The sequence below is a fragment of the Paraburkholderia sp. BL18I3N2 genome (assembly GCF_003001875.1).
Taxonomy (GTDB): Bacteria; Pseudomonadota; Gammaproteobacteria; order Burkholderiales; family Burkholderiaceae; genus Paraburkholderia; species Paraburkholderia phytofirmans.
In genome coordinates, this window is the sequence record NZ_PVNC01000005.1 from 455,695 (window position 1) to 505,367 (window position 49,673).

The following is a 49,673-nucleotide window of genomic DNA, read 5'->3' on the forward strand; positions in this document are numbered from 1 at the left end:
ATTGGCTTGGGAAAAGACAATCTGTGCGCTGGAAGGCGTGACGAGCATCCACCCGATCACAGCATCTCAAACGTATTGACGAGCACCGCGCTGTCGCGCTCACGGCGCCGTGCGCCGAAAAGCGGCTGACTGCCGCGCACCTGGCGCGTAAGGCCAATGAAGGGCACGCCATGTTCCAGATAAGGCCCTTCTGTCTTGCGAAAACCGAATTGCTCATAGAAACCGCGCAGACCGAGCGGCGCGCTGACACGCACGGCATGCCCCGGCCAACGCTCGACAATCGCCTGCAGCAGGCGTTCGATCAATAGTTCGGCGGTGCCGTCGCCGCGCCGCAGCGGGCTCGTCAGCACCTTGTCGATGGTGATCTCCGGATCTTCGGCGTCGCCGGGTTGCAGGCGCGCGTAGGCAAGAATCGGCATCGGCCGCGACATGTCCTCCACGGCGAACACGTGCACCGCGCTTTCATCCCGGCCATCGGCGTCGAGACAAACATGCGACTGTTCGACCACGAACACCGCGCTGCGCGCCCGCAAGATCAAATACAGTTCGCGTGCCGAAAGCTGATCGAATTCCAGCGTTTTCCAGTTCATCGCCTTCCCCAGCAGTCAATAAGTTCAACGACGCCGGCACGGCGCGCCGGCTTTGACGGCCTGGCTGCATAGGCTGGCCCGTTCTGATGGCTACACGGTACGTCCGCGAAACGCGTGTTTCCGTGCGCCATCGCACTGACGCTGGGCTTCGACAAATCTTAAATACGGACGTCGGGGCATGGCATCACGGCACGCCGCCTGAAACCGCACGCGGTCACTCTCGCGGTCACTCTGAACGCGTCGCGCCCCACATATGAACCACGCCGGCATGCGTCGTGGCAATGGACAAAAGAACGATCACGTGGGTTCGATCGAAGTCCGCACCATCCGAGAACGTTGAACAACTAGGGGACCACATCATGAAAAACGCCTTGCGCCGCATCCTTTCCGAATCGGCCCGCCTGGACGTCCCGGCGGAGACGCTGGCCGACGACGCCGACCTCTACGCGGCGGGCCTCTCCTCACTTGCGACCGTGCATCTGATGCTGGCAATCGAAGACGAATTCGGCATTGAGATTCCGGACCGTCTGTTGACGCGGCGCCTGTTCTCCAGCATCGATTCCATGGCCGCCGCAGTCACCGAGCTGCAACGGGCGAAGGCGGCAGCATGAACGCCCCGCTGCTGGATGCGGCGGCAGAGCCCGCCTCGAGGCACGCGCACGGTGCGGCGGAAGGCGCCGACACGTCGCTCGGCTTAACCGCGGTCGAAACCGAACCGGGCTGGCGCGCGGCCGCGCAACGCTGTGCGGCGGTGGCCGCGCAGTTCGCGGACTCGGTGGATCGCGAGGCGCGTTTCCCGAGCGAAGCGTTCGAGGCGCTCAAGCGCGAACGCCTGCTCTCGGTAATGGTGCCGGCCGAGTTCGGCGGCGCGGGCCTGTCGCTCGCGGACGTCGGCGCGATCTGCGAAATGCTCGCGCAAGGCTGCGCCTCCACCGCGATGGTGTATGCCATGCACCAGATCCAGGTGGCGTGTATCGAGGCGCATGGCAGCGACGCGGTATGGCATCGGCAGTTGCTCGTGCAACTGGTCAAGCAGCAGTGGCTGCTGGCGTCGGCCACCTCCGAGGAAACCATCGGCGGCAATATGCGCACCAGCGCCTGCTCGGTCGAGCTCGACGCTGCGCGCTTTCGCATCGAAAAGCTCGCACCGACGATTTCGTATGGCGCGCACGCCGATGGCATTCTCGTTACCGCTCGCCGCACCGCCGAATCGGCGGCCGCCGACCAGGTGCTGATCGTCGCGTTGCGCTCCGATACGCAACTGGAAAAGCGCGGCGGCTGGGATTCGATGGGCATGCGCGGCACCTGCAGCGAGGGCTTCCGGCTCGTCGCCACGGGTCTGGCCGAACAGATCCTGCCGACGCCCTTCGCCGAGATCGCCGATCAAACCATGCTGCCGGTCTCGCACACGCTGTGGGCCTCGGTGTGGACCGGCGTGGCCACGGATGCCGTGAATCGCGCGAAAGCGTTCTTCCGCGCACAGGCGCGTGCGAAGCCAGGTGTGGTTCCGCCGGCCGGTTTGCGCCTCGCTGAAGCGGTCGGTCTGCTGCAGATGATGCAGGCGCGCCTCGCGGTCGCGCTGGAGGCCGCACGCACCGCTCACCACGCGCGTCACGGCGGCTCGCAAGCCGATGCGCCGCTCGCGGCCATGCTCGGCTTCGCCTCCGACATGAACACGCTGAAGACGAGCATCTCCACCACCGCGCTGCAGGTCGTGCACGAAGTGCTGATGATCTGCGGCATGGCGGGCTACAAGAACGGCACGCCGTACAGCGTCGGGCGCCATTTGCGCGACCTGCATTCCGCGCCGCTGATGATCAATAACGACCGCATCGCGCAGAACACCGCGAGCCTGTTGCTCGCGCAACGACCTGCCGCCCCGGGGAGAGCCTGATATGAACACGATGACCGATACCGCCGCCCTTGCCGCCGCTGCTCAGGCAGCCGAAGCGCCGAGCTTTCGCGATGAACTGCTGGCCGCGGGCCTGTTGATCGACACTGGCGAAAACGGCCTGTATGGCCGCAGCCAGATTTTCGAAGACGTGGTGGACCGCCTGAACGTGGCGATCACGCATCTCGGTGCGGACCAGCAGCCGGAACTGCTGCGCTTTCCGCCCGCCATGCGCCGCACCGACTTCGAAGACAGCGAGTATCTGAAAAGCTTTCCGAACCTGGCTGGCACGATTCACTCGTTCTGCGGCAACGACATGGGCCACCAACGCCTGTTGCGCGCGCTCGACGACGCCATGACCGAACGCGACGACGATCGCAGCGACGACTGGATGGCGCAGCAGAAGCCGACTCGTGTCGTGCTCACGCCGGCCGCCTGCTACCCGATCTATCCGGTGATGGCGCGGCGCGGTCCGTTGCCGGCCGGCGGCCGCACGATCGATGTGCTGTCGTATTGCTTTCGTCACGAACCGTCGCTGGATCCGGGCCGCATGCAGATGTTCCGCCAGCGCGAATACGTGCGCCTGGGCAACGCGCAACAGGTGATGGCGTTCCGGCAGATGTGGATCGAGCGCGGCTCGCTGCTCATCGATCTGCTGCAATTGCCGGTCGAAGTGGATCTTGCCAACGACCCGTTCTTCGGCCGCGGCGGCAAGATCGTCGCCGATAGCCAGCGTGCCCAGGCGCTCAAGTTCGAGCTGCTGATTCCGGTGGCCGATCCGCGCGGCAAGACGGCCTGCCTGTCGTTCAACTATCACATGGAACACTTCGGCGCGATCTGGAAGATCGAGTGCGAAGACGGCGCGATCGCGCATACGGGTTGCGTCGGTTTCGGCATGGAACGGATCACACTCGCGCTATTCCGTCATCATGGGCTCGACGTGAACGCGTGGCCGGACGACGTGCGCGCGCTGCTGTGGGGCGATACCGAAGCGCGTGTGGCGCATGGCATGAAAACCATGCAAACGGTGTCCACCGAAACGGCGCAAGATTCCGGAGAGCGCGTATGAATCCGTCTCTGACACCCGTACCGAACGGCGCGAATGGCGCTTTTCCGCTGAACCGCCGCGTCGATCTGCCCGCTGCCGGCGGCGCCGTTGCCGCGCCCGCAGCGCGCTTGCGCGAGCACGCCCCGCATGCGCTCCATCAGGGCGAGCGCGTATGGCAGGAGACCAACTGCTACGTCGACCTGTGGATCGAACTGCTGCACGGCTTCGGGCTCGAACCGCGCGCGGCGCTCGGCTTTACCGTCACGCAGGATTTCGAAGGCGATCAGTTCACGTTCTTCAAGTTTCCGCTCGAAGACCTCGAACGGCTCTACGGCACCCAGGTGCAGGAACTGGCCATCTACGATTCGCTCGAAGCACGCGTGCTCGCCCAGACCTTGCGCGGTCATACCGTGCTGGTGGAAGTGGACGGCTATTACCTGCCGAATACGCGCGCCACGTCGTACCGGCGCGAGCATCCGAAGACCACCGTGGGCATCGACTTCATCGATCCGGACGCGCGCCGTCTCGGCTACTTCCACAACACCGGCTATCACCTGCTTGACGGTGAAGACTACGACGGCGTGTTCCGCAAGCTGCCGCAGTTCCAGCAGCAGGCCGATCTGCTGTTTCCGTATGTGGAGTTCGCCAAGCAGTCGCGGCCCGCGCTCGAAGGCACCGCGCTCGCGGAGGCGTCGGCGGAACTGCTGCGTGCGCACTTGAGCCGCCGGCCGCTCAGCAATCCGATTACGCAGTGGCGTGCCGCATTTCCCGCGCATCTCGAGACGTTGCTCGAACGTGGCGAAAAATTCTTCCACCCATACTCGTTCAACCTGATGCGGCAGCTCGGCGCGAACTTCGAGTTTCTCTCGAAGTATCTGAGCTGGCTCTCCGCGCAAGGCTTCGAGGTGCCGGCATCGATTCCGGCAGCGGCGCAGAGCATCGCGTCGGAGTCGATGGTGATGCAGTTCCGGCTCGTGCGGGCGATTACCCGCGGGCGCCGCGATCTGTGCGAAGACTGCTTCGACGTGCTCGAAAGCGCTTACGAAAAGACGCTGCCGCCGCTCGCCGCGCTGGTGCTGTAACACGCCTTGCGCGGCTTCGCGGACTTCTCGGGGATTTGCCGTGGATGTACTGACGATGGACCTTGTGCCTGATGAAGGGGGCGCGAGCGGTATGCTCGCGCCCACGCCTGACGAGGCCGCGCAAACCGATGCCGATGGCGCATCGTCGGCGCGCGTATCGCAAACGCTCTGGCCGCGGCGTCTCGATACCGGCTGGCAGTGTGTCAGCACGCCCGCGGGCGCGTGCGCGTCGCCCGCCGATTTACCCACGCACGGCTGGCTCGCCGCGCAAGTGCCCGGCACCGTCGCGAGCGCGCGCCGTGCCGCGGGTCTGCTGGACATCGCGCACCCGCCACCGCTCGCCTTCGACGACCACTGGTATTGCCTCGCGCTCGAAGGCACCGGCCGTCGCCGCTTGCGTCTGCATGGCCTCGCCACTATCGCCGAAGTCTGGCTCGACGGCGTGAAGCGCCTCGATTCCGATTCGATGTTCGTTGCGCACGATCTGGACATCGAGCTGAACGGCAGCGCGACGCTCGCGCTGTGCTTCCGCTCTCTCACCCCGGCGTTGACAGCGAAACGTTCGCGCGCGCGGTGGCGTCCGCGGCTCGTCTCGCCGCCCACCTTGCGTAACGTGCGCACCACCCTGCTCGGCCATATGCCCGGCTGGTGTCCTTCGGTGCAGGCGGTCGGCCCATGGCGTCCGGTCGAATTGCTGAGCGACGCGCCCCACGCCTTCGATACCGTCGACGTCTCGAGCCGCCTCGAACTCGACGACGACGGTCTTGCTTCCGGCGTTGCTTCTGGCGTTGTTACGCTGACGCTACGTTTCGTTCATCCGCACGATGACGCGGCCTGCCGCGCTTCGCTTAAATGCGGGGACGCTGTTTCGTCTTTGCAATGGAGCGATGCATATACACTGACCGGCAGCGTACGCGTGTTGGGTGCGAAGCGCTGGTGGCCACATACGCACGGCGAGCCCACTTTATATCCATTGACGTTGCAGCTCGATGACGGGCACGCGACATCTCACGCATTGGGTTCAGTCGGTTTCCGCAGTATCGAAGTGGACCACGGCGCGGACGGTATGGGCTTCGCGCTGCGCCTGAATGACGTGCCGGTGTTCTGCCGGGGCGCATGCTGGACCAGCGCGGACCTCGTCACGCTCGCCGGCAGCGAGGCGCAACTGCGCCACGCGTTCGCGCTGGCTCGCGATGCGGGCATGAACATGCTGCGCGTGGGCGGCACGATGGTCTACGAGTCGGACGCGTTTTATGCGCTCGCCGACGAATACGGCATGCTCGTCTGGCAAGACTTCGCATTGGCGAATTTCGACTATCCGAACGATGCCGCATTCGGCGCGTCGATCGAACGCGAAGCCACGCAATTTTTAACGCGCACACGACGCTTCGCTTCGCTCGCGGTGCTGTGCGGCGGCAGCGAGGTCGACCAGCAGGCAGCCATGTTCGGTCTGCCGCCTTCGATGCGCGCGCAACTACTCTTTACTGAACAACTGCCCGCCATCGTCGCGCGTGAACGGCCCGACGTGCCGTATGTCGGCAACTCGCCGTCGGGGGGCGTGTGGCCGTTTTCAACTAATGAGGGCGTCACTCACTACTATGGCGTGGGCGCCTATCAGCGTCCGCTCGACGACGTGCGCCGCTCGCAGGTGCGCTTCGCCGCCGAATGCCTCGCCTTCGCCAACGTGCCCGACGACGCCACGCTGCACGACGCGCTCGGCACGATTCATCTGCACGATCCGCGCTGGAAAGCCGCGGTGCCGCGCGACCCCGGCGCCGGCTGGGATTTCGACGACGTGCGCGACCATTATCTGCAGACGTTATATGGTGTCGAGCCGGCACGCTTGCGCTACGAAGATCCCGAGCGTTATCTGGACCTGTCGCGCGCGGTGGTCGCCGAATTGATGGGCGATGTATTTGCAGAATGGCGCCGTGCCGGTTCCACCTGCGGCGGCGCGCTGGTCTGGCAGCTGCAGGATTTGCGTCCCGGCGCGGGCTGGGGCTTGATCGACGCCACAGGACGGCCTAAAAGCGCCCTGCACGGCCTCGCGCAAGCGTTGCAACCCATCCAGGCCGTCATCACCGACGAGGGCCTCAACGGCCTCGATATTCATCTGCTGAACGAACGTGCGCAGCCGCTGCGCGCGCAACTGGAGCTCGTTTGCCTGCGTGACGGCAGCGTCAAGGTCGCCTCCGCTAGCCGCGACGTCGAACTGGCGCCGCACAGCGTGCAGCGTCTCAACGCGGCCGCATGCCTCGGCCAGTTTTTCGATTTCACCCACGCGTACCGCTTCGGCCCGCGCGCGCACGATGTGACGATCGCCACGCTGCGCGACCTGGCGAGCGGCGAGGTCGTTGCGGAAGCGTTTCATCTGCCGGAGCGGCGCGTGAGCGAGCGCCACGATCTGGGCTTGACGGTCACCGTGGAGCGCAACGGCGACGGCTGGCAACTCGTGATCGAAGCGAAGCGTTTTGTGCGTTTCGTTCATATCGTTGACACACACTACAGGGCCGCGCGCGACTGGTTTCATCTGCCGCCGAACCGGCCCTGCATCGTGCCGCTCATTGCGCTCGCGTCGCAGGAAAGATTCGTTGCACAGGCATCGAACGGCGGGTTTCAAGCTGATGCAACATGCGCGGCGCCCGCGGGCGAAGTTCGCGCGCTCAATGCGATATCCGCCATCTTCTACGGCTGAAGGTCTCCCTGATCTAGCCATCCCTTCGCGAGGCGCGTAAAACCTCGCGCTGCGGGCCTTCACCTGTCTGGTCTGTGGAATCAGTGTTGGTTTTTCTCAGACTTTTAGCGCGCCGAAATCGTCATCGGTGCGGCACCGAACCAAGCGTGTTGAACACATCTGAATCAATTCCGGCACATCCCGGACGCCGCATGAGAACGTGCGTCGAGGCGCTGATTCAACGATGAGACCGGTGCCTTCGAACCCCTCTGCGCACCCGCTAACCCAATTACATCAAGGACTTTCGGCGAACAGGAAGAACCTGCGAAGCGTTCGCCGGTGGCGAAGACGTTGTGCAGATTTGAAACAAAAAGTCACGTTTGCCTTCGCGCGGCGCTAAGCCTTGGTGCGTTACCCCGCACCAGTCCTCGTTTTCTCTCCCGCTGGCACGCTCCTCGCTAATAGAAGAGCGCAACACCGCGTCACCGCAGAGAGATTCACAACAACGGCGGCGGCGCAACAGAGGCCACTACGGGGCCGGTCCTGTTCATCCTTCGCTGCTCGCCATGCAGCACGCCGTTCAAAAGGGATGCAGGCATCGGATCAAAAACAGAAAGTCACGCAGAGCGCGACTTTCACGCGAGGACCGATCATGCTGACACTTCAATCCGATTTGCACGGTAACCATTTGCTCGGCGCATTGCCGTCCCATGAATGGCAGGCGCTGGCTCCCCATCTCGAACTGGTTCATCTGCGCACCGAGCAATTGCTGTGCGACTCCGGTCAGCGCATTCATCACGTCTACTTCCCGACCACCGCGATCATCTCGATGCTCTCGACGATGGAAGACGGCAGCTCGGTCGAAATCGCCGCGGTCGGCCGCGAAGGCATGACCGGCGTGCCGGTCCTCACGGGCGGCGAAACCATGCCGAACCGCGTGCAGGTGCAATGCGCCGGCTTCGCTTACCGCATGAGCGCCCAGGCACTCAAGCAGCAGTTCGCCCGCTCCGACTTCCTGCGCCGCCTGATGCTGCTGTACATGCACGCCCTGCTCACGCAAGTCGCGCAAACCGCTGCGTGCAATCGCCATCACGCGCTCAACAAGCAACTGTGCCGGTGGCTGCTGATCGAAGTGGACCGCGTGGCTTCGAACGATCTGACCGTGACCCAGCAACTGATCGCCGACATGCTCGGCGTGCGCCGCGAAGGCATCACCGAAGCGGCCGGCAAGTTGCACGACGAAGGCCTGATCCATCACAGCCGCGGCCATATCAAGGTGCTCGACCGTAAAGGACTCGAAGCACGCGCCTGCGAATGCTACGGCCTCGTCAAGCGCGAATTCGACCGCCTTCTGCCGCGTCTGCGTCAGGCGGAAACCGTCGAGTAAAGTGCTGGTTCGTCTGACTAATGAATAGAGTCAAATATGTTCAGGAATACTGCGCGATTCCTCGACGTACTCTTCGTGATTGCGGGAGGGCTGCTCGCTCACTGGATGCGGTTCTCGACGCCGATTGCGCTGTCGGACACCGAACGCCTTCTGATTGCCTTTAACTGCGTCCTCCTGCTGTTGCTGTTCCCCGGCTTCGGGGTGTATGAAACCTGGCGCGGCAAACCGCTGCCCTCGATGCTGGCGAGAGTGGCGGCCGCGTGGCTGGTGGTTGTGTTCACCGCGCTTGTATTGGCTTTCACGCTGCATCGCATGGATGCGGTGTCGCGCTTGTGGTTCGGTTACTCGACGGTGATTTCCGGCGCGCTGATCATCGTTGCAAAGTGCCTGGTGCATGCGGTGCTGCGCATGGTGCGACGTCGCGGGATGAATTCCCGCACTGTCGCGATTGTCGGCGCACCGGGCTTTGCGCGCACACTGCTCGCCCATCTCGAACATGCGCCGCAAGCCGGCTTCAAACCGGTCTGCGTGCTCGATACGAGTTGCCACAGCAGTTTCGAAACGGTTCAGACGTACGGCGCGCGTCTGAACCGCCTGCCGGTTCTGACCGATCTGAACGCCTTCGCCGCCAAGGTGCGTGAAGATCGCGTGAACGAAGTGTGGCTTGCGTTGCCGCTGTCAGAAGAACATACGATCTACCGCTTCACGCGCATGTTCCGGCATGACTTCGTGAATCTGCGCTTCATTCCAGATGTACGCAGCCTCTCGCTTTTCAATCACGCGCTGGTCGATGTCGTCGGTTTACCGACGCTCAATCTCAGCGCGACGCCCTTCTCGTCGCCGCAGATGTGGCCCAAGCTGATCTTCGACCGCCTGTTCGCGGCGGCCGCGCTGCTCGCGCTCGCGCCGATCTTCGTGGTGCTCGCGATCGGCATCAAGCTCGGCTCGCCGGGGCCGGTGTTCTTTCGTCAGACGCGCAAGGGCGTGGACGGCCAGCCGTTCGCGATCTACAAGTTCCGCTCGATGACCGTGCATCACGAAGCGCAGGGGCAGCTCACCCAGGCCTCGCGCAACGACGCGCGCGTGACGAAGCTCGGCGGCTTCATGCGCCGCACCAGTCTCGACGAACTGCCGCAGTTTCTCAACGTGCTGCTCGGGCAGATGTCCGTGGTCGGCCCGCGTCCGCATGCGGTCGAGCACGACGATCTATACAAGGATCAGGTGTACGGCTATATGCACCGCTACCGGATCAAGCCTGGCATCACCGGCTGGGCGCAGGTCAACGGCTATCGCGGCGCCACCACCAAGGTGGAAAAGATGGAAGCGCGCGTCAAGTTCGATCTCTTCTACATTCATAACTGGTCGTTCTGGTTCGACATGAAGATCGTGTTCATCACGATCTTCAAGGGCTTTGTCGGCCGCAACGCATTCTGATTGCGCCAATCCGTCTCGACCCTGCAAAGGCGCGACCGGAAGCTGATTTCTCGCGGAAAATAAAAAAGCGAAACCAATGCGGCAAGCACCGAAGTCGACGGCCTGAAACATGCCGCCGGCTCGGTGTCGAATGGACGAGGTGAGCAACGGGAAAGCTTGCCGGTCAGCACCGCGTACGGCGCGGAAACTGAGCCGGCGCTGCGCGGCTTTTACAGAAACGCGCTGACGTCGGTATGAAAGCGTACGGCCAGCGCCTTCGCCACCTTCTTGCTGATGGCGCGGCGGCCCGCGAGAATATCGCTCACCACCGTGGGTGAAGCGATACCTATCAGGTCCTTCTGCTTGAGTCCGTGCGTTTCCAGCAGATGCCGCAATACCTCGCGTGGCTCCGCTTTCGGAATCGTCACGTTGTGCGCTTCCCAGATTTCGATCAGGTCGGTCACGATCGCGAACAGATCCGAGAGCGGATCCTCTTCGTTGCCGTTCAGATGATCAGAGAGCGAGTTGGCGAGCCGCACCATGGTCTGGTAATCCTGCTCGTTGCGAATGGGCGTGATCGGCAACTGCGCTTGCAGCGCGGCCCAGGTTTGAGCGATGTCGGGAAAAGCTCCCGGAAGGCGATCGGCATTCATGAGTTTAGATTCTTCCTCGTCCAAAGGTCGTATTCCGCATGCGTCAATACATGACGAACGAATAACGACTGCCTGTTGTAGTGACTCGCCGCAACGATCCGGAACCGGTTGCCGCCCACGTCGAAAACCGTGTATTGAGGCGGCACGTAGTCCACACCGGCGAACGTCTGCTTCAGGTCGTTATAGCCATACGCGAGGCATGCCTGCGCCAGTGACTACCACGTCAATAGCGCACTGCGCGCCCCCGGATGTCTCTTTATGAAGTCCAGCCACGCTTTCTTTGAAATGACCCGCATCGGATTTCCTCGCCTGTGTTCGCGCGCTGAATGTGCGCGCTCTACTTGCAAGGCTAAACGGACGGATCGACACTGATAGCCGGCCGGACGGCATAGTCCGAAAGGCTATTTGCTGCTTACCGCGGTACGACGAAAGCATTTTATTCGCAAATTGCGAAGTTCGCAATGCGCGAATAATGGGACGCCCGCTCACAGCTCAGCGTCGTCCCGCCAACATGCGGAAACCGCTGACGTGGTCACCTTCGACCACTTCAGCGGCCCCAACTGCTTTTCTGCGCAGGCTCGCCGCTGCGATCGTCCGCGTGACCTCGGCCATGAACGCGCGCCGGAATACTGCCGGTGAAAAGCGTTCAGCGTTCGCGCGGCATGCCGCCGGCGTGATCTGGTCGCGCTGACGCTCGAAGCGATCGATCGCGTCGAGCATCGACACCACCGTCTGGCGCTCGAAATACACGCCGGTGGGATGCGCCTCGCTGGTCGGCACCACGGTTTCGAGCGCGCCGCCCTTGCCGAATGCGATGACCGGCGTGCCGCATGCCTGCGCTTCGAGCGCGACGATGCCGAAGTCATCCTCGGCGGCGCACACGAAAGCTCGCGCGCGTTGCAGATGGTCCTTCAGCACCTCGAACGGCTGATCGCCGAGGATCGTCACATTCGGACCGGCCTTGGCGCGAATCGCCGCCATCTCCGGCCCGTCGCCGATCACGACCAGCTGGCGGTGCGGTGTCGCGTTGAAGGTTTCGACGATCAGATCGATGCGCTTGTGCGGCGCCATCCGCGATGCAGTCAGATAAAAATCTTCCTTGCGCGTGCACAGTTCGAAATGGTGCACGTCGACTGGCGGCGCAATCACGGCCGCATCACGCCGGTAAGTTTTCATCAGCCGACGCGCAACGAAATGCGAGTTCGCGATTAAACGGTCGACGCCGTCCGCCGAGTGCGAATCCCAGCCGCGCAGATAGTGGAGCAACGCGCGCGCCGCCCACGACTTCGGCCCGTGCGTCAGACCCGCTTCGCGTAGCGACTGATGTTGCGGATCCCACGCGAAGCGCATCGGTGAATGCACGAAGCTCACAAGCTTTTGATCCGGCCTGACCGGCACGCCCCTCGCAAGCGCAGGAGAGCTCGTAATAATCAGATCGTAGGCGGACAGATCGAGTCGTTCGACGGCAAGCGGCATCAACGGCAAATAAGCGCGATAGTGGCGTCGCGCGAACGGCAGTCGCTGAATGAAGGAAGTCGTCACGGGCTTGCCGCGTAGCGGCTTACGGTCTGCGAGGAAATCGACGAGACTGAATAGATCGGCGTCGGGAAAGCATTCGATGATCTGCTCGAGCGCCTTCTCCGCGCCGCCCGGCGCGACCAGCCAGTCGTGCACGATCGCCACTTTCATGATCCCCTCGTTTTTTAATTGACGCCTTTTGTGCCTAGCAAGGAGTGTATGTGGCGCTACGTTTGCTGTGCGTGCGCGTGCCCACATTCGACGCGCGACAGCTCGCGAATAATAGGCATCGCCGTTCGCCTATTGCGAAGCCGCGTGTCCCATGCCTTTGCCTTCCAATGCGTCTGACGATCGACGCTTCGGCGCTCGCCCATCCTTACAAGGCGGGAGACGTCACGGCATTGGCTAATGCGATCGGCACGTTGCGTGCCGATCCGGCATTGGCGCAGCGTCTTGCGGGACAAGTGCTGGCCGATGCGCGAATGGAATTTTCAGCGGGGTGATATAGACAGCGGATGATGCAGGCGGCCAGCCAGGCCGGGCGCTGGTGATGCAGATGCGAGCATGCATTCGATGTCCGCGCGAGCCGGTCTATCCAGGCCCGCGCGCGATCTTTGGGCAGCGTTGCTCAGCCCTTGCTGTACTCGATCGTCTCGACGCCGGTGTCCGTGCCGAGCAGGCACAGATTCGCGCCACGGCCGGCGAACAGGCCCACCGTTACCATGCCCGGCCATGCGTTGATGTGCGTTTCCAGCGTGCGCGGGTCGCTGATACGCAGACCCTTGACGTCGATGATTTCGTTGCCGTTGTCGGTAATGAACGGCACGCCTTCTTTCGTGACGCGCACCACCGGCACGCCGCCGAGCGCCGTGACGCGGCGGCCGACCGCGGTACGCGCCATCGGCACCACTTCGATCGGCAGCGGGAAAGTGCCGAGCGTCTCGACCAGCTTGCTGGCGTCGGCGATGCACACGAACACGTCCGACACCGACGCGACGATCTTCTCGCGCGTCAGCGCGCCGCCGCCGCCCTTGATCATCGCGCCGCTGTGATCGATCTCGTCGGCGCCGTCCACGTACACGGGCAGCGAATCGATTTCGTTGAGGTCGAACACCTTGATGCCGTGCGCTTGCAGGCGCGCGGTAGTGGCGAGCGAACTCGACACCGCGCCGCGATAACGCGCCTTGTTGGCAGCCAGCGCCTCGATGAAACAGTTGGCGGTGGAGCCGGTGCCGACGCCGATCACCGCGCCTTCGGGCACGGTGGCGTTCACGTAGTCGGCGGCGGCCTGGCCGACCAGTTGCTTGAGTTCGTCTTGAGTCATGGGAAAGGCAGGCGAGCAGTGAAAAGCGCTAGTTTACCGGAGTGACAGACCAGCGCCGGTCGTGTCGGGTTTACTTCTTCACCGCCCGTTGCCGCACCGCTTCGAACAGGCACACGCCGCTCGCCACCGAGACGTTCAGGCTTTCCACCGTGCCCGCCATCGGGATCTGCATCACCACGTCGCAGGTGTCGCGCGTAAGACGGCGCATGCCCTCGCCTTCGGCGCCCATCACCAATGCCACCGGACCGTCCAGTTCCGTGTCGTAAAGGCTCTTGGTGGCCTCGCCGGCCGTGCCGACGACCCACACCCCCGCGTCCTTCAACTCGCGCAGCGCGCGCGCCAGGTTCGTCACGGTGATGTACGGCACGGTGTCGGCAGCGCCGCTCGCCACCTTCGCGGCCGTTGCGTTCAACCCCACCGCGCGATCGCGCGGCGCGATCACCGCGTGCGCGCCGGCGGCATCCGCCACCCGCAAGCAGGCGCCGAGATTGTGCGGATCGGTCACGCCGTCGAGCACCAGAATCAGCGGCGAACCGTTGATGCCGTCGAGCAGTTCGGCCAGGTTCTGCGCGAGCGGCATGTCGCCCGCGCGCGCGACCACGCCCTGGTGACGCTCGGTATGCGCGAGGCCCCAGAGACGCGTTTCGTCGGCGGCGATCAGACGTACGCCGGCTTCTTTCGCCGCGTGCAGAAATTCGGTCATGCGACGGTCTTTGCGCGTCGCGTCGTAATAGACCTCTTCGACCGTGGACGCGTCATGCCGCATACGTGCGGTCACTGCGTGGAAACCGTATAAAACCTTAAGACGTGCCATGACTGATACAACCTTTGATTGAGCGCGCGTTCGACGCGCGCTGCTGTGATGAATACGAACCTGCGTGCTTACCTGTAGGCGCTGCGGCTGCCATGTTCGAATGCTCGACGGCGATGAAACGCAGACCGCGCGCAACCGGCACGTTGCTATGTGCCCGATGCGCGCGGTTTGAGCAAGCAGGCAGCTTCAGCGCTTCTTGCGTGCCTGCGGCTTCGGTGCCGATTTGGTCGCGGCGCCGTGCTTCTTCGCCGCGCCGCGCGCTGCGCGTGCTTCCTTGACCGCCGCGGTTTGCGCGGGCGCAGCCTTCTTGCGGCGCGCGCCCGGCGCTGGCGCGCCACCTTCCACCGGCGGCAACGCACGCACGCGTGCGCCACCGTTCTCACCGGACGATTTGTCGGCCGACGGCCCACGCACCAGAGGCGGCTTGATCGGCGTGTCGCGCACGAGCCGGAAGTCGATCTTGCGTGCATCCAGATCGACGCGGCTCACCTGCACCCGCACGCGATCCGACAGGCGATAACGAATCCCGGTGCGCTCGCCGCGCAACTCGTTCTTGATCTCGTCGTACTGGAAGTAGTCCGAGCCGAGTTCAGTGACGTGCACGAGGCCTTCGATAAAGAGCGAATCGAGCTGCACGAAAATGCCGAACGACGTCACGCCGTTGACCATGCCGCCGTACTCTTCGCCGAGCTTGTCGCGCATGAAGTAGCACTTGAGCCAGGCTTCGACGTCGCGCGAGGCTTCATCGGCGCGGCGTTCGTTGGCCGAGCAATGCAGACCGAGCTCTTCCCAGATCGCCACGTTGTTGCCACGCACGCGGCCGCGTTTTTCGTCGTCGGCCTGTTGCATGGCGCGAGCGCGCGGCGAGAGCGCCGTGTTCAACTCGACGCCTTGCGGCGGCTCGGGCTGATACTTGCGGCCTTGCAGAATCGCGTAGATCGCGCGGTGCGTGAGCAGATCGGGATAACGGCGAATCGGGCTTGTGAAATGCGCATACGCCTCGTACGCGAGACCGAAGTGGCCGATGTTGTCCGGACTGTAGACCGCCTGCTGCATGGAGCGCAGCAGCATGGTTTGCAGCATCTGTGCGTCGGGCCGGTCGCGGATCTGCGCCATCAATGCGGCGTAGTCGCTCGCGTGCGGTTTATCGCCGCCGGCCAGCGTCAAACCCATGCCGCGCAGGAACGTGCGCAGATTCTCGAGCTTTTCCGCCGTCGGTCCGGCGTGCACGCGGAACAGCCCCGGATGCTTGTTGCGCTTGAGGAAGTCGGCCGCGCAGACGTTCGCGGCCAGCATGCACTCCTCGATCAGCTTGTGCGCGTCGTTGCGGGTGCGCGGAATGATCTGTTCAATCTTGCCCTGCGCATTGCAGACGATGTACGTCTCGGTCGTATCGAAGTCGATTGCGCCGCGTTTCTGGCGCGCGGCGAACAGCGACTTATAGACGCCGTACAGATTCTGCAGCTGTGGCAGCAAGGCGGCGCGGCGCGTAGCCTCCGGGCCCTTGGTGTTCTTCAGCACCGCGGCGACTTCCGTGTAGGTCAGACGCGCGGCCGAGTGCATCACACCGGGATAGAACTGATATGCCTTCACTTCGCCACGCGCGGTGACGATCATGTCGCACACCAGCACGCAACGGTCGACGTGCGGGTTCAGCGAACACAAGCCGTTCGACAGTTTCTCCGGCAGCATGGGGATCACGCGGCGCGGGAAATAGACCGAGGTGCTGCGCTCGATCGCGTCGGCGTCGAGCCCGCTCTTCGGGTGCACGTAGTGCGAAACGTCGGCGATCGCGACGATGAGACGGAAGCCCTCGCCGCGGCCGACCTGGACCGGCTCGCAGTACACGGCGTCGTCGAAGTCGCGGGCGTCTTCACCGTCGATCGTGACGAGCGGCACGTCGCGCAGATCGATGCGATGGCGCGCGTCGACCGGGCGCACTTCGTCGGGCAGCCGCGAGGCTTCGTCGAGCGCGGCCTGGCTGAATTCGTGCGGCACGCCGTACTTGCGCACCGCGATTTCGATTTCCATGCCGGGATCGTCGATATCGCCGAGCACTTCCACCACGCGGCCGAGCGGCTGCGAATGACGGCTCGGAAAATCGGTCAGCTCGACCACCACCACCTGGCCGACCTTGGCCTTCTTGGTGTTCTGCTGGATCAGAATGTCGTGGCCGATGCGCTTGTCTTCGGGCGCCACGATCAGCGCGCCGTTCTCGTTGAGGAGGCGGCCGATCACGCGCTTGTTGGCGCGGTCCGTGACCTCGACGATATGCCCTTCCGGACGGCCGCGCCGGTCATAGCCGACGATGCGCGCGAGCACGCGGTCGTTGTGCATGACCTTCTGCATTTCGGCGGTGGGCAGGAACAGATCGTCCTGACCGTCGTCGCGAATCAGAAAGCCGTAGCCGTCGCGATGGCCTTGCACGCGGCCCGCGACGAAGTTCGACGGATGAGTCAGCTGATAGAGATTGCGCTGATCGAGCCGGATCTGGCCGTCGCGCTCCATCGCGCCGAGGCGCTTGAAAAATCCTTCGCGCTCCTGGCGCTTGATCGACAGGGCTTCGGCGATGTCGTTAGCGGCAAGCGGGGCTTCACTCGTGCGCAGGACGCCGAGGATTTCCTCGCGGCTTGGAATCGGATACGGAAATTTGCTCAAGGGCTTGTCGATGATTTTTTCTCGTTGCATGGACGTCGGTCGCGATGTGGCTCGGCGATGTGGCTCGGCTTAGGAAGCGATTGCAGTACGCTCTGGTTGCGCTTTGGCTGCGCTCGAATTGCACCTGCAAATGCACAGAAAAAAACTGCTCGGGTCCAGCTCGTTCAAGGCTGACTCCGACGGGCGTGTGCACCGTGCCAACGAACTACTGCGAGGCATTCTAACACCCGTATTGCGCGCCAAGCGGCCCTGTCAATAGAAGCCGGACGGTTGTCCAGAGGCGCGCGCACGCTCGTCGCAACGATGTTTAAGTGAGTTTTGAGAAACGCTTGACAGGCTCTAATCTGTCGCTATAATGGCGTTCTTTGCTGTTCATCACCTGCCCAGGTGGCGAAATTGGTAGACGCACTAGGTTCAGGTCCTAGCGGTGGCAACACTGTGGAGGTTCGAGTCCTCTCTTGGGCACCAGATTCAAAAGTAAAGCCGCTTGCGAGCGGCTTTACTTTTTGTGTGAAGCCGAATGATCCGAATCTGTTTATCGGCAGGGATTGTTGGGTCGATTGAGTGGTTGGCGGGACGGTTGTCGAGTGGTGAAGCATCCCTTCATTGCACGCGATATCCGGGCGGTTGATTGAAGCGGAGTTAGTTTGCAGGTGGGGATTGACACACTAATTCAGCACGCTAAAATAGCGGTCTAGCTTGAAGACGTGCCCAGGTGGCGGAATTGGTAGACGCACTAGGTTCAGGTCCTAGCGGTGGCAACACCGTGGAGGTTCGAGTCCTCTCCTGGGCACCATCAGTTGTTCCGGCGTAAGCCGCGGTAGTCCGAGAAACCCCGTAAGATCAATATCTTACGGGGTTTTTTGTTCTCCACAGATCCCTTGCGTTCCACTGACATCGACGATTTTTGCGTATACTGTTGCGTATACCAGATTCGGGGGCAAACTCATGCCCAGACGTGTCAAACCGAAGTCAGAGTTAGTGTTCCGTGCCGCCAAAACGCGCGCCCGTTCCTACCTTCTCGCGGATGGAAACGGACTCGCCCTGAGGGTCCAGCCGAACGGCACCAAAACCTGGCTGTTCCGCTATCGACGACCGAGCACGGGCAAGGAAAACTTCCACAGCCTCGGCCCTTACCCCGATATCACGCTCACTGATGCACGACGGTCGGCCACTACCGCACGCAATCTCGTACGCGAAGGCATCGATCCGGTTGCATATCGCCAGGCCGAGTCCATCGCTCGCAAACGCATGGCCGAAGGCGCCTTCCATCTCGTAGCCCAGCGCTGGCTCGACTTCAAACGCAAGGAGTGGGCGGACGAAACCTACCGCAAGGCAGAGTTTGTCGTGCGCGAATACCTGACTCCCGCACTTCGCAACAAGCCCATTTCGACGCTTGCCACGCCAGAGGTCAAGCCCGTACTCGAAGCAATTGCCTCTCATGCGCCTAACCTCGCGACCAAGGCACGGCAGTATGTCGGTGGCATCGTGACGTACGCGGTCCAGAACGGACTGCGCGAAGATGGTGCCGCCTTAACACTGCGCGGCGTTGTTCCTCGCCACAGGAAAGGACATATACCAGCGATCACCAAGCCTGCGGACATTGCGCCGCTTGTTCTTGCTATCGATGCCTACAAGTCGCCCATTACCCGCGCCGCCCTCAAGCTCACCATGCTGACCGGCCTTCGCCCCGGCGTGGTCGCAGCGGTGCCGTGGACCGAGGTGAACCTCGAGACAGCTGAATGGCATGTTGCAGCCGAGCGGATGAAAATGCGGCACGATCACATCGTGCCATTGCCGAAGCAGGCCGTCGCCGTCCTGAACGAGTTGCAGTCACTCACCGGTAAGGGACACTACGTCTTTCCGTCCCCTGCTCGTCAAAAGACCCCTCATTTACATCGAGATGCGTTGAGCAAAGCACTGCGGGAGATGGGATTTCAAGGAAAACACGCGACGCACGGCTTCCGGGGCATGCTCCGCACGGTCGGACGAGAGCGACTCGGGATGGACATCGATGTACTCGAAGCGCAGCTGGCACACGCCAAGCGTGGCGATGTGCAAAAGGCCTACGATAGAACAACTTTTGACGATGATCGTCGCCGGGTCATGCAGGAGTGGGCCGACTATATCGATCGGTTAAGCATGTTAACGACCCAAGCAGGATCAAGCACGCAGCGCTGAGGGCCACACCCACTCGATTGTCAATCGGTGACCGAAAACCTTGCGTTGACGGACTCTCCGCCCGGTCACGTGGCTTCGATACCGACAGCGATGCCGACATATCCAGTCGGCAGTCGTCGGCTTTGGGCCGACTGGGCTGGAGAATTCAACGTGCGTGTTCGTTCAAGCATCGCGAACGCTTGGCATCGGAATACGACTTCTGTGGTGATACCGTCATCGATACCGGCAGCCATATTCCGACACGGTCCTCGCAAAGCCTGAAAGAACCACATTACGGTCGCGCCTTCGATCAGACCGCATATAACAAGTGGAAGCCGTCGTGAGCGGCGCATAGGACCGCTCGCCAAAAAGTGCTGTAGAAACCGCTTCCGAATGCATCCCACACATCAGCCAGTACGATGGATTCTATCTAGGACTCAACTGTCATGCACCACGACGCACTGCAGGCGATCGCGCTGTCAAAGACTCAAAGGCAGGCAACGGAGCGGTCTGATCGCCCGCGCCGGAGTCTCAGGGACAGCATTTCCGCGTAGCCGACGCCCGTGCGTCGGCTGCGGGCTGGTTTGCTGCGACTCCCAAAAAATGGCGTCGGCAAATCCCACTTCGCACTGTCAATGAATGAGTCTTACCGACCCAGGTTGTGTGGAAACCCGATGGAATTACGACGCGGCACATGCCCGCGCCCCCAGCGGCGCGTTTGGCTCCTTTGCGGCCATCACGGCGACGACGAGGGTGAGCGTCCCCGGTGCGTTCTAGAGAAGCTTGATGGCTTTGTTTAGGACCTACGAGGTGCTTACGCACCCACCAGCCGCATTGCCTTCATCATCTTCTTGAAACCTAGAATTCTCAGCACTCGAGCGAGATTGTAGGCGAGTACGTTCAGACTCATCTCGGTACCTACGTTACGCAACCTGCGCGTCAGGAAGTGCGTGTAGCCCATCCAGTGCTTGAACGTTCCAAAGACATGTTCGACGGTTCGCCTGCGCACTGTCATCGCGTCCGGCGTCCTGTCGAGCCGACGTTGAACTGCCTCCAGCACTGACTCATGCTCCCATCGGCTTATCCGTCGTTGGCCGCTGGGAGTGCACTGTGACTTCATTTGGCATTGCGAACAGGCGCTGCTCCAGTATCGATGTAGCTGCATCCCGTGTTCCTCGCTGGTGTGTGGGCTTCGGCAGCATGACCGCAATCCCCGCATCCGCGCACTCCTTGATCTGAGTTCCGGTGTAGTAACCACGATCGGCGACTGCCCGCAGCCTTGTCTTGCCCATCGCGTCACGCGCAGCTTTTGCCATGGGACTTAGCTGTGCCCGGTCGCTGCCAGAGTTTGTGACCTCGTGAGCCACGATGAGATGGTGTTTGGCGTCAACGGCCACCTGCACGTTGTACCCCACCATTCCCGAGCCCTTGCCGCTCGTTGCCATGGAGCGCGCGTCGGGATCAGTCATCGAGAGTTGGCCATCAGGCTGCGTCTTGAGTTGCTCCTTGATCTGATCGAGGTCCCGCATCTGCTCGCGTAAGCGCGCGATCTTATCTTGCAATCGGGTCGTCTTCGCTTCGAGTTCCGCGGGTTGCGTACGATCGGCAGTCTCCAGCGCGGTCAGATAGCGCTGGATACTCTCCTCGATCTGCTTCTGGCGCTTGTCGACTTTACCTTCGGTGAAGTTGCGATCCCGCGTATTGACTGCCTTGAACTTGCTACCGTCAATGGCGACCAGCGCTTGCGAGAACAGCTTCAGCTCACGGCAGAGCATCACGAAGCGGCGACACACGTTCCGAATGCCGGTACCGTTGTCACGACGAAAGTCGGCTATGGTCTTGAAGTCCGGCGCCAGTCGGCCCGTGAGCCACATCAACTCAACATTGCGCTGGCATTCGCGCTCAAGACGCCGGCTTGATTGAACCCGGTTCAGGTACCCGTAGATATAGATCTTCAGGAGCACTGCTGGATGATAGGACGGGCGACCTGTAACCGACGGTATTGCTCCATCGAAGCCCAATGATGCAAGGTCAAGCTCTTCAACAAATGCCTCGATAATCCTGACCGGATTGTCCTCAACAACAAAGTCATCGAGGCACTCTGGAAGCAGCGTCACCTGCTTGCGATCTTCACCTTCTATGAATCGCTTCATCCGGTCACCCATGCTGAATGAGTTAATCCAGTTTAGGTGACCAGGGTGTTTTCACACAAGCTCGACCCGTTGCGGCCAGTCGGTTAGGGGAAACGAGTCGGCCGTTTTTGAGGTATTGCAGCCGTTGCATTCATGTACGCCATCAAGCGACATCGCCAAATCAACGTCCGTCTGCCCGTTACCTGTCCTGACGACGAGCAGACCAAACTGACAACCTGCTGCACCGGGCTGGCGCCACAGACGGATTAAGGCATGACGGGGGGATGGAAGGTCAGCGTCCCCGCAAGAATCCACAGCATGAAGATCACGAGCGGAAGATGCACGATGAACTGGGTAAACGTGAAGCCCACCACGTCACGAGCCCGCAATCCCAGCACGCCGAGCAACGGCAGCATCCAGAAAGGGTTGATCAAATTCGGCAACGCCTCCGCCGCGTTGTAGATGGTTACCGCCCAGCCCAGATGCACCTGCAGTTCCTTGGCTGCCGCGATCACGTACGGTGCTTCAATGATCCATTTCCCGCCGCCCGACGGCACGAAGAATCCAAGGACGGCAGAGTAAATGCCCATCAGCGCCGGAAACGACGCGTTCGACGACACTGTGACGAAGAAATGAGAAAGATGATCGGCCAACGGTAGTCCCGATGGCGCGGAGGCTTTCGTCAGCATGTACGCAATGCCTCCGTAGAGAGGAAACTGGATCAACACGCCAGCCACGGACGGCACCGATTTCGCAACGGCGTTCAGGAAGCGCCGGGGGCGCCAGTTCAACAGCATCCCGGCCAACAGGAACACGAAATTGTAGGTATTGAGATTCGAGATGGCCAGCACCGGATTTTTCGTGGTGAATTCGTGCCATGCCCAAACAGAGCCGAGTGCGACGATCAGGATTGTGATCAACGGGCTGTACTCGAGCCAGTCGCCGGGGCGTGAAGGCGCTGCTACTTCGAGTTCCGCCTCGTTCAGCGAGATGCCCAGATACTGCGCGGTTTTGGCGCGTTCGGCGCCGGGCGCAGAGAGATAGGCGATCAAAAGCGATACGACGGTCAGAGCGGCGACTATCAGCAACGACTGTGGAAGAAAAATCGTCTCGGAGAACGGAATGACACCGGTGATCGCCAGCAGCGCTTTCGGCAAACTGTCCGGATTCGCCTGCAATTGCGATGCCGACGAACTCAATCCCAGCGCCCAGGTCGCGCCCATGCCGAGATAGGCGGCGGCACCCGCCGCTCGGTAGTCCATACGGAGCCCGGTGCGACGAGCGAGCGCACGAACCAGCAGGCCGCTGAAGATCAGGCTGATTGCCCAGTTGAAAAGCGACGCCGAAATGCTGACCAGCGCGACGAATGCCACCGCAGACTTGCCGTTCGACGGCAAGCGGGCAAGCCATGCGATCAATTTCGCGGCAGGCGGAGATACCGCGACAACGTAGCCTGAAATGGCCACGATCGCCATCTGCATCGTAAAGGGAATCAGGCTCCAGAATCCGTCTCCGAAGGCAATGCCCACACGTTGTGCAGGCGCGCCCGTCGCCAGGGCGCCGACAGCGACGACGACAACCGCGATAGCCGCGAATATGTATGCGTCGGGAAACCACTTTTCCGACCAACGGGTCACTGCTGCGGCCATACGCTCAAGCCCGACTGCATCGTCGACTGTCGAGGCTGCCAGATCTTGCTTACGGTTCAATTCCTTCATCATGGTCTCCGACGCTTCGAGTGATTAAACATGCTTTTCATAAACCAGCGCTGCCGCAGCCAGGTCTTCGAGTGCGGTCCCCACCGCTTTGAATACCGTGCGCTCGCTGCCGTCGGATCGCCCACCGACGTCGCCCCGGCACAGGGCGGCGAGCGTACCGTTCAGGTCCGCCGGCGAAATCACGTTGCGCGACAACGGCCCAATCAGATCGCCGGACTTCTGCGGTGCCTCGTCCGTATCGACAAACACGCGTGCGTGGCGGAAACAATCGTCGTCAGCCTCGCGCATCTGCGGCGTGAAGCTTCCGATAAGATCGAGATGCGTTCCCGGTTTCAGCCACGAGCCGCGTACGATCGACTCGGTGGCGAGCGTCGCGCAGCTCACGACATCCGCGCGCGCCACGCTGTCCGGCAGACTGGAGACAACGGCCGCATTGAAACCTTCGCCTTGCAGTTGCTGCACGAGTCGCGCGGCCGACTCCGGATAGATGTCCCAGACCTCGACATGCGTGATTGGCAGCTGGCTTCGATACGCTGCCGGCACCAGGCTTCCCACGCGTCCGGCGCCCAACAGCACCATGTGCGAAGAGTCGTCGCGCGCCAGAAGGGTTGCAGCGAGTGCCGAGGCGGCGGCGGTCCGGCGTGAGGTGATTTCATTACCGTCCATCTGCGCGAGTGGCTCACCCGTGCTGGCGTCGTACAGCACGTAAGTCGAGTGCAAGCCGGGCATTCCGCGACCCTGGTTACCCGGGAAAATGTTCACGGTCTTGATGCCGAGATATCGGTCCGCTTCCCACGCCGGCATGATCAATACGGTGCCGGTGTTGCCGTCGCCGCTATTGATCGTGTGCGAGTGTCGGAGTGGAACCTCACCCCCCTTGATGAACGCCTTCGTCAGTGACGGAATCAACGTGGCGAAGTCCAGCGCCTCGCGTGTCGCTGGCGTGTCGAAAAATTTCATGCTCGATTTGCTCCTCGTGAGTCGTTCACGCTTCAATGGAAATATCAGTGGCCGGGATCGCCTGGCAGGCGAGGCACATATCGGCTTCATCCGGCCCATGCCCTGTCATATGCGACACCTTGCCCGCCAGGACCTTGACGGCACAGCTCTCGCATTGCCCGACCCGGCAGCCGCTCGGCATGCTGATGCCGAGGCTCTCGCCGAAGGTGAGCAGGCTTCCCCGTTCGGGTGCCCATTCAGCCTTGATCTGCGAGCGCCGGAATTCGACGGCAAAGCGCTGTGACGGATCGAGGGCCGGCTTCGACGGAGACCGAAAGGCCTCCCTGAAGATATCGAACGGCGGTACGCCACGCTCGACGAGGCCCGCCGTGATGGCGTTCATCATCGACTCCGGGCCGCATAAATAGAATCGCGCGCGGTGCTGTATCAATGCGTCGTCCACGACGTCCGCTGTGAGGTAGCCCTGCATCTCGAAGTCGCGTCCGAGTACTTCGTCGCGCGGCTGGTTATAGCAATTTACGATCTTGAGCGTTGGCAACGCACGCTGCAATTGCGCAATTCGATTCCGGAACGCATGAGTCGAGCTATTGAGATTCGCGTAAAACAGCTGAGATTCCGGCGCTTGTGTGCCCAGCTGTCCGATCGTTTCCAGCCACGAAATGAAAGGCGTTATTCCAATCCCACCCGCGAATATGACGACCGGTCGCTTCGAAGCCGGGGGTACGACGAAGGTGCCGCTGGGGGCTTGAAGCAAGACCCGGTGTCCAACTGCCAACTCGCGATGAATATACGAGGACATGACGCCCTCGAACGGCTCACCGTCGACACTTCGGCTTCGCTGATGGCGCACGGATATCGAGTATGTCCGGCGATCGTTTTCAATCGCATGGCCAGTGAGCGAATAGGCACGTGTCGTTCCTCCTTCGTACAATTCCGGGATATGGATCGTCACATGCTGTCCGGGCAGATAGTCGGGGAGCGGTCCACCGTCGGCTGCGCTGAACGTAACCGTGCGAACGCCTTCGGCTTCTCCATGTACGGCCGACACGACAAAGTCCCGGAATCCTTGCCATGCCCGTCGCGCGGGATCGACCGACGGGTCGAGCGTGACGTCGCATGGCACGGCACGAAGCGGCGACGAACCGCTCAGCGGATCAACGATGGCGCCGGACACGATGCTGTTGTAGTTACTGTTTGTGCTTCCCAGGGCCGTCGACGATTCCATGCCGATCTCGTCGCACGCCTGCCACCAGCCGTACTCCGCGACTACGACATCCGGTGCGAGTTCGGGGACCACTCGCGCATGAAATCGCGCGCTGCCGTTTGTACTGGCGACGCGTATCCAGTCGCCGTCGACAATGCCCTTGATGGCCGCCAGATCGGCGCTCAGTTCCGCGACGGGATAAGGGGCACGGCGACGAAGGCTTGGCAGGCCACGATGCTGGCTGTGGCAGTAGTAGCCGTTCTTGACGGAAGTGAGCATATACGGAAAGCGTCGACGGTCAGCCGCGCGGGCTCCTTCTCCGCGGCTCGGCGGTACGTACTGAGGTACGGGCGGATAGCCGTACCGATGCAGCTTCTCCGAATAGAACTCGACGCACCGCGTTTCGGTCGCAAAGCCTCGCGGGCCATTCGGCGTCGTGCAAGCGTATTGCTTTTCCTGCTGCTTGAGCGGCCGGTAAATGCCCTCGGGATGTGAACGCAGCGTCGCGACGTCCAGGCCCAACGGTTCGAGAACATGGTTCCATCCTTTTTCGACGTCGCCACCGAAGAATTGATCCCCCATCCCGAGCCGGACCGCAAGATCGAGAACGATGTTGTAGTCTGCCCGGCTCTCCCCGCGGGGCGTCACCATCCGCTGCCGCAATTGAACCAATTCGACGGCCCGCTCATTGATCTCGAAGCCGAGACGCAGTCCTTCCCGTTCCCAAGGCGTGTTGACCGGAAGGAGGATATCCGCATAGCGGGCGGATGGCGTTTCGAACAGGTCGCAATGAACATGAAAATCCAGCGCGCACAGCGCGTCCCGCGCCAATGCGCTGTCGGCTTGTGACATCACCATGTTGGTGCCGAACGCGACTAGCGCGCGCACCCGATAAGGCTTGGACTCGAGAATCGCACGATAAACATCGCGCGCAGTCACCCATCCCTGGGACGGCGGACCGAGAGGTCGCTCGTCAAGTCCGAGTGCCTTTGTTCGCTGCTGAGGACTCAGCATGGCGTAGTTACTGAGGGGATTTGCTGGCTGCTTCAGCAACTCGCGGTTTGAACCCCGCGTATCGAATGCACCTGTCAGTGCATACAGCGTAGCGATCGCCCGCTCTGTTTGCGTCGCGTTCGTCTGTTGTCCCACGCCAGACCACGCGTGATAGGCGATGCGCTGGCGTGGGCTGAGCATCGCCGCCACGATTTCGATCGCCGAGGCGTCGACACCAGTGATTTTACTCACGTGTTCGGGCGTGTAATCAGACAGCGCACCGCAGTACAACTCGAAAGCGGGCGTACACGTGACCTCTATCACCCGGCCCGTCAGGTCGAATACAGAAATCTGGTGCGAGCCTGAAATCGACAGATCGGACGGCGACGTGCGCGCCTCTTCTCTGACAAGTTCGAGTCGATTGAGCGCGCCGTTCCAGACCGCATATCGATTGTTCGACGACTCCGGATCGATGTCGCGCTCACGCAAAAAATGTCCGCTATCACGACGAACCAGGAACGCGCCATTCGTCCACTCGCGGACAAATGCATCGTCGATATTTTCCGTCGCGATCATTTGCCGCGCGATTCCCATAGCAAGCGCGCCGTCCGTGCCTGGCTGCACGCGCAGCCATACATCCGCATCGCGCGCAAGCGCCGTGGGTCTCGGGTCCACGACAATCAGCTTTGCGCCGTTGCGCCGACCCGCTGCAATACTGTCCGCCTGGGCCAGCCACGTGTTGGCTGGATTCGTACCCCAAAGCACGATGACGTCGGAATTCCGGTAATCGGCCGTTGGCATGCCGCAGCCGAACGTAAACACGTGCGCGAAATCCTTGTGCCAGTTGCAGATCTCGGTCGCGTAGCAGATATTCGGACTTCCGAAAGACCAGACGAATCGCTCCACCCAGTCGATACTGTCGCTCATCGGCGTACCGCTCGGGGTGGTCACGCCGAACACTACCGATTCGGCGCCGTTTTCCCGCTTGACGTGCGCGAGCGTGGTCGCGATCTCGTCAAGCGCCTCGTCCCAGCTGATCCGTTTCCAGTGCGGATCGGCCGCCCCTTTTGGGGCAGTGCGGCGCATGGGATACAACACCCGGTCGGGGCTGTGTACGAGTTCCGGCGCGGCCTTGCCTTTCATGCACATCGCGTTGCCGGTCGGGTGCGTATTGTCGGGGCGCACCTTCAGCAACACGTCGCCGCGGACCGTGTTGACCGTGCCGCATCTTGACCGGCATAACGTGCAGTACCCCTTCTTCTCCTGCGTCTCCATCATCGTTCCACTGTTTCCTTTCATGACGGGATGCTATGCAGCCGAAATTGCCCTGCCTAATTCATATTTCATGCCTCGCGATATATAATTTTTCAATACCTCAGATTGGTCGTCGGTTCGAGCGGTCGGTGTGCACGGCGCCACAACCCAGCGGAGTACGTCAACGTGGCTACACACATTACGCTTCGCCAGATCGAATACTTCATCTCGGTGGCTGATACCGGGCAGATTTCCAGATCTGCCAATCTCTGCGCCGTTTCGCAGTCGTCGCTGACGATCGCGCTGAAGAATCTCGAAGACACCGTGGGGGTGCCGCTGCTGCAGCGACACGCGAGGGGCGTGCGACTGACCCGAGCCGGCGAGCGATTTCTTCGGCACGTGCAGAACGCGAATGTGTCCATCGGGCGCGCCGTGGTCGCGGCCCAGGAGGAACCTGAACAGATTTCGGGCCACGTTCGGGTCGGCGTCACGGAAACCGTCTCGGCTTACCTGATGCCGTCAATGCTTGCTACCGTCGCGCAGCGCTTCGAGCACCTGACTGTCGAGGTCATCGAAGACGCGCGTGAGGATATCGAGCAACGTCTCGTCGACAATCGGCTTGATATCGGTCTGATGCTTGTGTCCAATACGGCCAGCGTGGACGAGCTGAAATATGAAACGATTCTGCGCTCCATGCGCCGGCTTTGGACCCATCCGGATCACCCGTTGCAAGATGCGCAACAGGTCACGCTACAGGACATCGCGCAGGAGGACTACCTTTTACTCGACATGGACGAGCATGTCCGCACTGTTCGCAAGTATTGGGGAAAGTATGGGCTCGAACCGCATGTGCGTATCCAGAGCACGTCGATCGAAGCCGTGCGAAGCATGGTCGCGCTCGGCTTGGGCGTCACGATTCTTTCGGACCTCGTCTATCGTCCGTGGTCGCTCGAAGGGAACCGGATTATGAGGCGTGATCTGAGCATGCCGATCCCGACCATGGACGTCGGCGCCGTCTGGCACCGAAAGGGCATCCTGCCGACGCCCGCGAGAGTGCTGTTAGATCTCTTCCGGTCCTGGAAGAAGACAATCCAATAGTTGATCTTGCCTGACGGCATAGCGGACGTTCGTGATCACCTTCGCAGCCGCGGCTGCTGACCGACCTCTCCGGCGGAAGATGCGGCATGCATCATCGGTACGCGAGCGACCGGGAACTGATGCGAAGCCGACATACGAACGTCATACCTACGAGCCAGGTGAAGGACGTCTCATGGCCGAGCGGTGACATCCGAGTCAGTCCTCGATCTCCCGGTCTCAGCCGGGCTGAAGGTGCTGGCACTCCGTTTGGAACCAATAATCGACCAGGCGCTGTGCCGCTTGTAGATCATCCGGGTAATACGGATCATCAAACCAAGGTGACGGGTCGTAGCCCGCTTTCCTCAAGGCAGCGAGTTCGCTTTGGTGCTGCGCCATCGTAGGGGGCGCGTTTGTCTTGAGTGCCGCTAGGTCGCGGCACTCTATCGGAGTGAGGTGCGGCCCGGTATACGGCATGCCACCAGCGACACAGCCAGCGAGCAAAATCACCAGAACGGGAAGTATTGACCGTGTTCCAGGCCGATTTCTCATAGCACGTCTCCTTCCCTGCGCCGCGTCGTGAACCAACTCGTAGTGCCTTATCGCCCAGTTTGTGCCCTTCGGCCTTATCACGCTCCTTCGGTCGATTCACCACAGGAGACGCAAGCATCGTTCCTCCCGGCTATCGCGGAGGTTGGTCAGCGAGGCTGCGCCGCCAATAGGATCGCGCGAGGTTCGCATCGGCGGAGTCTCGGTCCTCAAGAGTCGCTCTTCGATCCGTTGCCGCCGGTCGGCGAGTCGGAGTTGCAAGGGCAAGTATCCGAGTGGAACGGCCATTCCAAACCGTCACTGGAGGATAACTCGTCGGCCTTAACTGACGTAGCGAAGGGCCGAGTCCTACCTCGGCAATGTTACGGATTGGAGACGGCGGCGGCATCGAGCAACGAGCGGCAGCTTCTTGTGGACGAGCCGCTCCAATGCATCGGCGTGGTATGGACAGCATGTCTCGACGGCTTGAGCATTCGCTTCGAGTTCCGCAAGCGCGACATAGGGCAGCATCGTTTCGCAGTATACGCGTGCCTACCCAGAACCACCTACTCTTCCCACACCTATCGGACCTTGGTCCAACAGAACGAACCTGTCCAACCTGCTAGCGTCGAAGAGGCGCCATGGAACGAGCCGGCCCTTCGCTGTTCGTCGCGACGTGATGCACAGAATGCGCCACGAAAGAGGCCACGACCGTTCGAAAGCTCGCCCTTCAATGATCAAACCAGCGATACTGAACCGCGACCGAAACGATCTGATAGTCACCCGCTGCGCGGGTAACGAAGCCGCGAGAATAACCGAGCTTGGCAGACCAGCCGCGACCGAGCGGGACCGCTAGCGTGACGCCGCCGCGTGCATTCGCCTGGCGAGCGCTGCTCGACGCATCATTGACGCTGGTGGCGCCTCCGAGGGCATAGCCGAGGTCGACGGCGAGCCAGAGCCCCGGCCGAAAACTGTAGCCACTATGCAGTTGCGTGACTGTGAGTGGTGCCTGGCGCTTGATCTGACCGTTGAAGAAGTCCGTGTTGTTCTTGAAGAACCAGACGCCAACCGAGGCCTCGAAGAACCAGTCTCCCCAAGGTTGCGATATCCCGATCTCTGGTTTGAACGCCCAGCGATTGTTGCCTACGTTCACGAGGTGCGAAGGTACATATTGACCTGTCGGCGCCTGCACGGTCAGGCTCGCGCCAAGCGAAGTGGCAGGCTTTGCGCGTGCAAACGCCTCTGGCTGAAGTGCGGGATTGCCAAACAGGTTCAATGCGAAGCGCAATTGCGTGTCGCCGATGCCGGCGCGGTGGACCTCGGTCGGCGCACCAATGACGAGCCCGCTCAGATTGCCGCTCACGAAGGGCTGGGCAATGCCGATCGACGCCGTGCGATTTGCCAGTGCGAACGTGCGCACGTAGCCGAGCACGAAGTTGTTGAGTTGCGCGCTGACGCCTGTTATCGGCAGGGAGGGATCGGTGAGCACGTCGCCACTCACATGGGCGTATCCCGCGAGGACAAAGTTCGTGCCGACGGGTGAAGGGGAATAGGTGCGCGGCTCCAGCTCTTGCGCGTGCAGGGTATTCGCCTGCCAGAGCACAACAGCGGCGCAGGACCAAACACAACTCCAGTGAGCGGAACGTCTGCTCATCGCGGTTCAATCCAATATGCATCGCAGATGCTGCTATCTGAACCGGGTCCAGAAGCGGAACGCCTTAAGTCGTCGCGCTTCCTCTGGCGATAGCACGGTTGTCGAAGCCTGCACGCCACCCTCCGTGCGTATCACGGCGCGGTTCTTATATCCGGGCACGCCGACGATTGACGACGTTCCTGCACATCCTCCGAATACGCAAGCGCAGAGGATGGCTAGCACCGGCGTCCAGGTGCTGTTCATTGAGGCACCCTCGGGCAATCGTGTCCGTGCTTCTGGTCTTCGTGTATCAGCGGTCTCCTGCAAGCGTGATGGCGGGGGACTGGCCGACTACGCTAGTGCGAGCGACTTCAGATTTTCAGTCGGGAAATCTTGGTGCCAGACAGCGACACATCACCCATCAGTCCGGCGTTGGTCATCACAATTGCTTGAACGGGTGCAGTAGCCGTTGTCGTATCGATCTGGCCGTTCGCTCCAACCTTCACCAGCGCAACCGATCCTTCGCCACCGACTGACCAGCCTTTCGAGTTGCGGAAGCTGTTAAGCGCATCATGGGTCATGAAGAGAAAGATGACAGCCTTGGATTGCGCACCTGCCTGCAAGCCGAATGAGCCCGCCGCCGTGCTGTAGTAGCCGACCGTTTTCCCGCCTACCCGCAAAGCGCCTTGACCGTATTCTCCCCCGGCGACGAAGCCAGCCTTGATCACAGCTGGGAATACGAGTACGCCATCCGCCTTGGCGACAAGTTCTTTTGAGCCTCTGACTGTCTCGTACAGCCGAGACAGTGTCGCGTTGACCTTTGCGTCGATTTCGTGACGCTTCGCTGCATCGGACTGTGCGGCAACGGCCTCAGTCATTGTCGCTGGGAATCTGGTCAGCGACAGTCCCACGATTATTAACGTTGCGGCACCTGTCTTCAGAACAGAACGTCTGGGCATCATCACCTCCATCAAGGGCTACGGTCGAAATTCACTACCTCTGCCTGTCCGGCCGGGTTCCTGGTTCATCGTCGTGCCAACAATATTTGGCAGACTCGCGCGTTGCGCAATAGGACTTAGGTCCAATATGGTGATGGCAGCCTCTTGCAGAGGTGCGCCGGCTCGACTGCCGGTATGCGTTCGTCATAGCGAGCGGGCTGGCGGCTTCCTGATGTACTTCAGACGTTTGAGTGTCCGTGCAACGGCACGCGTGAATGACCTGTCCTGGCCGCACGGTGCCCCATGCAAACCGCATCGGCGACTCGATCTCCGTTGGGGTCGATCCACAACACGCGACCCACGAGGGACAGTGGCCGATCTCCAAAGCAGCCGTTCGAACAGGACGTCCCAGGTGCGCTAGCGAAACGGTTGCCGGGTTCCCAAACTCACAACGACACAACTGTATGCGCTGTCGGCGGTCACGCTGGCCGCTCAGTAATCGATGGCGTTCGCGCTGTTTCACACCACGGCGCGGCGCGCCCAGAGAACTAGATAACCGTATTCGGCGCTTCCATTGGATGCGCTAGCTTGGCTTCCAGCGTTGCTTTGACGTCAGGCCATTCGGTATCAATGATGCTGAACCGCACCGAATTCCGCTTGCGGCCGTCAGGCATGATCCGCTCATGACGAACGATACCTTCTTGCTTTGCGCCGATGCGCAATATCGCCGCCCTCGACTTCTCGTTGAGTTCATCGGTTGTGAACTGGACGCGGACGCATTGCATTACTTCGAACGCATATTTCAACAAAAGGTATTTTGCCTCAGTGTTTGCCGCCGTTCGTTGGACGGACTTGCTCAGCCAAGTGTGGCCGATTTCCAGCTTCCTATTGCCCCGGTCGATCTTCCAAAAGCGCGTGCTGCCGATGATGCGGCCGCTGTCACGAGCGACAACAACGAACGGGATCACGTGACCTTCGTGAAGCCCCCGCAATGCTGTAGCGATGTATGGGTCGATAGTCGACGGTCCCGGCACGACAGTCACTTTCAAGTTCCATAACTCGCCGTCTGCCGCAGCGTCGATGAGCCGAGGCGCGTCTTGGAGTTCAAGGATGCGAAGATCAATGGTCTTACCAACGAGAGTCAGCCGAGGTGCGTCGCTCATAACCATGAGTGAAGTGAATTGATGATCCCGCTGCAAGCTGCTGCCTCCTCGACGACGTCCAAATGCAAGCTTGCTATGAAGCAGCGGCGAGAACCAAGATTGTCGGCGATCTAATGCGTGCCGTCGAGCGGCCGCTCCTGGCCGCACCTTGCCCCACGGCCGAGCGTGGCGATCGCGCCGGGTGTTCATCTCATGCAAAAGGCATAACCCGACCCATTGCGGTCTCCCGAGTGGATGCGAATTCAATGGCCGATCCTGGAACCACCTCGGCCATTAGGCTGGACCGCCAACCTGGGTCGCCCAGCCGGTTAACGTCGCCGGCCAGAAAGTCTGATAAACAGTTTCGCTGCCCGGGAGTCGCGGGCCGCAAGTGCGCGTTTTCGATGAACAAATCGTCAGCGTTGAGCTTTCAAGAACGCGGATCTTGTCCTACGATCCTTTGCAGGATCGCGGAGAGGAATTGTTCTTAAGCTTGCACGTGAAAGAGCGATGCCTCGCGCACCCAACGTCAAGTGCAGTGGACGTTGCGACGAGGTGAACAACGAGGGTGATCGCAATGCATTTGCTTCGTCGCGATTTTAATCAACTCCTTAACCCGAGGCGGTTCGCATACCTCGCGGCAGTTCTTTCCATTTCTGTGTTATCGGCTTATGCAAGCGCCGCAGATCTAGACACTTTCTGTTCAAAACCCCAGCAACAGGACGCGCCTCAGGAAATTAGAGATTTTTATAACAAACGCTGCGTGGATTATCTGAAATCGCAAGTGGAATTTAAAATAGCGGGCTTCTCCATAGATCCCAAGAATTTTCCTCCTATCGCGGCTCTTATGGGGGTGATTGGCACTCTAGTTGGCGTCTACTTGACCAGCTTTTTCGCCAATCAGAAATGGCGAAGAGAAACAAAATTCCAGATTCAAAGTGACCGATTTAAGGAAGGAAGCGAGTTCATCGATGATCTTTCGGACCTAATAGGAAAACGGTATTTCCTGCTTTCCCGGTACTTCGACGCCGTTGAAGCATCGCAAACTCAAGTCGCAATAGATGAAAAAGAAAAGGAATATTTCAAGGTTGTCAAGACATGGAATTTTTCTTCACGCAAAAATATGAACAAGCTCCGGCTTTTAATTGACGTTGAGTGCGCTATCACCTTTCTCGATTTCGACGACGATTTCAGAGGCCAAAACCCCCTCAGCCTTCACTACAAGTTTGTTATCGCTCATAGAGCTGTACAGGACTTCAGAAATGCTAAAGCGAGCGCACAGCCCGTTGCAGTTATCGACACGAAGTTAAAATACGCGACTAAGAAAGTGGAACGGGTAAACTGGGCGTGTTCGACATTTCTTGAAAGCATAACTACAAAGTTTATGAAACGGGCAGTCAATCTCCAATTGCTAAAAGTGCCGGAGACCGCAGGCCCAGCGGCGGAAGCATTTGAACGGAGATTCACACAACACGACACCAATTAGTTAGTCGAACCTGAACAATCCGGTGAGCCTTATGCGGCATGGCTTTGGAGCCGAAATGGTGTTGTGGGAATTGCAGAGACCTGGCATATTGGTGCGTGAATCCTGCAAATCCTGGCGAGGTGCAGATGGGTCCGAAGACGCCTGTGCCGGAACAAGACTTCTTCCGGCAACCGCTGCGAGAACAGATCAACCTTAAGCATCCGCTGGTGCGCCTGACTGATCTGATCAACTGGGAGCGGCTGGACGCATCGATGAGCGAGAGCTTCGTGTCGCACAAGGGGCGACCGGCAACGTCGCCGCGCCTGGTTGCCGGACTGCTGTATCTACAGCACGCGTTCGACCTGTCCGACGAAGAGGTGATCTGGCAATGGGTGGAGAACCCTTATTGGCAGGTGTTCACTGGCGAAACCTTTTTGCAGACCGAGCCGCCGATCGACCCATCGAGCCTGACTCGCTGGAGGAAGCGCCTGGGCGAAGCCGGCGTTGAGGAGTTGCTGGCCGAGACGATCGAAGCGGCCAGGCGTGCCGGCGTGATCAAGGCGTCGAGCGTGAAGCGCGTGATCGTTGACACCACAGTTATGGAGAAAGCGATTGCCCATCCAACCGACTCACGATTGCTTGAGCGGTGTCGCGAACATCTGGTCAAAGCCGCAGCGCGGCACGGACTGAAGCTCAGGCAGAACTACAACCGGGAAGCACCACGGCTTGCATTGCAGATTGTGGCCGCTACGCTCATGCGAAACAGTTCAAGAGGATGAGAAAGTCGTTGCGCACGCTGCGCTCCCGGGTCGGGCGGGTCATGCGCGACGTGGAGCGGCAGGCCGGCCAGGTGGCCGAAGGCGGCCGAGCGGCGCTGCTGGAGCTGATTGCGCGCACGAAACGCATCCTGTCGCAAAAGCCGAAGGACAAGAACAAGCTCTATGCGTTGCACGCGCCGGAAGTCGAGTGTCTGGCCAAGGGCAAGGCACGCACTCCTTACGAGTTCGGCGTGAAAGTTTCCATCACGACGACACACAAGGAAGGGCTGGTGATCGGCATGCGCTCGATGCCGGGCAATCCGTACGACGGGCACACACTGGCTGAAGCGCTGGAACAGGCAGCGATCCTGAGTGACACGAAGCCCGAGGTGGCAATCGTGGATCGTGGCTACAAAGGTGTCGCCGTCGACGGCGTGAAAATCTACCACCCGGGTTTGCGACGCGGCATCACACGCACACTACGCGCGATGATCAGGCGGCGCAGCGCAATCGAACCAGCCATCGGCCACATGAAGGCAGACGGAAAACTTGATCGGAACTGGCTCAAAGGCGCGCTCGGCGATGCGATGCACGCGGTGCTGTGCGGCGCCGGCCACAACCTGCGGATGATCCTGAGGAAGCTGCGGCTTCTTTGCGTCTTCGTTCTCGCCGCTCTGATCAACCGCCAGGTTGCCGCCGACGTGATGGTCTGACGCCGGTGGCGCGAGAAACGAATTGTTCAGGGCCGACTAGTTAAGTTGATGTGCAAGGCACAGGGTCGACTCGCTGTCTGAACGCGCTCATGTTGCCGATAGCTTCCTGATCAACTTGCGCGTCTTTCAGAATTGCACCCATGTGAATGATCGCACCGGGAACAAATCGTTGCGGCTCAGGCGCAGCATAGCCGCCGTTGGCCGATTTTTGCATTCGCGCCGGCGGCGGCTTCGACCGACCGAACGCTCCAGTTCTGTGAATTCAAATGAAAGGCTGGTTCCCGAGTGGATGCGACGTCTGAAAGGCTGAGCGACGGCACGTGGGAATGACGCTTCATGGCCGGGTTGAGGCAGTGCCACCGGTAATTCGCTCTCCGGAGACCGGCCATTGAGCAAGGGCGAACGAGCCCTTCGTTATTCAGATTGGATGGCGACCTCGACCGGCGGCTTGTGGCCGAGGGCGTGTGGAAACCCCGTTTTCTGCCGCTGAGGGCGACGGTGCCGGTCGGATCGATCAAGTTAGATGCGTCGAGCTTACGCTAATCAAACATTGCGGCCGCAAGAAGCCCGTCAGGGCCTCAGCTCGTAGCCAATTTCATCGCCTTCATCATTCCGGCAACCCCCAGTATGTTGAGGACGCGCTTGAGGTTGTAGGCCAGCACCTGAAGGCTCATTTCGGTACTCACCCGTTCCAGCGTCCGGGTCAGGAAGTGGGTGGCCCCCATCCAGTGCTTCAGCGTGCCGAAGACGTGTTCGACAGTGCTTCTTCGGATGGTCATTGCATCAGGCTTCCGGTCGAGTCGACGCTGCATAACTTCCAGTACATGTTCGTGCTCCCATCGTCGAATGCGGCGATAGTCGCTGGGCGAACAGCGCTCCTTGAGATGGCAACGCGGGCATGCGCTGGGCCAGTACACGCGCAGATTCATGTCTTTCTCAACGGTCCTGAATCGAAGAATTGCGCGCTCACCGGCGGGGCATTGATATTCATCGCTTCTTGCAATGTAGATGAAGTCGCGTTTGGTGAAGAGCCCTTTCTTCCTTGACGCCGAGGTGAGCGGTTTCGGGACATACGCCGTGATCCCTGCGAGTTCGCACGCGCGGATGTCCGGACCGCTGAAGTAACCCCGATCAGCCAGGACTTTCAGCTTTGGCTTGCCCATCGCGATCTTTGCTGACAGAGCCATCTTGCTAAGTTGACCATGATCGCCTCCGATATTCGTCACCTCATGTTCGACAACAAGATGATGCTTCGTATCAACTGCTGTCTGAACGTCGTAGCCGACCGTTCCGGTTCTCCTGCCGCCGCTGGCCATAGAGCGGGAATCCGGGTCAGTGAGCGACAACTGTCCGTCCGGTGCATTCCTTAAATGATGTTTGATCTGCTCGAGCTTACGCATCCGCTGGCGCAGGAGCGCGATCTTCTCGTACAGGCGTACGGTCTTCACATCGAAACCAGTTGGACTGGTCCGATCTGCAGTTTCAATCATGTCGAGGTATCGCTGGACGCTTTCCTCGATCTGCTGCTGGCGCTTGTCGATTTTGCCCGCAGTGAAGTTTCTATCGCGGCTGTTCACGGCCTTGAACTTGCTGCCGTCGATGGCGACCATGTCACTGGATAGCAGCTTCAGTCCTCGACACAGCTCGACGAAGCGACGGCATACGTTGCGAATGGCCGGGCCATTGTCGCGGCGAAAGTCGGCGATCGTCTTGAAGTCTGGCGCCAGACGTCCTGTCAGCCACATCAGCTTGACATTGCGTTGGCATTCGCGCTCAAGACGCCGGCTTGAGGGTACCCGGTTCAGATACCCGTAGATATAGATCTTGAGCATCACGCCGGGGTGGTAGGACGGGCGCCCGGTGATTGCGGGCGTGGTGCCGTTGAAGCCGAGCGTCGTGAGGTCCAGTTCGTCCACGAACACGTCGACGATTCTGACCGGGTTGTCCTGGCCGATGTAGTCATCGACGCATTCGGGAAGTAGTGCGACCTGCTTGCGGTCATCGCCTTCAACGAATCGCTTCATGAGTCACCCGGTCTCAGTGAGTTGATTCAGTTTAGGCGATCAGTGCGTTTTCACACAGGCTCTGGCCACAACGGCCATTCGGTTGCACACGTCGGCCGACAGGTACTCGGCCAAAACCAACGGTCAGCTGTTGCCGTTAGTGAGGAAGCTTCAGTTGGCTTTTCTGGCATTCGGACATCCGCAATCGTGATGTCAGGGTTCAATGCCAGCATACGCAAGTACGCAGACAAGAGCGATTTGCGCTCCTCTCATGGCGTCTCCCGCCTGACCGCAAACCCGGCGGCGACCCAGCCGATGGAGGCGAAAATGACGCCACCGACAATCGCGAATATCGAGTAGGCAATCACTGATCCCCAATCTCGAACACGAATATTCGTCGGTCGGTTTGCGAAGAACGCCTTGAGAACGTCTTCGCTCTGGTCACTTGTGCCAAGCCACTTGTCAACGTCAGTCTCAGTTGCCCCCTTGAGCACTCTGACTTTTTGCGCCTCGGCGTCTTTTTCGAGGCTTCGCCCAGTTACCTGCTCATATACTGCTTGCTTTTCGTGAAAGGTCATGTCTCGGGAGCTACCAATCGCTTCAAACACAGCCACTCCGCCGAACAGAAAAAACCAAATGAGACCGATGGCTTTCAGAAGAACACAAATACGTCCGATCCCCTCCATATCTGATGCCCCGAAATTATGTGACCACGCTCACAGCCGCAGTGTGAGCGATTATGCGTTAGGGATTTTACTGTAACTAGTAGACTTAGCAACTTCAGGCCGGCCGAACGGAACGCAATTCCTCCGGGATTATGCGCCTCTCAGGAATCTATTTTGTCCGGGAGCGGCGACAGGCCGCTATTGGCCCGATCCACCGTTGAGCTCGCAGAGTGGTTCGCCGTTAGTAGGTCGCGTTCGGCAGGAGCCGATCCATTCCGGCACTTGCGTGCAGCAGCACAAATCCGAGGGACGGTGTCGGGGTGTAACGGCCAGCACTTGGCGGCTGCAATCGGTGAACCTGCCCACGCAGACCTTCCTGCGTTAGCCGGACAGGCGTACCTTCCAATATCTCTGGAGTCACGCCGCACTCCGCGTAGATTGCCTCCGCGGCAGCAGACAGCCAAGCAAAACTAATCCCGCCGCTCGAACGAATCGACGTTCATTGTCTGAAGTTCAGCGTAGCCCCCCATTGCGTGAAGTCGGACTTGAAACCCGAAACCACGCCGTTTTGATCTATTCGAAAGCAGTCTGCTTCAATGCTAGTAGCGGAAGGGGAAACAGCTAAGGCAGGCGTGATTATTGTATTTAGGCAGAGCCATGCGGTGGTCGAAGTGTCCGCCTCAAGTGACCAAGTTACGTACTGCTGGTCAGGAAACAGTGTGGAATTGTTTTTGTAGTTACTGCCAGAATAAAAGCCGCCAGTCATGCCTACTTTCGCTGTTGCCGGAAGGAGGGTTTGCTTTTTGACCAGCATCGCGTTGTTCGAGCCGTTTAAATTTCCCCATACGAGAAGCGGCGCAACCGAATAGTAAATATCCGAAGTCGAAGTGGAGGCTGCGACACCGTTTTTTTTCAGGATTGATGCCTGCGAATACGTCTTACGGGACGAGGGGTAAATAAGCGTATTGACTTTGTCTGGGCCGGGACTCAGCGTAACGGTGAGAGCGTAGCTGTTTCCCGATGCGTCAGTGGCGCTGGTGCTAAAGGATGACGACGTGGAAACCAGCGACGCGAACGTTGCCTCCACTGGAAAATTAGGCGTCGCTGCAACAGCGGCAGTAGGCTGAGCGCCGCCACCCCCACCGCCACCGCCGCCACAACCTGCCAAGGCGGATATAAAAATTGCGATAGGAAAACACGTCTGAGCGAAGCTGCTGGTTTTCATTATTCCCCCGAATTCGTATGGTCAGCGAGTCTTGTGTGACGAATTTGCGTCGGAATGATCCTAGGCTATCTCGGTTAAGGGAAACGTTAGACCCCGTACAGAATCCCCTAAACTGGTCCCGCGCGAGCGTCGGCAACGACCGTCATCCAGATATGTCTTCGCCGCTGACCCATATACAGTGATCATGAGCAAGGTCGGAGGCGCTTCGGGTTCGGGATGAAGTGGGGATACGGGCAAAACCGGGGAAAGGCCTGGTTCGGGGTCCGACTATCGTGCACAATGACGAGTCATCGGGCACGGGCCCACCCTCGACACGCCCGTGGTTCTAGGCGTTAGAAGCTCCGCAGCGTCGAGGTCGCAATTGACAGCAACCGTTGGCCGCCGCGCCGCGAGGGAGTGCTTCTCACTCCGTCGAAGTTTTTCATCTCTCAGGTTCGGTTCCGAACCGCCGATAAACATCGGTCAGCCGGAGAATACTTCCTGTGTGCATGGCGGATTTGCCGAGCGCTGTTAGTGGGTGGCAATAGGTAACCCGTTGCTTAATTTCGTAGTGTTAGCCAATAAACATTCCAGTAACAACGCACAGGCATGCGAATGAAAAATATAAGAGCAGTGATTTTGACGTTGTTAGCCCTCGCCTTGACTGGCTGTGCCCATCCAATAAAAATCGCACCCGACGCGTCTAACATATACCGCGGCCCTAATGATCCACCTAAGATTAAGGCGAGCGTCGGTGTAATTATCCCTGAGGTATTGACAAACCTCGAGGTAACAACCCCCGGCGGCGGCGGCGACAATGTTAGATATTTTCCCTATAGAGACTTGCAAGTCTCATATGAAAAGATGTTGTCGAACGTTTTCGATAATGTCGTTCGCATGGCATCGCCGGAAAGCACGACAAACACCGCGGGACCTCGAGTAAATCTCACTGTAACGCCTGAGCTGATCACCAGCTCCGGATCGACTGGCTTCTTCACTTGGCCACCAACCAACTTCACCGTAGATTTGACAACGGTTGTGAGAGGCGCGGACGGGAAGATTCTGTGCACTCCTCGAGTGGTGGGAAATGGACAGGCAGCCGGGTTCTCTGATTTCAAAGGTGACTTTGGAATTGCGGGAAGGCGAGCCATGGAAGATGCTGTGAAAAAGATGCAGCGGGTATTGTCGCAGGAGAGTTATGGTGAGGTCGCTACAGCCACTGCAGTTCCAACTTTATCGGCAGTAGGCGGCGTTTCCGCAGAGACGCAGGAAACGGCAACTGCAAGACTCGACAAGCTCAAGGGTCTGCTTCAAAAGGGTTTGATAACTCAAGGGGACTATGACCAGAAAAAGATGGAGATACTGAGCCGTTTCTGATGACGAACATGAGCCGTCGGCATGGTCCAATTGAGCGTATGTCCGCCAAGCGCTACGGAGCGGGGCGCAACTTTACCGGCGCATTCGGTCTATACCGCCGAAGTTGCTTCACCCAGAAGTGGCTTGTCGTGGAGCGCACAATGTGGCGCACGCCATTGGCCGGAGCCACGCATTTGCTCTTTGCGCACGCGTCCGTAACTCGGATTAAACCAGGCATATGGATGCCCGCATCCGGGCGTCGTCGAGAGACCGTAGTTGGCCGTTCCCGGAAGATCCGACCGTCACCCGGCTCGACGGCGCGGAGGGCTCATAGCTACGCTCAATTCGAAGTCTTCGGCGTTATCGGTTCGAGCCCGGTCCCCTCAATCGCGGGGGCCGCGTCCGGCGATGACAGAAAACGGATCAGGGCCGCTGCGCCCGCTGGATTTCTGGCATTGGTGGAGATGCCCCCGGAAAACACCGTGTACCTTTGGGCCTCCGCAGGCAAATTGCCGAGCACCGTCACCCCGTCGACCGGCAACAGTTCGACGATCTGCTGAAATCCGATCTCCGCCTCGCCGTTCGCGACGACGTTGGCGACCCGCTCGGATCGGATCATGCGGCTCTTGTTCGCCACCTGCTCCTGGATACCCAGACGCCGGAATAGTTCGCTGCCGATATAGACTCCATTGGCGTCGTCCGGATAGACGATCGACTTGGCGGCGAGCAGCGTGCGCCGCAGTGCGTCAACCGAACTGATATCCGGCTTCGGTGCCCCCTCGCGAGCCGCGATGCCAATTGCCGAGCGTGCGAAGTCCACCTTGCTGCCAGACACCACCTTGCCAGCGTTGACCTGATCGTCGAGTGCATAGCCGACCACGATCAGCACGTCTGCCCATTCGCCGCGCGCCAGTCGCACAGGGATGGCATTCGCGGCCGTGCCCGCCACAGGCCCCCAGACAGTGACCAGCGTCTCGCCGGCCGCCTGCTCGAATTGTGGGCCCAGTGCGCGATAGGCTGACGCAAACGCGCCCGAAATCATCACCTTAACTTCATCCGCCGAGGCCGCGACGCTGCCCAACAATGCGCCCGTGACGCATAATACGAGTACATGAACCCTCAGCTTGCGGCAAATCACGGCCCTCTCCATGTCGATCGGATGATCCAGCCCAGACATGCATCAAGTCTCGACGCCACTGATGATGTTCGCCGGCAGCGCGGCAGCGCGCGCAGCACCGATGCCCCGCCAATTCGAAGTCCCTCGAGGCCGCCGTTTGCGCGATGGCCGCCGCGCACAACTACCCTATGTGCGGACGGGCTTCGTCGACGTCGCCTTCAGCGCTTCAAGCGGGTACGACGATTACTTCGAATGGACAGCGTCAAGCAGGGCGCACGGGCGGAATTCATAGTTGACGTCATCCCCGCCATATTAGCCCGTTAGCGCTATGGGCCACTTTGGTTCGGCTGAGTGACAGCGCTCAGATATTGCGTGGCACGACGGTCAGCGCGCGACCCGGACCGGTCAGCTGCCGTTCGCATCAGCTGCCATTCGATATCATTCAGCAGGGGTTGCCCAAGTGCTCCAACCGACTATTTCCGCGGTTGACCAGACGCTAGCTCGGCTCGCTTTTTCAATGCGTCATTCATCGCATGCATGCTAATAACCGTGTCCCTTAGGACGCTCTGAGTCAGGGTGCCAGCAAGAATGCCGGTGAATGTTTCAGCTTGGATAAAGCGCGTTTTGCTGTCGACAGGTTCGAGAATGAAGCGGTGCTCGCCGTCAAAAAGATCAGGAAACCAAACCTACCCTTTCCGACGTAATTCTCGAACAACCTGCACCGCCAATATCTTGGGATGAAACACCATTGCGTCTGGCTCCGTCCCCTCCAAAAACTCGATGACGTTGCCTTCACGAAACTGCCCTCGTAATTGCGAAATCTCCGGATTCCACAATGGGTAGTCGTCGGTCGCCGTGAGGAGCGTCCACACCGTCTGAGGTGGGCTGTCAATCAAAGTCTCTGTTTCAATCGAACCGTTGTGGTGCAGCGCCAGTATTGCCAGGAACGCCAGGAAAATGTAGCGGTCGCCCAATGAGATTGCTCCAGCTTCAGCGCTACCTTTGCTATAAGGGTTGGCGGAAGAGGTCTGGGTAACAATACGATGTTCTCATTGACCAGCGAGTAGTTTGTCGAGCAGCGCTTGCGCTAATTCACTGAAATTGCCGTTTGGATGGTCGGTTAAGTATTTGATGACGGCCTCGGAAGTGCCAACGCTTTGCGCGGTTGTCCAGTCTTCGTGGTCCTTTGCAAAGCGCAAATCAAGTTCGTCTTCAGTGAGTGGATGCTTGTCGGATGGAGGACGGAAATAAAAGTCTTCTTCCAGAGAGGTGCTTCCCACGGGATCTGTCTTCCTTGCGACGCCCTTCGCACCGAGAATCTGACGCGTTTGAATACGTCTTCAATCTTGGAATCAGGCCCCCGATTCGGTCGCCAGCGATCCTTCGTCTTGACTTTGACCGGAAAAGCGCTAGCACTAATGTGTGAGCACTGGAAATATCATGCCTTCCGCGCGGACGCGCCGTACCGAGCCGGCTGCGCCCGTTCGCGCCGCGCAGTACATCCGCATGTCCACCGACCACCAGGAGTACTCACCTGTATTTCAGCGCGAAGCGATCGCACGATATGCCGCCGCGCACGGTATCCGGGTTGTCCGGGACTATGAAGATGCTGCGATCAGTGGACTGACGCTGCGTGAACGCCCAGCACTGATCCAGCTATTGATCGACGTGGAGAATCCGGCGCGCAGATTCACTAGCGTGCTGGTGTACGACGTCAGTCGCTGGGGACGCTTCCAGGATGTCGATGAAAGTGCGTTCTACGAATACACCTGTCGCCGCGCCGGTGTCGACGTCATCTATGTCGCCGAGCCGTTCGAGAACGATAGCACTCCTGCCACGTCGATACTGAAGGCACTCAAGCGGGCGATGGCCGGCGAATTCAGTCGCGAGATGTCACGTAAAGTCTTTCTCGGGCACTGCCTGAACGTCCGGCGTGGCTTTCATGCGGGCGGCCCCCCCGGGATTGGATTGCAGCGCATTCTGGTCGGCCGGGATAACAGCGAGCGTCGGTGCCTCGCTCCGCGTGAATACAAAAGCGTACAGACTGACCGCATCATCGTCGCGCCGGGGCCGCCACGCGATGTCGCGCTGGTCCGCAAGATTTACGAATGGTACGCAATGCAACCGGTCAGCGCGGCGGCAATCGCGCGCCGCCTGAACGGCTTTGGAATAGTCAACGGTGCTGGCCGCACCTGGCAAGGCGCCAACATACTGGACATCCTGCGCAACGAAAAGTACATCGGCACCAATGTCTACAGCCGGACGACCTCGAAACTCGACCGTGGCTGGGAGCAGTTGCCGCGGGAGGAGTGGATCCGCATTCCGGACGCGTTCGAGCCGGTCGTCGACCGGCGCATCTTTGCCGCTGTTCAGCAGAAAATGGCACGCGTCGGACGTAGACCAACACGAAACGAGATTATTGAAGGCCTACGCAAGGTGGTCACGAGAGCAGGCAGACTCAATCAGGCAACACTGAGACACTACCGGAGTGCGCCGTCTATTGAACAGGTAATGCACGAATTCGGGAGTCTGTATGAGGCATACAAGATCATTGGATACCCACCGAACCTGAATCCCGAGCGGTCCGAAAACCGGTATGTCGAGCGCCTGATGGAGCGGCGCGTTGCTGATGGGACGACCGACAAGCTGCGGGAGCTGGGTCATCAAGTCCGATACGAGAAACACACGGGCACGCTGTGCATCGACGGCGCACTACGGTTGCAACTGGTTATCCGGAGCCCGTGGCTGATCCAGGGACATTTGCCATACTGGATCGCCCGCTGGCCCGATTGCTTTGCGATTGACTTTCTTGTGTATGGCCGCATTGAGCGCGCAGGCAAGGAACTGCTCGACTTTCACATTCTCCCCCAGGGTAGTCTGCCGAAGGGCGAATACACCGTGCTGTACCGGTACGGCCAGTCTCATTTCGAGCCGTACCGGCATCCTGATCTTACGTCACTGATCGAGCTTGCCGCCAACGTGCCGCTGGAAGTATTGCCGGCGGCGTACCACCCTGCTATGAAGTAATCGTTATGCGAAAAGATCATCCACGCGCCGCAATCTGTCCTGGCGAAGAGGACGTCGCGTCCGTCTGCGACGCGTCGACCCGCGCGAAATCCCGATCCTCGCCGCAGATCAAGGCTCGGAAAGTCCTTATGCTGGAGCGAGCGCGCCAACAGACGGCGATCCGGCAGATGGAAGCCGTCCGCGTCGAGAGGGTCATTGTCGGCAACGCGCTGACGGAACTCCTGTCTGATGCGGCGTTCGTCGCACTCCTGCGATCGCAGGGATTTGTCACCATGCCCCGACGCCTGCGCGATAATCTTGAAGGCCGCTCACCGTGACCCATGCCCGACCTGCCCGATATGTTGCGCGATCCGACAGACAGTCAGCGGATCGCGCGTGTCCGCCTGGAATCTGCCCAGAGGCAGCCGACCAGTTGACTGGGTACAGACTGCCTGAACGGACCCATACCGCGCTGGCTCGGATGGTGCCATCCCGCCAGGTCGCTGTGGCCAGCGTGATGGTGCGGCAAAACAACTGCAGCGGCGATTTTGCGCGCGCGCTACTGGCGGCGACGCCCGCTGGCCTTCGGGCGGATGACCCACGGGGACGGCAGTCTGATCGCGAAGGTGTGAGACGTCTGGCGGACATGGAGCGTGGGCTTATCAGGGTGCAACTTGTCGCGCAGGAGCTGGCGGCAGGGTATTACGATGACCTGTTCCTGCTCGCGCTGACTGCCAGTTTTGTGGGGAGCTGGATGCGCAATGACGTGGTGAGGTTGTGGCTGCAGTCGCGATATCCCGGTAACGCGGTCACCCTCGGGCGGATGGCATCGCGATCGGAATGCGCAAGGCATGCAAAACGGCCGATGAAGCTTGCTTATACCCCGGTCAGTGCAGGATGACAACGGGTCCGCAGCCATTAGGTCGGGTCCCGCCATAACCTAAGGTAAAGGGGTCCAACACTGGCACGCGTGCAGTGTGCAGGCAGTGCGGATCGCCTGACATTCCCACAGGGAGGGTGCGGCGCATACGCCAACTAGTGCTATCACACCTCCGTCGCACTCAGGCGTCGCTGTGCCGTTTATGCAACATGTGTCGCGCTGGCGTTTTTTGACAGACAGCCGTTCCAGACTTTGATAGCCTTTGTCGTGGCCGGGCACTCGACGACAGGAGGGCTTCACCATGCTGCGATGGCTTGCAAACTGGGCTTCACATCACGCGCCCACGCCCGAGAAACAGGCGGAACGTGCACTTAATGACCTGCGCATGGAACTGTTCCAGGCCGAGCAGCATGTGCTCGATGCACAGCTACGCGTTGATTACTATCGGGCCCGGCTGACCTTTCTGGAGGAGGTGGCCAGTAAAGGCATCGAGCAGGTCTCCGACGAGCGCAAAGGCCTGCAGGAACCGTCGCCGGCATTGAGGCCCGGACTGAAACTGACCGCGGCGCAATAGTGTTCGGGCTCGCACCGCTGTGCGCTGTGCTCTGGATGCGAAAACGGGCCTCTGCAGCAGACTGCATCGGCGGGGTCGTGGCGGCGCAACGGTCAGCACGAGCGATGCTCCCGACGGGAAGTGCGTTCACACGCACGGTGGCGAAGAACGGTTCAACGCCATCGTCCAGCGCATTCAATGCGCATCCAATGCAGACGAACCCCATGCAGACTGAGCGGTGAGGCCTGACCATCCAGTAATCGGCACCAGTCGGCGCCCATCACCGCGGCGGCCGGTTGTCGCCGCACGTCCCGACCATGCGCCACCTGGTGGCCGGCTACAGATCCGAAACGTCGTTCGACATGTTACTCCCTGAGAAGCTCGATGATGAGGCACGCGCTGAACTCCTCTGCTACCTGGTGATTGGGGAGCTTGTCGCAATGGCGCGAACCGGCAGCTGGTTACGCACGGATCACCTGGTCGAGTCTTCGCGTATCTGGCTGAAAGCGAATGCAGCGACATGTCATTGGCAGGATCGGATTGCGCTGGCGGCCGCAGCCGCCGAACTGGCGCCGGGCATCCTTCGAACCTTCCCGCTAACTACGGAGCGCTCGCTGACACCGCTCTTCGCAGACGGATGGAGGCTCGACTACAGGTCGCCGATCGTTTGCGATATTCACCAGATCTGCGCCAGCTTCGTTGCGCAAAAGTAATGCGCTGCATTGAGCGATCTCTGGTTTTACCCTGCAAGACACGCTGTCCTGCGCCAGTCAACTTAGGGTCGGCTGCGGATAGCCATTGCTCACCCCCATGCGAGTCGAAAGTTTGCCCGCCAATTTCCCAGTGCGTCCACGGTCTGTCGTTGGACCGCCCGCAGCTTCCCGGACCCGACGGACGAACCATCCGCACAATTCGGCCATAGCCGACATTGAGGCGAGCTGGGTTCTCCGTCGGCAATGTGGCGGATTGCCGACGGTGACGGCATCAAGCAACCCGACGGCAGCTTTCAGTGTCAGCGAATTCACACTTCCGACCCCCTTCCGCCATTCGACGCGGCGTGTAAACGACGACCGCTTTGAAAGTACAACGGCCGTTACACGGTCGTGTTGGTCGCCGGCGCTGCTCGGCTTAGCTAAGCCGGACACCGGAACGTCCCCGGCTAAACGGGGCGGATCTCTAGGATCGTTCGACGAAATGCCTCAGCCCGAGCGAACGGGAACTCGCAAAAAATGTCAGACGTTGCCCTAACACTCCAGTGGGGCGACCCGCAGATTGCCTGGCACTGCCGAAAGTCTTTCGCCGTTATTGCGATTGAACCGCTCTACCTGACTGGTTCAGTCACAGCCGTACGGCTGTGCGTCCGTCACTGTCGCCCGAGGCGGCTTCGGCGGTAACCCGGTACAAATGGCGGGCGCGCTGTCGACCGTATTTAACAGTGCAAATACTTGACGATCAGACTTTTCAGTGTGCGCTGTCGCACACATTAGATCGAAATAAATGTTCCGCCGATAAAATAACCGCTCTCCGACAACTATATTTAGCTTGTTTTAACCTGCCTAAACCGAGGAGAGACGACATGAACAAGACGCAGACAGCCATCGCCGCTTTGTTTTCCCTTTGTATCGGCACATCCGCATTTGCCGACTCATGCGACCCAGCGAAGGTTGGTGCTACAAACTCTATGAATGTGACTATCGACGGAAAGGAGACCGAAATTCGTCAAGCGATGGTCGCTCTGGGCACTCAAAATACCGAGGTAGCTAAACAACTTATATCTCAAATGCAAGATGCAATAAATACGATTGAGAAGAACCGAGGAAGAGCTAGCTCGGGCGCCGGGGATGAGGCCTTCTTGCAATGCAAGAAAAACCAAATTCCTTTGCAAACCGCCATCGATCTTGGCGTCGTTTATGCGACCGGTGGATTAGCAGTACTTTTACCGCCCAAAGCATGGCACATTGACGCCGGAGATATTGCTTCGGGGAATATACTCGGCGGAAATTGCAGCTTTGTGCGCAACCCGCTTGGGCATGGCTGTTAGTCTGCGGATGTTGCCCACCATTTAACACCGGTACACGTCGATTGGCATTAAGTTCCGATGACGCTGGATTTGAAACAGTGATCAGATCCACGGAAGTCAGCGGTGCATGCAAGTATCGTCGGCGTGCGCGGGACGAGGAGCGCCAGATCGTCCAGACTGACCTGCTCACGTCAGCTGTCAAGCCAAAACCGACATCCAAGTGTCTCGCTAGCGGCGCGAATCGAATGACTGGAGATGGCCGGCAGCCGAAGCTCGCAGTTCAAGCGCGGCGCATTCGCGCCGGCCGCACCACGAACTTCCGTACCCGACCCGTTCCCGCCGGACGCCCGGCGTCCGCCCTTCGTCCGGTCTGAACGCGCAACGGTCGCTCGTAGAGTCGCCTCTAAACTGGTGAAGGGATAATATCTACAGGCGTAATTGGCGCGTTCGTTTTAACGAACACTTAAGAGTACCGCGATGATGGGACGAATTCTCGATGTTTTAGGGCGTCTAGTTAGTTCTCTCGCAGCCTCCCTTCGCTGGTTGCTGCGGTTCGAGAAATCCATCACGACTGAGAATCTTTCTCGCTGGAGCGCGTGGGCGACTATATGTAGTCTCGTAGTAGCTTTCCTGTCACTCCATCAGCCAACCGACGTAGCTTCTCCGTCGACGTCGCGGAGCCCTAAGGATGCGCCCGCGTCGGCTCAAACTCCGCCGGCGGAGCGCAAAGCCGCCGCTTTGAACACGACCGCCCGAGACAACAAAGCCGGGGATCCAGCGCAAGCTCAATTTGTGTCAACACCGAGCGTAGAGACAGACAGTCTTCGCATATCGGCCCCAATCATAGACACAAGCAAAAGCTACTATCAACGTCTCCCTGTGTTAAAGCTAGATGACGTAAAAATTGACGATTTTTTTCGGCCCGACAAGTATATGCGAGAACCCACTTGGGTCCCGACACAGAGATGGCAGCAGATCCAAGCTTGCGCAGAGAAATTCAAGTCTAATCGAGCTAAAGTCAGACGATGCGGCGATCTTCGCGCCTTGAATAGAGGTGGCTCCGGAAATTCGGACAGTTCATTGAGTGGAAAAGCTGGGGCGTGAGTCGGTCATAATGGCCGGCGACAAGGAACCAGAAGATGACG

The 49,673-nt window shown here is 60.0% G+C and carries 38 protein-coding genes, 2 tRNA genes and 2 pseudogenes; 21 read left to right on the plus strand and 21 right to left on the minus strand.

All coding sequences use genetic code 11. The features are described from left to right. Nucleotides 1-56: 56 nt before the first annotated feature. The gene (locus B0G75_RS17615; RefSeq protein ID WP_106307901.1) at nt 57-590 is read right to left on the minus strand and encodes a GNAT family N-acetyltransferase; all 534 of its coding nucleotides are present in this window, start codon (nt 588-590) and stop codon (nt 57-59) included. Between the two features lie 359 nt (nt 591-949). Here B0G75_RS17615 and B0G75_RS17620 point away from each other — a divergent pair, with 359 nt between their 5' ends. From B0G75_RS17620 to B0G75_RS17650, 7 genes are all read left to right on the plus strand, one after another. Then, nucleotides 950-1,201 (plus strand): acyl carrier protein, encoded by a 252-nt coding sequence (locus B0G75_RS17620; RefSeq protein WP_106307904.1) that lies wholly within the window; start codon nt 950-952, stop codon nt 1,199-1,201. Further along, a complete protein-coding gene (locus tag B0G75_RS17625) occupies nt 1,198-2,484 on the plus strand; it encodes an acyl-CoA dehydrogenase family protein (protein WP_106307907.1) in 1,287 nt (428 codons plus the stop codon). The genes B0G75_RS17620 and B0G75_RS17625 overlap by 4 nt, the downstream gene beginning before the upstream one ends. Before the next feature lies 1 nt (nt 2,485). Continuing rightward, the gene (locus tag B0G75_RS17630) at nt 2,486-3,550 is read left to right on the plus strand and encodes an amino acid--[acyl-carrier-protein] ligase (RefSeq protein WP_106307910.1); all 1,065 of its coding nucleotides are present in this window, start codon (nt 2,486-2,488) and stop codon (nt 3,548-3,550) included. Beyond that, entirely contained in the window at nt 3,547-4,611 is a 1,065-nt protein-coding gene (locus B0G75_RS17635) for a DUF1839 family protein (RefSeq protein ID WP_106307913.1), read from the plus strand. The genes B0G75_RS17630 and B0G75_RS17635 overlap by 4 nt, the downstream gene beginning before the upstream one ends. Nucleotides 4,612-4,666: 55 nt before the next feature. Continuing rightward, entirely contained in the window at nt 4,667-7,306 is a 2,640-nt protein-coding gene (locus tag B0G75_RS17640; RefSeq protein WP_106307916.1) for a glycoside hydrolase family 2 protein, read from the plus strand. A gap of 631 nt (nt 7,307-7,937) precedes the next feature. Continuing rightward, nucleotides 7,938-8,672, plus strand: coding sequence for a Crp/Fnr family transcriptional regulator (locus B0G75_RS17645; RefSeq protein ID WP_006048767.1), 735 nt, complete (start codon nt 7,938-7,940; stop codon nt 8,670-8,672). A 36-nt stretch (nt 8,673-8,708) separates the two neighbouring features. After that, nucleotides 8,709-10,106: an undecaprenyl-phosphate glucose phosphotransferase gene (locus tag B0G75_RS17650; RefSeq protein ID WP_106307919.1), complete on the plus strand. Its 1,398-nt coding sequence runs from the start codon at nt 8,709-8,711 to the stop codon at nt 10,104-10,106. A gap of 209 nt (nt 10,107-10,315) precedes the next feature. Here the strand turns inward: B0G75_RS17650 and B0G75_RS17655 are convergent, their stop codons facing one another. From B0G75_RS17655 to B0G75_RS17665, 3 genes are all read right to left on the minus strand, one after another. Beyond that, a complete protein-coding gene (locus tag B0G75_RS17655; RefSeq protein WP_012432730.1) occupies nt 10,316-10,738 on the minus strand; it encodes a type II toxin-antitoxin system HigA family antitoxin in 423 nt (140 codons plus the stop codon). After that, nucleotides 10,735-10,893 (minus strand): type II toxin-antitoxin system HigB family toxin, encoded by a 159-nt coding sequence (locus B0G75_RS41385; protein WP_308705887.1) that lies wholly within the window; start codon nt 10,891-10,893, stop codon nt 10,735-10,737. Before B0G75_RS41385 ends, B0G75_RS17655 begins: the two co-directional genes overlap by 4 nt. A gap of 337 nt (nt 10,894-11,230) precedes the next feature. Beyond that, nucleotides 11,231-12,427 (minus strand): glycosyltransferase family 4 protein, encoded by a 1,197-nt coding sequence (locus tag B0G75_RS17665; RefSeq protein WP_106307922.1) that lies wholly within the window; start codon nt 12,425-12,427, stop codon nt 11,231-11,233. Between the two features lie 167 nt (nt 12,428-12,594). On the opposite strand from B0G75_RS17665, the gene B0G75_RS40715 reads away from it, so the two are divergent. Beyond that, a complete protein-coding gene (locus B0G75_RS40715) occupies nt 12,595-12,759 on the plus strand; it encodes a hypothetical protein (protein ID WP_181309290.1) in 165 nt (54 codons plus the stop codon). Between the two features lie 125 nt (nt 12,760-12,884). On the opposite strand, the gene rpiA is transcribed toward B0G75_RS40715, so the two are convergent. The 3 genes from rpiA to rnr all read right to left on the minus strand — a co-directional run bounded on the left by rpiA (nt 12,885) and on the right by rnr (nt 17,082). Continuing rightward, entirely contained in the window at nt 12,885-13,580 is a 696-nt protein-coding gene (gene rpiA, locus B0G75_RS17670; RefSeq protein ID WP_106307925.1) for a ribose-5-phosphate isomerase RpiA, read from the minus strand. 70 nt (nt 13,581-13,650) lie between these two features. Then, the gene (gene rlmB / locus B0G75_RS17675; protein ID WP_106283641.1) at nt 13,651-14,394 is read right to left on the minus strand and encodes a 23S rRNA (guanosine(2251)-2'-O)-methyltransferase RlmB; all 744 of its coding nucleotides are present in this window, start codon (nt 14,392-14,394) and stop codon (nt 13,651-13,653) included. A gap of 186 nt (nt 14,395-14,580) precedes the next feature. Continuing rightward, on the minus strand, nt 14,581-17,082 hold the full coding sequence (rnr, locus tag B0G75_RS17680) for a ribonuclease R (RefSeq protein ID WP_106307928.1): 2,502 nt from the start codon (nt 17,080-17,082) through the stop codon (nt 14,581-14,583). 351 nt (nt 17,083-17,433) lie between these two features. Here rnr and B0G75_RS17685 point away from each other — a divergent pair. The 3 genes from B0G75_RS17685 (at nt 17,434) to B0G75_RS17695 (ending at nt 19,233) form a co-directional block, all read left to right on the plus strand. Next, a tRNA-Leu gene (locus B0G75_RS17685) sits at nt 17,434-17,520 on the plus strand. Between the two features lie 241 nt (nt 17,521-17,761). Further along, a tRNA-Leu gene (locus B0G75_RS17690) sits at nt 17,762-17,848 on the plus strand. A gap of 152 nt (nt 17,849-18,000) precedes the next feature. Continuing rightward, the gene (locus B0G75_RS17695; protein ID WP_106307931.1) at nt 18,001-19,233 is read left to right on the plus strand and encodes an integrase arm-type DNA-binding domain-containing protein; all 1,233 of its coding nucleotides are present in this window, start codon (nt 18,001-18,003) and stop codon (nt 19,231-19,233) included. A 793-nt stretch (nt 19,234-20,026) separates the two neighbouring features. Here B0G75_RS17695 and B0G75_RS17700 read toward each other — a convergent pair. The 4 genes and pseudogenes from B0G75_RS17700 to B0G75_RS17715 all read right to left on the minus strand — a co-directional run bounded on the left by B0G75_RS17700 (nt 20,027) and on the right by B0G75_RS17715 (nt 27,494). After that, a pseudogene (locus B0G75_RS17700) lies at nt 20,027-21,365 on the minus strand (IS1182 family transposase). Nucleotides 21,366-21,610: 245 nt separating this feature from the next. Then, a complete protein-coding gene (locus tag B0G75_RS17705) occupies nt 21,611-23,062 on the minus strand; it encodes a short-chain fatty acid transporter (RefSeq protein WP_106307934.1) in 1,452 nt (483 codons plus the stop codon). Between the two features lie 24 nt (nt 23,063-23,086). After that, nucleotides 23,087-24,022 carry an ornithine cyclodeaminase family protein gene (locus B0G75_RS17710; RefSeq protein WP_106307937.1) on the minus strand — a complete coding sequence of 312 codons (936 nt, stop codon included), beginning with the start codon at nt 24,020-24,022 and terminating at the stop codon, nt 23,087-23,089. A 25-nt stretch (nt 24,023-24,047) separates the two neighbouring features. Beyond that, entirely contained in the window at nt 24,048-27,494 is a 3,447-nt protein-coding gene (locus B0G75_RS17715; protein ID WP_106308064.1) for a molybdopterin-dependent oxidoreductase, read from the minus strand. Between the two features lie 165 nt (nt 27,495-27,659). Between B0G75_RS17715 and B0G75_RS17720 the strand changes: the two genes are divergently transcribed. Then, nucleotides 27,660-28,571 (plus strand): LysR family transcriptional regulator, encoded by a 912-nt coding sequence (locus B0G75_RS17720; protein WP_106307940.1) that lies wholly within the window; start codon nt 27,660-27,662, stop codon nt 28,569-28,571. 216 nt (nt 28,572-28,787) lie between these two features. Here B0G75_RS17720 and B0G75_RS17725 read toward each other — a convergent pair whose 3' ends face one another. The 4 genes from B0G75_RS17725 to B0G75_RS17740 all read right to left on the minus strand — a co-directional run bounded on the left by B0G75_RS17725 (nt 28,788) and on the right by B0G75_RS17740 (nt 32,809). Beyond that, a complete protein-coding gene (locus B0G75_RS17725; RefSeq protein WP_106307943.1) occupies nt 28,788-29,099 on the minus strand; it encodes a DUF4148 domain-containing protein in 312 nt (103 codons plus the stop codon). 706 nt (nt 29,100-29,805) lie between these two features. After that, on the minus strand, nt 29,806-30,729 hold the full coding sequence (locus B0G75_RS17730) for a transporter (RefSeq protein WP_258194526.1): 924 nt from the start codon (nt 30,727-30,729) through the stop codon (nt 29,806-29,808). A 350-nt stretch (nt 30,730-31,079) separates the two neighbouring features. Continuing rightward, the gene (locus tag B0G75_RS17735) at nt 31,080-31,667 is read right to left on the minus strand and encodes a YSC84-related protein (RefSeq protein ID WP_106308070.1); all 588 of its coding nucleotides are present in this window, start codon (nt 31,665-31,667) and stop codon (nt 31,080-31,082) included. Nucleotides 31,668-32,194: 527 nt separating this feature from the next. After that, nucleotides 32,195-32,809: a GNAT family N-acetyltransferase gene (locus B0G75_RS17740; protein ID WP_106308073.1), complete on the minus strand. Its 615-nt coding sequence runs from the start codon at nt 32,807-32,809 to the stop codon at nt 32,195-32,197. 556 nt (nt 32,810-33,365) lie between these two features. Between B0G75_RS17740 and B0G75_RS17745 the strand changes: the two genes are divergently transcribed. Both B0G75_RS17745 and B0G75_RS17750 read left to right on the plus strand, forming a co-directional pair. After that, the gene (locus B0G75_RS17745; RefSeq protein WP_106307946.1) at nt 33,366-34,274 is read left to right on the plus strand and encodes a hypothetical protein; all 909 of its coding nucleotides are present in this window, start codon (nt 33,366-33,368) and stop codon (nt 34,272-34,274) included. Between the two features lie 125 nt (nt 34,275-34,399). Continuing rightward, nucleotides 34,400-35,724 (plus strand): annotated as a pseudogene (locus tag B0G75_RS17750) (IS5 family transposase). A gap of 578 nt (nt 35,725-36,302) precedes the next feature. Here B0G75_RS17750 and B0G75_RS17755 read toward each other — a convergent pair. The 3 genes from B0G75_RS17755 to B0G75_RS40215 all read right to left on the minus strand — a co-directional run bounded on the left by B0G75_RS17755 (nt 36,303) and on the right by B0G75_RS40215 (nt 39,617). Further along, on the minus strand, nt 36,303-37,748 hold the full coding sequence (locus B0G75_RS17755; protein ID WP_106307949.1) for an IS1182 family transposase: 1,446 nt from the start codon (nt 37,746-37,748) through the stop codon (nt 36,303-36,305). Between the two features lie 248 nt (nt 37,749-37,996). Beyond that, complete coding sequence (locus B0G75_RS17760; protein ID WP_106307951.1) at nt 37,997-38,413, minus strand: hypothetical protein; 417 nt, start codon at nt 38,411-38,413, stop codon at nt 37,997-37,999. 478 nt (nt 38,414-38,891) lie between these two features. Beyond that, the gene (locus tag B0G75_RS40215) at nt 38,892-39,617 is read right to left on the minus strand and encodes a hypothetical protein (protein ID WP_146142520.1); all 726 of its coding nucleotides are present in this window, start codon (nt 39,615-39,617) and stop codon (nt 38,892-38,894) included. 594 nt (nt 39,618-40,211) lie between these two features. Between B0G75_RS40215 and B0G75_RS40220 the strand changes: the two genes are divergently transcribed. Further along, nucleotides 40,212-40,973 (plus strand): SHOCT domain-containing protein, encoded by a 762-nt coding sequence (locus B0G75_RS40220; RefSeq protein WP_146142521.1) that lies wholly within the window; start codon nt 40,212-40,214, stop codon nt 40,971-40,973. Between the two features lie 319 nt (nt 40,974-41,292). Here B0G75_RS40220 and B0G75_RS17770 read toward each other — a convergent pair whose 3' ends face one another. The 3 genes from B0G75_RS17770 to B0G75_RS17780 all read right to left on the minus strand — a co-directional run bounded on the left by B0G75_RS17770 (nt 41,293) and on the right by B0G75_RS17780 (nt 43,349). Continuing rightward, nucleotides 41,293-42,090 (minus strand): substrate-binding domain-containing protein, encoded by a 798-nt coding sequence (locus tag B0G75_RS17770; RefSeq protein WP_258194527.1) that lies wholly within the window; start codon nt 42,088-42,090, stop codon nt 41,293-41,295. Nucleotides 42,091-42,755: 665 nt separating this feature from the next. Then, on the minus strand, nt 42,756-43,043 hold the full coding sequence (locus tag B0G75_RS17775; RefSeq protein WP_106307958.1) for a hypothetical protein: 288 nt from the start codon (nt 43,041-43,043) through the stop codon (nt 42,756-42,758). A gap of 75 nt (nt 43,044-43,118) precedes the next feature. Beyond that, the gene (locus B0G75_RS17780) at nt 43,119-43,349 is read right to left on the minus strand and encodes a hypothetical protein (RefSeq protein ID WP_106307962.1); all 231 of its coding nucleotides are present in this window, start codon (nt 43,347-43,349) and stop codon (nt 43,119-43,121) included. 160 nt (nt 43,350-43,509) lie between these two features. On the opposite strand from B0G75_RS17780, the gene B0G75_RS17785 reads away from it, so the two are divergent. The 6 genes from B0G75_RS17785 (at nt 43,510) to B0G75_RS17810 (ending at nt 48,549) form a co-directional block, all read left to right on the plus strand. Beyond that, the gene (locus tag B0G75_RS17785) at nt 43,510-45,096 is read left to right on the plus strand and encodes a recombinase family protein (RefSeq protein WP_258194528.1); all 1,587 of its coding nucleotides are present in this window, start codon (nt 43,510-43,512) and stop codon (nt 45,094-45,096) included. A 5-nt stretch (nt 45,097-45,101) separates the two neighbouring features. Next, nucleotides 45,102-45,413 (plus strand): hypothetical protein, encoded by a 312-nt coding sequence (locus B0G75_RS40225; protein ID WP_146142522.1) that lies wholly within the window; start codon nt 45,102-45,104, stop codon nt 45,411-45,413. A gap of 143 nt (nt 45,414-45,556) precedes the next feature. Then, a complete protein-coding gene (locus tag B0G75_RS17795) occupies nt 45,557-45,976 on the plus strand; it encodes a hypothetical protein (protein WP_106307968.1) in 420 nt (139 codons plus the stop codon). Nucleotides 45,977-46,256: 280 nt separating this feature from the next. Next, nucleotides 46,257-46,529 (plus strand): hypothetical protein, encoded by a 273-nt coding sequence (locus B0G75_RS17800; protein ID WP_106307971.1) that lies wholly within the window; start codon nt 46,257-46,259, stop codon nt 46,527-46,529. Nucleotides 46,530-46,825: 296 nt separating this feature from the next. Next, nucleotides 46,826-47,221 (plus strand): hypothetical protein, encoded by a 396-nt coding sequence (locus B0G75_RS17805; protein ID WP_106307974.1) that lies wholly within the window; start codon nt 46,826-46,828, stop codon nt 47,219-47,221. Nucleotides 47,222-48,084: 863 nt separating this feature from the next. Next, nucleotides 48,085-48,549 (plus strand): hypothetical protein, encoded by a 465-nt coding sequence (locus B0G75_RS17810; protein WP_106307977.1) that lies wholly within the window; start codon nt 48,085-48,087, stop codon nt 48,547-48,549. Nucleotides 48,550-49,673 lie beyond the last annotated feature (1,124 nt).

Excerpts from the sequence above, each read along its gene's own strand:
- B0G75_RS17615 (WP_106307901.1), bottom strand. The coding sequence starts at position 590 with ATGAACTGGAAAACGCTGGAATTCGATCAGCTTTCGGCACGCGAACTG.
- B0G75_RS17620 (WP_106307904.1), top strand. The coding sequence starts at position 950 with ATGAAAAACGCCTTGCGCCGCATCCTTTCCGAATCGGCCCGCCTGGAC.
- B0G75_RS17625 (WP_106307907.1), top strand. The coding sequence starts at position 1,198 with ATGAACGCCCCGCTGCTGGATGCGGCGGCAGAGCCCGCCTCGAGGCAC.
- B0G75_RS17630 (WP_106307910.1), top strand. The coding sequence starts at position 2,486 with ATGAACACGATGACCGATACCGCCGCCCTTGCCGCCGCTGCTCAGGCA.
- B0G75_RS17635 (WP_106307913.1), top strand. The coding sequence starts at position 3,547 with ATGAATCCGTCTCTGACACCCGTACCGAACGGCGCGAATGGCGCTTTT.
- B0G75_RS17640 (WP_106307916.1), top strand. The coding sequence starts at position 4,667 with ATGGACCTTGTGCCTGATGAAGGGGGCGCGAGCGGTATGCTCGCGCCC.
- B0G75_RS17645 (WP_006048767.1), top strand. The coding sequence starts at position 7,938 with ATGCTGACACTTCAATCCGATTTGCACGGTAACCATTTGCTCGGCGCA.
- B0G75_RS17650 (WP_106307919.1), top strand. The coding sequence starts at position 8,709 with ATGTTCAGGAATACTGCGCGATTCCTCGACGTACTCTTCGTGATTGCG.
- B0G75_RS17655 (WP_012432730.1), bottom strand. The coding sequence starts at position 10,738 with ATGAATGCCGATCGCCTTCCGGGAGCTTTTCCCGACATCGCTCAAACC.
- B0G75_RS17665 (WP_106307922.1), bottom strand. The coding sequence starts at position 12,427 with ATGAAAGTGGCGATCGTGCACGACTGGCTGGTCGCGCCGGGCGGCGCG.
- B0G75_RS40715 (WP_181309290.1), top strand. The coding sequence starts at position 12,595 with ATGCGTCTGACGATCGACGCTTCGGCGCTCGCCCATCCTTACAAGGCG.
- rpiA (WP_106307925.1), bottom strand. The coding sequence starts at position 13,580 with ATGACTCAAGACGAACTCAAGCAACTGGTCGGCCAGGCCGCCGCCGAC.
- rlmB (WP_106283641.1), bottom strand. The coding sequence starts at position 14,394 with ATGGCACGTCTTAAGGTTTTATACGGTTTCCACGCAGTGACCGCACGT.
- rnr (WP_106307928.1), bottom strand. The coding sequence starts at position 17,082 with ATGCAACGAGAAAAAATCATCGACAAGCCCTTGAGCAAATTTCCGTAT.
- B0G75_RS17695 (WP_106307931.1), top strand. The coding sequence starts at position 18,001 with ATGCCCAGACGTGTCAAACCGAAGTCAGAGTTAGTGTTCCGTGCCGCC.
- B0G75_RS17705 (WP_106307934.1), bottom strand. The coding sequence starts at position 23,062 with ATGAAGGAATTGAACCGTAAGCAAGATCTGGCAGCCTCGACAGTCGAC.
- B0G75_RS17710 (WP_106307937.1), bottom strand. The coding sequence starts at position 24,022 with ATGAAATTTTTCGACACGCCAGCGACACGCGAGGCGCTGGACTTCGCC.
- B0G75_RS17715 (WP_106308064.1), bottom strand. The coding sequence starts at position 27,494 with ATGGAGACGCAGGAGAAGAAGGGGTACTGCACGTTATGCCGGTCAAGA.
- B0G75_RS17725 (WP_106307943.1), bottom strand. The coding sequence starts at position 29,099 with ATGAGAAATCGGCCTGGAACACGGTCAATACTTCCCGTTCTGGTGATT.
- B0G75_RS17730 (WP_258194526.1), bottom strand. The coding sequence starts at position 30,729 with ATGAGCAGACGTTCCGCTCACTGGAGTTGTGTTTGGTCCTGCGCCGCT.
- B0G75_RS17735 (WP_106308070.1), bottom strand. The coding sequence starts at position 31,667 with ATGCCCAGACGTTCTGTTCTGAAGACAGGTGCCGCAACGTTAATAATC.
- B0G75_RS17740 (WP_106308073.1), bottom strand. The coding sequence starts at position 32,809 with ATGAGCGACGCACCTCGGCTGACTCTCGTTGGTAAGACCATTGATCTT.
- B0G75_RS17745 (WP_106307946.1), top strand. The coding sequence starts at position 33,366 with ATGCATTTGCTTCGTCGCGATTTTAATCAACTCCTTAACCCGAGGCGG.
- B0G75_RS17755 (WP_106307949.1), bottom strand. The coding sequence starts at position 37,748 with ATGAAGCGATTCGTTGAAGGCGATGACCGCAAGCAGGTCGCACTACTT.
- B0G75_RS17760 (WP_106307951.1), bottom strand. The coding sequence starts at position 38,413 with ATGGAGGGGATCGGACGTATTTGTGTTCTTCTGAAAGCCATCGGTCTC.
- B0G75_RS40215 (WP_146142520.1), bottom strand. The coding sequence starts at position 39,617 with ATGAAAACCAGCAGCTTCGCTCAGACGTGTTTTCCTATCGCAATTTTT.
- B0G75_RS40220 (WP_146142521.1), top strand. The coding sequence starts at position 40,212 with ATGAAAAATATAAGAGCAGTGATTTTGACGTTGTTAGCCCTCGCCTTG.
- B0G75_RS17785 (WP_258194528.1), top strand. The coding sequence starts at position 43,510 with ATGCCTTCCGCGCGGACGCGCCGTACCGAGCCGGCTGCGCCCGTTCGC.
- B0G75_RS40225 (WP_146142522.1), top strand. The coding sequence starts at position 45,102 with ATGCGAAAAGATCATCCACGCGCCGCAATCTGTCCTGGCGAAGAGGAC.
- B0G75_RS17795 (WP_106307968.1), top strand. The coding sequence starts at position 45,557 with ATGGTGCCATCCCGCCAGGTCGCTGTGGCCAGCGTGATGGTGCGGCAA.
- B0G75_RS17800 (WP_106307971.1), top strand. The coding sequence starts at position 46,257 with ATGCTGCGATGGCTTGCAAACTGGGCTTCACATCACGCGCCCACGCCC.
- B0G75_RS17805 (WP_106307974.1), top strand. The coding sequence starts at position 46,826 with ATGCGCCACCTGGTGGCCGGCTACAGATCCGAAACGTCGTTCGACATG.
- B0G75_RS17810 (WP_106307977.1), top strand. The coding sequence starts at position 48,085 with ATGAACAAGACGCAGACAGCCATCGCCGCTTTGTTTTCCCTTTGTATC.